This window comes from Rhizobium sp. Leaf311 (assembly GCF_001423445.1).
In the GTDB taxonomy this organism is placed as follows: domain Bacteria; phylum Pseudomonadota; class Alphaproteobacteria; order Rhizobiales; family Rhizobiaceae; genus Agrobacterium.
Window position 1 is genome coordinate 261 of record NZ_LMNZ01000001.1, and the last position, 57,671, is coordinate 57,931.

Annotated in this window: 47 protein-coding genes and 1 riboswitch; of the genes, 23 read left to right on the top strand and 24 right to left on the bottom strand. The window is 55.9% G+C overall.

Annotated elements, in window-relative coordinates; translation table 11 throughout:
* Positions 1 to 2 precede the first annotated feature (2 nt).
* The gene (locus tag ASF69_RS23715) at positions 3 to 128 is read right to left on the bottom strand and encodes a hypothetical protein (protein ID WP_280136370.1); all 126 of its coding nucleotides are present in this window, start codon (positions 126 to 128) and stop codon (positions 3 to 5) included.
* Between ASF69_RS23715 and ASF69_RS22990 the strand changes: the two genes are divergently transcribed.
* Complete coding sequence (locus tag ASF69_RS22990) at positions 127 to 270, top strand: hypothetical protein (protein ID WP_156461936.1); 144 nt, start codon at positions 127 to 129, stop codon at positions 268 to 270. The genes ASF69_RS23715 and ASF69_RS22990 overlap by 2 nt on opposite strands.
* Before the next feature lie 456 nt (positions 271 to 726).
* Here the strand turns inward: ASF69_RS22990 and ASF69_RS00005 are convergent, their stop codons facing one another.
* Positions 727 to 1,683, bottom strand: a complete 957-nt coding sequence (locus ASF69_RS00005) for an acyltransferase (protein WP_062584122.1) — start codon at positions 1,681 to 1,683, stop codon at positions 727 to 729.
* Between the two features lie 284 nt (positions 1,684 to 1,967).
* Complete coding sequence (locus tag ASF69_RS00010) at positions 1,968 to 3,269, bottom strand: O-antigen ligase family protein (RefSeq protein WP_156461937.1); 1,302 nt, start codon at positions 3,267 to 3,269, stop codon at positions 1,968 to 1,970.
* A 623-nt stretch (positions 3,270 to 3,892) separates the two neighbouring features.
* Between ASF69_RS00010 and ASF69_RS00015 the strand changes: the two genes are divergently transcribed.
* Entirely contained in the window at positions 3,893 to 5,329 is a 1,437-nt protein-coding gene (locus ASF69_RS00015) for an oligosaccharide flippase family protein (protein ID WP_162238055.1), read from the top strand.
* Between the two features lie 105 nt (positions 5,330 to 5,434).
* Positions 5,435 to 6,700: a polysaccharide pyruvyl transferase family protein gene (locus tag ASF69_RS00020; protein ID WP_156461938.1), complete on the top strand. Its 1,266-nt coding sequence runs from the start codon at positions 5,435 to 5,437 to the stop codon at positions 6,698 to 6,700.
* Between the two features lie 428 nt (positions 6,701 to 7,128).
* Here the strand turns inward: ASF69_RS00020 and ASF69_RS00025 are convergent, their stop codons facing one another.
* Positions 7,129 to 7,764, bottom strand: a complete 636-nt coding sequence (locus ASF69_RS00025) for a sugar transferase (protein WP_062584131.1) — start codon at positions 7,762 to 7,764, stop codon at positions 7,129 to 7,131.
* 1,148 nt (positions 7,765 to 8,912) lie between these two features.
* On the opposite strand from ASF69_RS00025, the gene ASF69_RS00030 reads away from it, so the two are divergent.
* The 6 genes from ASF69_RS00030 to ASF69_RS00055 all read left to right on the top strand — a co-directional run bounded on the left by ASF69_RS00030 (position 8,913) and on the right by ASF69_RS00055 (position 16,404).
* Positions 8,913 to 9,122 (top strand): KTSC domain-containing protein, encoded by a 210-nt coding sequence (locus tag ASF69_RS00030; protein ID WP_062585502.1) that lies wholly within the window; start codon positions 8,913 to 8,915, stop codon positions 9,120 to 9,122.
* 522 nt (positions 9,123 to 9,644) lie between these two features.
* A complete protein-coding gene (locus tag ASF69_RS00035) occupies positions 9,645 to 11,093 on the top strand; it encodes an O-antigen ligase family protein (protein ID WP_062584133.1) in 1,449 nt (482 codons plus the stop codon).
* A 209-nt stretch (positions 11,094 to 11,302) separates the two neighbouring features.
* Complete coding sequence (locus ASF69_RS00040; protein WP_062584135.1) at positions 11,303 to 12,523, top strand: polysaccharide biosynthesis/export family protein; 1,221 nt, start codon at positions 11,303 to 11,305, stop codon at positions 12,521 to 12,523.
* Between the two features lie 306 nt (positions 12,524 to 12,829).
* Positions 12,830 to 13,309, top strand: a complete 480-nt coding sequence (locus ASF69_RS00045; protein ID WP_062584137.1) for a hypothetical protein — start codon at positions 12,830 to 12,832, stop codon at positions 13,307 to 13,309.
* 100 nt (positions 13,310 to 13,409) lie between these two features.
* Positions 13,410 to 15,656, top strand: a complete 2,247-nt coding sequence (locus ASF69_RS00050) for a GNVR domain-containing protein (protein WP_062585503.1) — start codon at positions 13,410 to 13,412, stop codon at positions 15,654 to 15,656.
* Positions 15,657 to 15,696: 40 nt separating this feature from the next.
* Positions 15,697 to 16,404: a hypothetical protein gene (locus ASF69_RS00055; RefSeq protein ID WP_156461939.1), complete on the top strand. Its 708-nt coding sequence runs from the start codon at positions 15,697 to 15,699 to the stop codon at positions 16,402 to 16,404.
* A 354-nt stretch (positions 16,405 to 16,758) separates the two neighbouring features.
* Here the strand turns inward: ASF69_RS00055 and ASF69_RS00065 are convergent, their stop codons facing one another.
* Entirely contained in the window at positions 16,759 to 17,547 is a 789-nt protein-coding gene (locus ASF69_RS00065; protein WP_062584143.1) for a metallophosphoesterase family protein, read from the bottom strand.
* A 1,483-nt stretch (positions 17,548 to 19,030) separates the two neighbouring features.
* Here ASF69_RS00065 and ASF69_RS00075 point away from each other — a divergent pair.
* The 4 genes from ASF69_RS00075 (at position 19,031) to ASF69_RS00090 (ending at position 24,311) form a co-directional block, all read left to right on the top strand.
* The gene (locus tag ASF69_RS00075) at positions 19,031 to 19,513 is read left to right on the top strand and encodes a hypothetical protein (RefSeq protein ID WP_062584146.1); all 483 of its coding nucleotides are present in this window, start codon (positions 19,031 to 19,033) and stop codon (positions 19,511 to 19,513) included.
* Between the two features lie 270 nt (positions 19,514 to 19,783).
* Complete coding sequence (locus ASF69_RS00080; RefSeq protein WP_062584148.1) at positions 19,784 to 21,550, top strand: type I secretion system permease/ATPase; 1,767 nt, start codon at positions 19,784 to 19,786, stop codon at positions 21,548 to 21,550.
* Positions 21,547 to 22,845: an HlyD family type I secretion periplasmic adaptor subunit gene (locus tag ASF69_RS00085; protein ID WP_062584150.1), complete on the top strand. Its 1,299-nt coding sequence runs from the start codon at positions 21,547 to 21,549 to the stop codon at positions 22,843 to 22,845. The genes ASF69_RS00080 and ASF69_RS00085 overlap by 4 nt, the downstream gene beginning before the upstream one ends.
* 866 nt (positions 22,846 to 23,711) lie before the next feature.
* Complete coding sequence (locus tag ASF69_RS00090) at positions 23,712 to 24,311, top strand: transglutaminase-like cysteine peptidase (protein ID WP_244475353.1); 600 nt, start codon at positions 23,712 to 23,714, stop codon at positions 24,309 to 24,311.
* Positions 24,312 to 24,512: 201 nt separating this feature from the next.
* Here ASF69_RS00090 and ASF69_RS00095 read toward each other — a convergent pair whose 3' ends face one another.
* The 7 genes from ASF69_RS00095 to ASF69_RS00125 form a co-directional block, all read right to left on the bottom strand.
* Positions 24,513 to 24,797, bottom strand: coding sequence for a hypothetical protein (locus ASF69_RS00095; RefSeq protein ID WP_210173786.1), 285 nt, complete (start codon positions 24,795 to 24,797; stop codon positions 24,513 to 24,515).
* Between the two features lie 162 nt (positions 24,798 to 24,959).
* Complete coding sequence (locus ASF69_RS00100) at positions 24,960 to 25,187, bottom strand: hypothetical protein (RefSeq protein WP_156461940.1); 228 nt, start codon at positions 25,185 to 25,187, stop codon at positions 24,960 to 24,962.
* Between the two features lie 89 nt (positions 25,188 to 25,276).
* Entirely contained in the window at positions 25,277 to 26,251 is a 975-nt protein-coding gene (locus tag ASF69_RS00105; protein WP_062584155.1) for a glycosyltransferase family 2 protein, read from the bottom strand.
* On the bottom strand, positions 26,251 to 27,195 hold the full coding sequence (locus ASF69_RS00110) for a glycosyltransferase family 2 protein (RefSeq protein WP_062584157.1): 945 nt from the start codon (positions 27,193 to 27,195) through the stop codon (positions 26,251 to 26,253). The genes ASF69_RS00105 and ASF69_RS00110 overlap by 1 nt, the downstream gene beginning before the upstream one ends.
* Complete coding sequence (locus ASF69_RS00115) at positions 27,192 to 28,208, bottom strand: glycosyltransferase family 2 protein (RefSeq protein ID WP_062584159.1); 1,017 nt, start codon at positions 28,206 to 28,208, stop codon at positions 27,192 to 27,194. The genes ASF69_RS00110 and ASF69_RS00115 overlap by 4 nt, the downstream gene beginning before the upstream one ends.
* A 2-nt stretch (positions 28,209 to 28,210) precedes the next feature.
* Entirely contained in the window at positions 28,211 to 29,401 is a 1,191-nt protein-coding gene (locus ASF69_RS00120) for a glycosyltransferase (RefSeq protein ID WP_062584161.1), read from the bottom strand.
* A 54-nt stretch (positions 29,402 to 29,455) separates the two neighbouring features.
* Positions 29,456 to 30,247 (bottom strand): glycoside hydrolase family 16 protein, encoded by a 792-nt coding sequence (locus ASF69_RS00125; protein WP_062584163.1) that lies wholly within the window; start codon positions 30,245 to 30,247, stop codon positions 29,456 to 29,458.
* A gap of 128 nt (positions 30,248 to 30,375) precedes the next feature.
* Here ASF69_RS00125 and ASF69_RS00130 point away from each other — a divergent pair, with 128 nt between their 5' ends.
* Positions 30,376 to 30,627 carry a hypothetical protein gene (locus ASF69_RS00130; protein WP_156461941.1) on the top strand — a complete coding sequence of 84 codons (252 nt, stop codon included), beginning with the start codon at positions 30,376 to 30,378 and terminating at the stop codon, positions 30,625 to 30,627.
* Between the two features lie 80 nt (positions 30,628 to 30,707).
* Here ASF69_RS00130 and recQ read toward each other — a convergent pair whose 3' ends face one another.
* The 9 genes from recQ to ASF69_RS00175 all read right to left on the bottom strand — a co-directional run bounded on the left by recQ (position 30,708) and on the right by ASF69_RS00175 (position 43,462).
* On the bottom strand, positions 30,708 to 32,519 hold the full coding sequence (gene recQ, locus ASF69_RS00135; protein ID WP_156461942.1) for a DNA helicase RecQ: 1,812 nt from the start codon (positions 32,517 to 32,519) through the stop codon (positions 30,708 to 30,710).
* Between the two features lie 98 nt (positions 32,520 to 32,617).
* Positions 32,618 to 35,275, bottom strand: coding sequence for a nitrate reductase (locus tag ASF69_RS00140; RefSeq protein ID WP_062584168.1), 2,658 nt, complete (start codon positions 35,273 to 35,275; stop codon positions 32,618 to 32,620).
* A 2-nt stretch (positions 35,276 to 35,277) separates the two neighbouring features.
* Positions 35,278 to 35,607, bottom strand: coding sequence for a nitrite reductase small subunit NirD (gene nirD / locus ASF69_RS00145; protein WP_062584170.1), 330 nt, complete (start codon positions 35,605 to 35,607; stop codon positions 35,278 to 35,280).
* Positions 35,608 to 35,713: 106 nt separating this feature from the next.
* Positions 35,714 to 38,164: a nitrite reductase large subunit NirB gene (gene nirB / locus ASF69_RS00150; RefSeq protein WP_062584173.1), complete on the bottom strand. Its 2,451-nt coding sequence runs from the start codon at positions 38,162 to 38,164 to the stop codon at positions 35,714 to 35,716.
* A 5-nt stretch (positions 38,165 to 38,169) separates the two neighbouring features.
* Positions 38,170 to 38,967, bottom strand: coding sequence for an ABC transporter ATP-binding protein (locus tag ASF69_RS00155; RefSeq protein WP_062584175.1), 798 nt, complete (start codon positions 38,965 to 38,967; stop codon positions 38,170 to 38,172).
* 13 nt (positions 38,968 to 38,980) lie between these two features.
* Positions 38,981 to 39,847 (bottom strand): nitrate ABC transporter permease, encoded by an 867-nt coding sequence (gene ntrB / locus ASF69_RS00160; protein WP_062585505.1) that lies wholly within the window; start codon positions 39,845 to 39,847, stop codon positions 38,981 to 38,983.
* Between the two features lie 48 nt (positions 39,848 to 39,895).
* Positions 39,896 to 41,194, bottom strand: coding sequence for a CmpA/NrtA family ABC transporter substrate-binding protein (locus ASF69_RS00165; protein ID WP_062584177.1), 1,299 nt, complete (start codon positions 41,192 to 41,194; stop codon positions 39,896 to 39,898).
* Between the two features lie 366 nt (positions 41,195 to 41,560).
* Positions 41,561 to 42,847 (bottom strand): CmpA/NrtA family ABC transporter substrate-binding protein, encoded by a 1,287-nt coding sequence (locus ASF69_RS00170; RefSeq protein WP_062584178.1) that lies wholly within the window; start codon positions 42,845 to 42,847, stop codon positions 41,561 to 41,563.
* Positions 42,848 to 42,874: 27 nt separating this feature from the next.
* Positions 42,875 to 43,462 carry an ANTAR domain-containing response regulator gene (locus ASF69_RS00175; RefSeq protein WP_062585506.1) on the bottom strand — a complete coding sequence of 196 codons (588 nt, stop codon included), beginning with the start codon at positions 43,460 to 43,462 and terminating at the stop codon, positions 42,875 to 42,877.
* Between the two features lie 150 nt (positions 43,463 to 43,612).
* On the opposite strand from ASF69_RS00175, the gene ASF69_RS00180 reads away from it, so the two are divergent.
* A complete protein-coding gene (locus tag ASF69_RS00180) occupies positions 43,613 to 44,326 on the top strand; it encodes a FadR/GntR family transcriptional regulator (RefSeq protein WP_062584180.1) in 714 nt (237 codons plus the stop codon).
* On the opposite strand, the gene ASF69_RS00185 is transcribed toward ASF69_RS00180, so the two are convergent.
* Complete coding sequence (locus ASF69_RS00185; RefSeq protein ID WP_062584182.1) at positions 44,323 to 45,753, bottom strand: aspartate ammonia-lyase; 1,431 nt, start codon at positions 45,751 to 45,753, stop codon at positions 44,323 to 44,325. The genes ASF69_RS00180 and ASF69_RS00185 overlap by 4 nt on opposite strands.
* A gap of 285 nt (positions 45,754 to 46,038) precedes the next feature.
* Here ASF69_RS00185 and ASF69_RS00190 point away from each other — a divergent pair, with 285 nt between their 5' ends.
* The 8 genes from ASF69_RS00190 to ASF69_RS00225 all read left to right on the top strand — a co-directional run bounded on the left by ASF69_RS00190 (position 46,039) and on the right by ASF69_RS00225 (position 55,212).
* On the top strand, positions 46,039 to 47,514 hold the full coding sequence (locus ASF69_RS00190) for an amino acid permease (protein WP_062585507.1): 1,476 nt from the start codon (positions 46,039 to 46,041) through the stop codon (positions 47,512 to 47,514).
* Entirely contained in the window at positions 47,511 to 48,473 is a 963-nt protein-coding gene (locus ASF69_RS00195; RefSeq protein ID WP_062584185.1) for an asparaginase, read from the top strand. Before ASF69_RS00190 ends, ASF69_RS00195 begins: the two co-directional genes overlap by 4 nt.
* A gap of 64 nt (positions 48,474 to 48,537) precedes the next feature.
* Positions 48,538 to 50,877, top strand: a complete 2,340-nt coding sequence (locus tag ASF69_RS00200; RefSeq protein ID WP_062584187.1) for a glucose/quinate/shikimate family membrane-bound PQQ-dependent dehydrogenase — start codon at positions 48,538 to 48,540, stop codon at positions 50,875 to 50,877.
* Positions 50,878 to 51,012: 135 nt separating this feature from the next.
* Positions 51,013 to 51,244, top strand: a riboswitch (cobalamin riboswitch).
* 187 nt (positions 51,245 to 51,431) lie between these two features.
* Positions 51,432 to 52,463, top strand: a complete 1,032-nt coding sequence (locus ASF69_RS00205; RefSeq protein WP_062584189.1) for an ABC transporter substrate-binding protein — start codon at positions 51,432 to 51,434, stop codon at positions 52,461 to 52,463.
* A gap of 2 nt (positions 52,464 to 52,465) precedes the next feature.
* Positions 52,466 to 53,485, top strand: coding sequence for an iron ABC transporter permease (locus ASF69_RS00210; RefSeq protein WP_062584191.1), 1,020 nt, complete (start codon positions 52,466 to 52,468; stop codon positions 53,483 to 53,485).
* Positions 53,482 to 54,279 carry an ABC transporter ATP-binding protein gene (locus ASF69_RS00215; protein ID WP_062584193.1) on the top strand — a complete coding sequence of 266 codons (798 nt, stop codon included), beginning with the start codon at positions 53,482 to 53,484 and terminating at the stop codon, positions 54,277 to 54,279. Before ASF69_RS00210 ends, ASF69_RS00215 begins: the two co-directional genes overlap by 4 nt.
* Positions 54,272 to 54,718, top strand: coding sequence for a pseudoazurin (locus ASF69_RS00220; protein ID WP_062584195.1), 447 nt, complete (start codon positions 54,272 to 54,274; stop codon positions 54,716 to 54,718). Before ASF69_RS00215 ends, ASF69_RS00220 begins: the two co-directional genes overlap by 8 nt.
* Before the next feature lie 182 nt (positions 54,719 to 54,900).
* Positions 54,901 to 55,212, top strand: a complete 312-nt coding sequence (locus ASF69_RS00225) for a hypothetical protein (RefSeq protein ID WP_062584197.1) — start codon at positions 54,901 to 54,903, stop codon at positions 55,210 to 55,212.
* A gap of 27 nt (positions 55,213 to 55,239) precedes the next feature.
* Here the strand turns inward: ASF69_RS00225 and ASF69_RS00230 are convergent, their stop codons facing one another.
* Both ASF69_RS00230 and ASF69_RS00235 read right to left on the bottom strand, forming a co-directional pair.
* On the bottom strand, positions 55,240 to 56,256 hold the full coding sequence (locus tag ASF69_RS00230; RefSeq protein WP_062584200.1) for an NAD-dependent epimerase: 1,017 nt from the start codon (positions 56,254 to 56,256) through the stop codon (positions 55,240 to 55,242).
* A gap of 12 nt (positions 56,257 to 56,268) precedes the next feature.
* A complete protein-coding gene (locus tag ASF69_RS00235; RefSeq protein ID WP_062584202.1) occupies positions 56,269 to 57,576 on the bottom strand; it encodes a UDP-glucose/GDP-mannose dehydrogenase family protein in 1,308 nt (435 codons plus the stop codon).
* Positions 57,577 to 57,671: the final 95 nt, after the last annotated feature.

Sequence of the window (57,671 nt, forward strand, 5' to 3'; positions counted from 1 at the left end):
GCCTACAGCACGATCGTCAGTTCCGCGCCGTCGGGCACGAGATTGATGCGGCAGATAAGTTTAAGGAGCTTGTCTGCGGCAAGGAACTGTCGCTCCACCAAATCGAGAACCTCCCTGGATGCCATCATGTTTGCGACCTCGCCATGCATCTGCGGGTCGCCAGTCGGGGGCCGGGCGGGTGTCTTGCCCCAGCACCACCGGCTGGATGAGATCCAACAGGATCGGCATCAGGCGCTGATTGGCGTCAACGTCCACGTCGTTACGGTCTAGGGACAGCGGCTCGCGGATAACTACATCGACACTCAAAAGAACTAATGCGTCAGCCTGGCGGACCTCTCCTGAAAGTCCTCCGTCCACGCCTCGGTAGCGGCAAGCTCTGAGGCCAGTTGCTCACACCTTAGCCGCATTGCATCCGGTTGGTCGAGGATGCAAAGGCGCGTACCGGGTGGGGGAAGATGGGTGACCTGCGCGCGGCGGCGAGCCTTGCCCGTCTCAACACCCCTGACGCGGAAAATTTGCCCGAAGACCGCGGCCTCCCGTTTGATCTACGGGTGACGCTAGCCGCCCCGCATACTGGATCAAGCCGTGGCGCAAGGCGATGCGCAAACGGTTGGTAGGTGTTGAATGTTGACCCTGTATCGGCCTCCAATTCTGACCTCCGATAGGCGTTACAACACTGCAGATTCGCCGGACCGAGCGAGAGACCAGATAAGGCTGGAGGCGAGATCAGGCGGGAAGACGACTTACGAGCGGTTTCATTGATTTGAGAAGTGGCTTTTCGACCAGCCTGAAGATTGCAATAGCGCAAACTACGGCGACGATGAGCCCGATGGCTGACGGGAGAAAGGCATTGCCGAAAAACTTGTGAACGGCGGCAGTCCAGAAAACATGGGAAAGATAGAGTGAGTAGGAGGCGTCGCCGATCAACTGGATTGGCGTTAGTTGCGCGGAAGGCCAATATCCCCGCTTTTCCAGGCTCAAGCAGCCGGCGACGATAAGAAATGCCGGAATTCCCCAGACCAGAATTCGGTATTCTGGGTCGAACAGCGAGAAAACATTGCTTGCTGCAAGCCCGGATACACCCAAGATGACGGCAATGAGGCTGATTTTTCCGTGCAGAACAAATCTGGAAAGCAGAAGACCTGCGATGAACTCCAAAAGAAGATTAGACGACCAGAGGTTCAAAGCGGCGTTCTTCAGGTCGAAGGTGTAACCCAGGATGACCATCGAGGCTAATGCCAGTGATGTGAAAAGGATGGGTCGACCCAGGAATATGGCTGCGGCGAAGATGATGTAGAAAAACATTTCTAGGTTGAGGGTCCAGCCCACCACCATCAGCGGCCAGACGTGTCCTGTTTGGTCCCAGTAGGGAATGAAAAAGAGCGATTTGGTGAGTGTTTCTGCATTAAATGAAAATTGAGAATAGACGCCAGCAATCGCGCCCAGACACATGACGAAGGTGAACAGCCAGTAAAGCGGTGCGATCCGGATGATGCGTTTGCACAGAAACACGAGTGGCCGTTCATTGACGCCGATCGTGCCCATGATAAGGCCCGAAATAACGAAGAAAATATCCACTCCCGCCGCACCGACAATAAACTCATTCGGGAAGAAATGGAACGCTGTGACGAGGACCGCTGCTATACCGCGAAGGGCCTGAATCGAATAAAGATGATTTTGCACACGTGGCCCCTACAAGCGAATTTCGTATTTCACACTGAGCTAAGCAAGTTAAGCTCGCATAACACTGAATACATAAAGATAAAACTGCATTTGGTGGATTTAAGTTTGGCAATTCTGGATTGTCAGCAATAACAAATGAAAACTCGCGGGATCGCCTACGTTTTCTACACACCCGAGATGGCGATTGGCATTAAACTTTATTTTCGTAGCCTCGGCGCGGACACGCACCATGAGCTTCGTCTGGAAGGAATGCGGTATAGGCGCGCTTTCGATCGGTTCTGACACTAATTTTGAGCGCGGTAGGCCGCCGGATATTGAATGGGTGTCGGGTTTTTTGGCACTGGAGCGATTTTCGCGTCCAACTTAAACGAATATGCGGAAACGAATAACGTCAGGATCCAGCCGATCGAAAAGGGCGCCAATAGATCGACTTCCGTGTAGATGCGCGACATGGTGAGAACGATGAGTTGGAAGAGGAATGTCGTCAGAGCGTTCTGGTGCAGCATGACATTGCGAAGAGTGGTGACGACGAGTGCCGCTACATAGAAGAAAGTTACCGCCACTCCAAAGTAACCGAGTTCGACGGCCGTTGAATAGAACTGGTTGTGAAAATGAAAGCCCATACGGGTCGGAATATGGAATGCGTCCCACAGCGCTTCGGGTTCCGGGTCATTTTGAACCCAGAATGCCTGATACCCAATACCGAACAGGGGATTTCGCTCAACCAGTCTCGACGCATAGGCCCAGAGATCTGTTCTTCCGGTCAAGGTGGCGTCCTTGCCGACCGCCGAGAGCAAGGCGCCCGTCAAACCGTTTTCGTCACCGAACACCAGTCCAGCCAGGCATGCCACACTCAACGCTATCAGGAACAGTGCGAGCAAAAACTGCCCCCGGGCACTGACATGGACAAGCCTGACCACCATGAGCGCGCAGTAGGCTAGCACGATGACAAAGAAGGAAATCGCTGCCCCTGCAGAGATGGTGAGAACGAGTGTAATTAGCGCCAGGCCCACGCCGACATAGGCCAGCGCGCGGCTGAGGACAGTCTGACTGATCCCCGCCTTGGCGACGGACAAAATGAAGAGAACAAGTCCAGCGTAGGCCAGATAATTCTTACTGCCATAGAAGCCAACGTAAGCGGCCTGCTGGGTTTCGTAAATAATGGCAGTCTTGCCGGAAAGAATGCTGGCGCCTACCGAAATCAACTGAGCAAAGAAAAATGCGGTAATGAGTGTTTTCAGCCGTATTGTGCTCGTCAGAATATACACCACGCAGCAGGATACCAGCGCTTCTGCCGATAGTTTGAAGGTCAGCAGCGGATGGTTCGACCAGAATGTGGAGGCGAGAAATACCGACGGCATAATGAATAAGAGGACGAGCCCTGGCCACTCGATGCGGCCATGTATCTGGTAACTTCTCGCCTTCAAACCGATCAGGACGATGGAGGGCAGTATAAAGAAGACCGCCGCGATGGTGCCGAAACCGGGGCTGAGGGTAAGACCCAGAAATGTCACGAATGGAAACGCAAACTGGGCAGCGCTGTCTAACCGGGAAGTCGGATGTATGTCCTGTGATGGTAGTTGCACGACGGATTACCTGATATTTTCGGAACGGGACATGACAAAACCATTTGCAGACACGCCGGATGAAGCAGATCTTTCTGGCGACTTACGCTCCAAGCAATATCCACTTCTCGCAGTCTTATCCATCTCATATGCAGCAACCTGTAAGGAAAGACTGCATTTTTAAAGAAACAGAGCCCCAGCCGCCACATAGACGTCCTGCGAACGCTAGATGAAACGAGTTTTGGCTAAGGCGCAGGAGCACTCGGCTTCAGGCATCAGAGTAACGGGGATGGGGCATTTGCTGCACAGTCTTTGATCGGAATTTGAGGCAATCTCGCGTTTTTGCGCGTGAAGCTCTGCCATCCGGCATACGCCTGCGCGATAAAGCCATTTCGCAATACGCGTGACACGAGACATTGCGTTATATGAGCCTAATGGAATTTGAAAATATTGCGGAATTGGCCTAGTGCAATGTCTTGGAATGGCGGCAGGACAAACTGACTGTAATAAGATGCAGGTAGACTGACCTTTCATGGATTGCTGAGGTGGAGCGAAACCGAGCCGAGGTTAACAAGGCTTGCACTGCTTCATCCTGTACCAGGACTTCAATAGATTATTATTAAGCTCAAATGGTAGGGCGTCGCGTGTCTTTAAAAAAAATTGCCTTTGGCACAATGTCCATGTCCTCCATCTCGATCCTCCGGATTGCGGCCCAGTTTTTCATCATGCCAATATTGGCACGGTATCTCAGCCCTCATGAATACGGAACGGTCACACTTGCGGTTCCTATCATTCTTCTTCTGGTTATTTTTGCGGATGCAGGCGTCGGCCAATCGCTGATCAAGGAAGATGATGGCAATACTCAGGTCTGGTCCAGCGCATTCTGGCTTACGATGGTCATCGGTCTTGTCCTGGCCCTCATCGCCCTGTTCGGGTCTTCCACGCTTGCCATGATATTTGCCGAGCCGGACCTTGGCCCGATCACGCGTGGACTGGCACCGATTGCTTTCCTGCAGGCGATTAGCGCCGTACCGGGTGTCAAACTGCAAAAGAGCGGGAAATTTTCCACAATTGCAATCATTGAAGTCTTGGCAATGGCGGCGGGTCTGACGACCGCACTTGTCGGCGTGTTGAATGGTGCCGGTGTCTGGTCGCTGGTGCTGCAGCAACTGGTGCAATATTCCATCCGCGCCAGTTTCACATTCGCTGCGTCCCGGTTCAAACCGCGATTTGTCTTCTCATTGCATAGCCTTAGAGAGCACATTGTCTTTGGCAAAAGCATGCTGTTCAGCAATCTGGCGACCAATCTCTCCCAGTCTCTGGAAATGGTCATCATAGGCCACGCTCTCGGCGCCGCAGGTGCAGGCATTTTTGCGATGGCATTTCTGTTTGCCCGCTTACCCGGTCGCATCCTGACCGCGCCGCTCAACTACGTCATTTACACACATCTTCTGCGTTTCAGAGAAAACAGGCAGAAACTGGGAGAGGTATATTCTGCAATATCCTATCTGGTCGCAGCAGGCGTGCTGCCAATCCTGTTCATAGCCTCCGCGGCCCACCAGGAAGTGTTTGGCTTGCTGTTGGGCAGCAAATGGACGGAGTCAGGCTACCTGTTTGCGTTGATCGCGCCTGTTGCGGGTTACCAGCTGATCGGCACATTGGCCGTGACGATACGCATCGTATTGGGTGAAGTTCGCAGTCAGATGAGATTTGCGATAGAATTTGCGATCTGCTGGTGCCTGCTTCTTGCTGTGTTTGCCACAGGCGGCACGATCTATGTGGCCGGCGCATATGCTGTTGCGGTGGCTTTGACCGTACCTCGTAACATCAGTGGGATCGTCTCTCTTCTGAGCCTTTCACGAACGCGGTTTGCGGCATCGATGGCTTTGCCTTCCGTCATCTCTGTGGCTGTCGCGGGCGTGTATTGGTTGGGTTCTACCGGAATGCGCGATCAATGGTTCCAATGGATACCGTTTGCTGCGGTCCTTGCCCTTGCGGGTGTGGCGCTTTCGGTCGCCGCAGGTCATCGGACATTGCGCAGAGGTCTGTCTGTTCTAAACGCCCCGACGGAGAGCGTCTGACCGCCCGAGCCGCTATCAAATCCGGTGATAAAGAACTGTCATAATTGAATAAATTATTGCTTATAAAAGCCGGGCCGTGGTTCCTAGTATATTAAGAAGAGTGACTTGACGCTGATCCGGCTAGAACCTATACGGCATTTGATTAGATGGCGCTCATTGCTTTTGGATGTTGTATATCATAACAGGAAAGATGTACAAAAAATGAAGAAAATTGCTGTTATTTGTGCGCTTCCTCCTGAACGTAATACGGGCATGTTGACCGTCGATCTGGCGGCTCATATGACCATATCTCAAATGGTCGCTCCCAATATTGTTCAGTTTTACACATATGGAAAATTGAACGAATATTCGTACCCGCCAGAAGAAATACCATTCAAGTATCTTGATATAGTCGATCATTACGGCGAATACCTCTCCTCGGACGTGTTTTTGTTCTGGGGTGATTTCCTGCACTCCCTCTCCTATCTCGAGAAGGATCGTGGAGCATGGAACAAGGATGCGACGAGCGAGAGCCAGAGCGGATTCCAGAGCGACTATTACAAATACATTTTCCTGTCCCAGCTCGATCAGGAGAGGTTGAGCCGCGCCGTCATCTTTGGAAGCACGATCATTACAAATCGAGCGGAGGACGATGTCGACGAGACGTATCGATCGCACTCCGAACGCTTGTTCAAGAATGCTGCCGGCGTGTTTTTCAGAGATGCATTGTCCGCGGCGAAGGTTTCGCCTCTGCGGGGCCTGGACCCTTCGCTGGCCTGTGACTGTGCACTTCTGCTGAAAGACACCGACCTCGAGCAGTTTTCCGGTTTTGAAATGGCCGCACAGCGACAGGGTATTGGCGTCTACTTCGGCCGGACGAATTCAAAGTTCCTGATGCTGCTTTACGCCCGCCTTCTTGGAAAGCGTCTCGGTGAACCGACACGGTGGATACCCTGGTTCTTCACACGCAAAAAATTCCGCGCCATCGCCCGTCTGTTTGGCTATGACGTCCCGAATTATCACGTTGATCCAGGCAAGATACTTTCAGAGCTCTCAGGCTGCAAATTCGTGATTACGGACACGTATCATGTTTGCGTCAATGCCTGGCGCCTGGGAATACCGGCCATATGTATCGGTCAAGGCGCGGCCACAGCTGATAATTCGCTGTCTGATAAAAAGAAAGAAATACTCTTCGAAATGTACGGGGCGCGCAGCTTCTACATTTTTGCGGAGCAGCTTTACAGCGTCTCAGGCTTCAAGGCAGCGCTGGACCAGGCAAAGACAGTCCTGTCCAACCCCGCTGTTGCCGCACAAATACGCAAAAACATCAACGAACATGTCGAGACTGCTGTCGCGCGGTTGAAGCAGGCGCTGCAAAAAGCATGCAGCTAAATTTTTTCCATCCACCTCGGTGATGTTGATGCGTGGCATCAGGGTTAGATGCCGAGTGCGTATCTTGAGGGCGTATCAACCCACTATCGCTGGGTTGATACGCCAGTTGCTCTGACTGCCGGTTGCTGATCGAAGTGCTGCCGGAACTTCGCCGGGCAGCCTTACCCTCAAAACACTGGGCATCTGCAAAAGTGGTGGGGGGGCTAATGAGGATGAACTTTACCCCGTGAAGACTGATGCAGTGCAAGAAAGTTTCTGCGCCGCAATATCAATTCCATGCGTTCCAGGGGATGGAGCGTGCGTCTAACGCAATCAGGCGGTCGATTTTATCTTCGAAAAAGATTGTGCACCGGAGATCTACATCTCCGGTGCACATAATTCTATGTCTTCTTTTGAATGTGCGCCATCAGGATCTGGCTTCGAATGATTTAGTAGCTACCGCGCGCCGAGCACACGGCCGGGATTGTCTTCAGGATGATTGCGACGTCCTGGATCAGCGACCAGGTCTGAACATACTGGGTGTCGAATGCGATGCGGCTTTCATAGGAAACATCGTTACGGCCGCTGATCTGCCACAAGCCCGTAAGACCTGGGCGAGTGCGGAGGTAGTACACGGCGAAGCTATCATATGCCTGCAGTTCTTCGGCAACAACAGGACGGGGTCCGACGACGCTCATTTCGCCGCGAATGATGTTGATCAGCTGAGGCAGCTCATCGAGGCTGAGTTTACGCAGGACTCGTCCAACAGCGGTCACGCGTGGATCGTTCTTAAGCTTGCGGGTTGCTTCCCACTCGGCGCGGGCATCCGGATTTTCCGCCAGATAGCGGCGGAGAAGTTCGTCTCCATTGACAGCCATGGTGCGGAACTTCAGGCACTTGAACTTCTGGCCATTGTGGCCGACACGCTCATGCTTGTAAAATGCAGGTCCTTTGTCGGTGAACTTCACCAGAGCCATAATCATAAGAAATATGGGGCCAAACAACACGAGTGCACACATTGCAAACGTAACGTCCAAGCTACGCTTTGCCAGTCCGCCGGTCGGAAGAACTGTCGCATACTTCATAAAGAAAGCTCCATCGTTTTACGATGATGAGCCGCATTCCTGAGGCGGCTGATCAATCAATTACGCAAAATGAATTAATTCCAGGCTCTAAACCTGTTCGTGACTTACGAGCCAGCCTTGTGGTTCATAAGTGCTTCGTTAACAATTTATAAACCAATAACGAATTACTAAGTCAATACTTTGTGGCGAATGTAGTTAATGCATATAAGCATATTCTAAATATATAGTTTTGATGATTTCAGTATAAAATCATTCTAATTTCTGAATAAATAAGCCTATTCATACTTTGTATGGGGGAATTTCAGTGATCCTATTGGCTTAGAGAATTCGAATTAGATTGGATCGCAAAATTTACATTAGAGAATAATAAAATAATAAAACCGAAAATTTTTTATCCGAATATCTAATCCGTGCCGAGCAATCACGTCTCAAAACGCTATTTCGTCAAACGGCAGAATGATTCGCCTCAATGCTGGAATAGCGCCTCAAAGGGCCTGATGAGGCGAATGTTCATCTTGGCCGTAGACGAGTAATCAATCGCTATACTCGAGCTTTGAGGAAATGGCGCATCAGGAAATTGTCGCTAATGATGTCCTTGGCCGTCTTGTCGATGTCGGTCGTCCCGAACCGCATCACCCGAATGTACTAGCCCTGAAAACGCGCCGCGAGTTTCTTGACAGCGGCCATAATGCACTGAGATCGATTGGTGGCGCATAGGCAGTTGAGCAGGGCAGTAGCCGCGCCCGCCGCGCTTCGGTGACGGCGGCGGGATCGAAATGCCGATTTTTGAATGATCCCGAAAGAGGACCAGCCCTCTTTGCGCTGCAGCATTTTTACAAGAAGAATGTAAAGCGTGTGTGTATATCGTGTTCTATACTTAGCAGGTAAGGTTACCGGCGGGTTTGGTCGCGAGTGTATTTGATTTATACTTATCTTGAGTTGTGCTGGATAAAATCGATGATCACTCGTTGCGCAAGAATTCTGCGACTGCAGTGTGCAGGGCTCCAGAGCCTGCTCGATGTGCCGTTCTCTTTCATCTGACAGGAAAAGTTCAAAAGACCGCAAATATCTTAAGGTTTGGCTCACCACACATTTTCAGAGGTCATTTGACGTTTTCGAGTAAGACATTCCGAAAACAGGAGTGGATGATGAAGAGTGTACCAGTCAATTCTCGCATTATACAAAACGTCTACTTCAGCCAGGAAGACGGACAGTTGCATATCTGCTTTAAGAATGGTGAGGAGCGGCTGTTCATCGGCGTGCCGGAACACGAAGTTACGGCAATGTGCGTCGCCAAATCCCCCGGCCAGCATTATATCGACCGCATCCGCAATCAGTATAAACGTATCGCTGCCTAGTATCAGCAAAGACCGCGTTCAAACCTGCCGGTTATTGAAAGGCCGCTGGCCTGGCGGCAGGCAATGGTTTCACCGCATCAATTACAAGACTGCATCCGATTGTTAGTGTCGAAGGCCGCCGCGTATCATCGCAGGCCATGGGCGCTTTCCAGTCTCGCTGGATCCGCGACCAACAACTTGCCTGCCGGATTTTGGAATAACTAAATTAACAATATCTAGAATTCGCATAAAATTATATCGTCTGGACAATCAATATAATTTCCGCATATATCGCATCGTCGCCATTATATTGGGTCTGAACCTAGCTGATATCACGTATTAAAAGCTATTCATCTCAATAGAAATTGTGCCTTCCCCACATTCTCCATTTATGGGGGATAGCGGAATTTGAAGGCGATCTATTTTATCAGAATCCTGTGCGGGTTTCTGCAATTTATCGAAAGTAAAATGGTAGTCCGTGCTTATGATATTGCCGTTCTTTAATTAAAGGCAACATTGAAGAGAAGCATTGCAGGTTGAAGAATGCGATCCCACTACGTTGCTTTATCTGTTTATTGGGTCTCGCTTTCAGTAGCCCTTTTAAATTATGGCTCTGTTGAACTGCTGACGGTTACGCTTTTAGCCTTGCCTACCTTCTTCCTGTTCATGGTTCTTCTCGCAACGGGAGGCATTCCCACCCATACCGGTTCGACGCTATGGGCGGCGGCTTCGCTGATGGTTCTGCTCCTCGCCTGGATTGGCGCTCAAACTGTCATTCCTCTCGATGCACCGTTTTCAGAGGCCGCCGGGAAAGAAATTCAAGCTTTTCTCCCAGGTGGTGCTTCCACCATCTCGGTGTCGCCAGCGGATGATCGGGCGGCAGCCATGCGAATTGCAGTGCCGTTTGGTATCTTCATGGTCGGTCTCTTGTTGTTCTCCACAGACGAGCGCGCGAGTGGAGCGTTGAGGCTCTTGTCGGGGCTTTCCGGTTTGATATCGATCTTCTCGATCGTCCAGTTCACCATCGCGCCAGATCAGTTGCTCTTCGACGCGAAGAGGGCCTATCTCAGCAGCCTTACTGGCATATTCGTAAACAGAAATACTGCGGCCACGTTCTTCGGCCTCGCGCTTTTATTGAACGCCTCCATCGTCGAGGCATCTTTTGGCAAGATAGGTTTTCGGCGGGTGTCCTCGGCAATTTTGGCGGGCGCCAGACTTTCGCCAGCCATGCAAACGCAATTGTGGTTTGCGGCAATTCATGTGGTGCTGCTCTTCGCGACACTAACAGCATTGATGCTGACCAAATCTCGCGGAGGGGTCGTTGCGGCCCTCATTGCTGTCTGCTGCCTTTTAATTCTGAAGGCATTCAGCAGGTTTCAAAAACAGGAAAAGAGCGGGCTTGCCCCAGCCAAGGGACGCCGCTGGATCAGGATACTGATCGGCGCATCTATCCTTCTGGCGATTGTCATCATCTTCTTTTCGCTTGGGCAGCGCGTTCTGTTGCGCTCACAAATTCAGAGTGCCTTCGAAGACGGTCGCTTTTGTGTCCTGCCGGGCATAGTGGCTGCCGTCTGGGACAACCTTCCGCTTGGGGCAGGTCTGTCAAGCTTCCCGACCGTGTTCCCGGCCTATCGAGATGCGACTTGCGGCATTGCCGGGGTCTGGGACAGAGCTCACAATGTCTATCTCGAAGGACTTTTGACGCTTGGCATTGTTTTCCCTCTGTCGGCGCTGCTCTTCAGTCTCTGGTTGAGTGCGGTCTTTATCATTGGGATCAGGCGCCGCCGAAGCGCCCGTTATGCGGGAGAGCTCGGCATTGCCTCTCTTGTTTTGATTGCTGCGCACTCCGCGATTGACTTTTCCCTGCAAATATCAGGACTCGCAATCTATTTTGCGGCAATGCTTACGCCAATTGTAACCTTGTCTCTTCGTCCGCCTGGCAAGAAACGAACACCTAAGGGACAGTCCACCCGTCATTCGATGACTGCGTAACGATGAGTCATGGTTAAATATTTTCGAATTTGAGCATATTTATGTTTATTTATTTGAATTAACTAATATTGAACTGATTAATTGGGCGTTACCACCATGTGTTTAAATAGCAACAACTTAATTCAAAGCTGAGCAAAGCATAATTTCAGTCAATCCGGCTCTGGATTTAATTCTGCAATTGGTGTTATTGCGAGACGATATAATGTTTCATGGGGATGAAATTGAGGCGGAGTAAGACTCACATTTTGCTGCTTGCTGCGGCCACTTCGCTTACCAGTTGCACTTCGCTTCCAAGTGCGGGTCCGGCGGCCCGCAATGTGGAAGCCGGCGCGGCTGTAAAAGTTACCTCTGCGGACAAACCCACTGCCGTGGGCATCGATTATGCGCTGGTGGACATCAATAAGAGTGTCCTGAGCTACGTCGCAGACGATACGCAGACCTCATTGGCTCAGGGTTTTGGCGGTGGACGCGGCGGCGCGCCATCGCTGCCATTGGGCGCTGGCGATGTGGTCCAGGTTGCCATTTTCGAGTCGCAGTCGGGCGGTTTGTTCATTCCGTCTGATGCTGGCAGCCGCCCCGGGAACTTCGTTTCCCTGCCGCAACAGACGATTGATCACAGCGGTAATGTGAGTGTGCCTTATGCAGGCCGTATCCGCGCAGTTGGACGGTCGGTCGAGGCGGTTCAGCAGGAAATTGAAGACCGGCTTGCAAGCCGTGCTATTGAGCCTCAGGTCGTCATCACCAAAATCAGCAGCCGCTCGGCCCAGGCTGCGGTGCTGGGAGATGTGCGTCAGCCCGCGAAGATCGAGCTGACCGAAGCCGGTGAAAGAATACTTGACGTCATCTCCGAAGCGGGCGGCTTGAGTGCGCCCGGCATCGAGACGCGGGTCACTCTTCAGCGCGGAGGACGTTCTGCAACCGTGCAATACGATCATCTGGTCGCGACGCCTTCTGAGAATATCTATGTCGCACCGGGTGATACGATCCTTGTTGATCGCGAGCGTCGTACCTACTCCGCATTCGGGGCGTCGGGTCTGAATGGCCGGTTCGACTTCGAAGAGTCCAAGCTGAGTTTCGGCGAGGCATTGGCAAAGGCTGGTGGTGTGTTGGACTCCCGCGCGGATCCGGCTCAAGTCTTCCTGTATAGGGTTGTCCCCAAGGACACGCTGGCCAAGATGGGCGTGAATGTCTCGCGCTTCAAGTCTGAAACAGTTCCCGTTGTCTTCAGGGCCAATATGCGTGATCCGTCCACGCTCTTTGCGATCCAGAAGTTCCCGATGCAGGACAAGGACATCATCTACATCACGAATGCAGATTCCGTCGAGCTTCTCAAGTTCTTGAACATTGTGAACTCGGTATCGTCTACCGCCGCCGGCGTTCCTTCGGATGCCGTATCGATCCGGGACTCTGTGGAATCACTGACAAATTAATAGCCAAGCGTCCGCAGCATTAAGTAAGTTTCTTGAATCTTATTGCTGCGGAAATTTTTTTGTGCAATCAAACAGTCTTAATAAAGTATAAACGGACTTGGGAGTGACTTCATGCCAAAGGGCTTAAATTACAGCTTACTGTGTGGCGCGCTGTTGTCGTTGGCTTTGGCGAATAATGCCAGTGCACAAAGCTCTTCGCCGGCCAGTTGCCTTGTCGCCCCGGCAAGTCTTTCGGACAGTATTGTTCAGGCGTTTCTTTCTTCGCCAGAGAGTCTGTTGAGCGAGTTCCAGACAGGTGGAATACCTATGTCCAACCGCGTCCGTGCTCTCACCGGCACGAACGAAGCCGCTTTGTCTCCCTTGATCAAGTTGGCAGGTCAGGCCAATCCCTCGCAGGTTGCAGCACTGGGTGCTGGCCTTGCGCGTGCAGCGGCAGCTTGCGTTTCGCTGAAGCCTGACTTCGCTGCGCGCATTCAGCAAGAAGTTGCCGAAACCGACAATGCTGCCCTTCAAACCGCTTTTGCGGGCGCGATGCCGGAAACTGAAACGGCTGCGTTGGGTGCTGCGGGCGCTGGTGCCGGCGGCGCGGGCGCTGCGGGTGCGTCAGCCATCGGCAGCAATGGGAATGCAGGTGGCGGCGTAAACGCAACGGGAACCGCCGCTGATGGATCGTCTGGCACGGCTTCTGGAGATTCTGCATTCAGCGCTGGTGCAAGCAGCCCTTATTTCGCGACGTCGAGCGCAGGCTCATCCACATTTATCTCGATCAGCATAACGACTCAGTAGAAACCCTTGTGGCTGGGGGTCAAGACACAACTGAAATGAGGCTCGCTTGCCGCTCTACGATAAAGAAATCCACGCTTTTTCGCGTGAAGCGAATGCTGATATGCATCAGCAGGGAAGTTTTCTGGACGTTGAAAGCGTCATTGCAATTGCCAGGCGTCAGTGGAAGATCGTCGCGATAAGCGTAGCGGTTGCTGCGGTTCTGGGTATTGTCAATATTCTGACAGCCGTTCCGCTCTTCACGGCCAATGTCAGCGTTCTCATCGATAGAGGCAATGGTCAGCTTGCCGACCAGTTGTCGAGTATCGGGTCCGCTGGCGGCAGTCTGATGGAAGATGAATCGTCCATCCTCAGCCAGGTCGAGATCTTCAAGTCAGACACGATCGCAAGTGCGGTCGTAGACAAGCTTGATTTGACCAATGATGCCGTGTTCATGGCGGATGATCGTTCCGCCATGGTGCAGTTGATAGGAACATTGCGTTCTCTGCTCAATGTATCGCAATGGTTCGTGTCCGCTTCGGCCGTCGCGGATGACGCGGCTGCAAAGCACTTTGCCGCAGAGCGAAAGCTGGCAGAAAATCTCGACGTGAGCCGGGTCGGAAGAACCTATGTTCTCAACGTCCAGTACACGTCTCCATCGCCAGAACTTTCGAGTAGAATTGCCAACACCGTCGGCGATATTTATCTCGTAGACAAGTTGAACTCGAAATACGAGGCGACGCGGCGCGCCAGTGACTGGCTGCAAAATCGTATCGCAGAGTTGCGGCAGAAGGCGCTTGATTCCGACCTTGCCGTTCAGCGGTTCCGCACAACAAACAATCTTGTATCCGCAGGATCTGTTCTCGTATCGGATCAACAGCTCTCCGAACTTAACAGCGCGCTGATCGTGGCGCAGTCGGAGACGTCAAAGGCCGAAGCACGCTTCCAGCGTATTCAGCAGATTATCGCGTCCGGCCAGACAGATGCCATCGTCACCGATGTGCTCGGAAGTACGATTTCGAACGAGTTGCGGCAAAAATATTTGGATGCATCCAAGCGGGAAGCGCAGATTTCCGCGCGGCTCGGACCGGATCACGTGCAAGCGGTTCGCATGCGCAGTGAAATGTCTGAATATCAGCGATTGATGTTCGAGGAGCTGAATCGTATCGCCGAGAGCTACAAAAGCGATCTCGACGTCGCGAAAGCGCGTGAGAAAAGCCTGTCCGACAACGTATCCCAGGCAACCGGTATCAGTGCATCGGCAAACGAGACCAAGGTGCAGTTGCGAGAGCTCGAGCGCGAAGCCGAGACTTATAAAAATCTCTACCAGACCTTCCTTCAGCGCTATCAGGAAGCTGTCCAACAGCAGTCATTCCCCGTGACAGAGGCGCGCGTGATCACGCGTGCGTCACCGCCGAAGTCGCCAAGCCATCCCAAGAAGACACTGATACTTGCGCTGTTCATTGTCATGGGCGGTGCGGTGGGCACCGGTTTAGGGGCATTCAGGGAAATCAGGGACCGCTTCTTCAGAACTGGCGATCAGATACGGGACACGCTCAAGCTTGAATTCCTCGGGATGACACCGATGATTTCCGGCCAGCGATTGCCAGCGTTTTCCGGCAGCAAGTTGCCAGCTGGTGAATTGTTCAAGACAAATTCTGTCTCGAATTACGTTGTCGACAATCCACTGTCTTCTTTCGCGGAAACCTTGCGCAGCGCAAAGCTCTCTGCGGATTTCGGTATGGTCGGGAAAGAGTGCAAGATCATAGGCGTTGTCTCCTCCCTTCCGGGCGAGGGAAAGTCGATGACATCGATAAACTTTGCCCAGTTGCTCGCCGATCAGGGAAACCGGACCATTCTGATCGACTGCGATTTGCGTAATCCTGGCGCCACGCGTGCCATTGGATCTCATGCAGAGGCGGGTTTGCTTGAGGCTGTTCTGGAAAACATCGACCCTCGGAAGCTTTTACTTCAAGATCCCAAAACGGGATTGGCGTTCTTGCCAACAGTCATCAAGCATCGCGTGCCGCACTCCTCAGAGTTGCTGGCCTCTCCGGCCATGCGCAACATCCTGACACATCTCAGCCACAACACAGATTATATCATCCTAGATTTGCCGCCGCTCGGGCCTGTCGTCGATGCGCGCGCGATGGCTTCTCGCGTTGATGGCTTCCTGTTTGTCGTAGAATGGGGAAAAACCGCAAGGCATCTGGTGCGCCAGCTTCTGAGGGATGAAGTCGAAATACGAAACAAATGCCTCGGCGTCATACTGAACAAGGTGGACCAGCGTAAGTTGAAGCTCTACAGATCCTTCGGATCCAGCGAGTATTACCAGTCTCATTATACGAAATACTATCAGGACGCTGCGTAGATTGGCAGGATTTCGGCGGAATCCATATTCGGTCACCGTTTTGGGCATCATGGCGTTATGCTTGTGCCTCTACGCCGTCGATCAGGTCGTGCATTACGCACGTTTCGCCGACCTTCAGTATTGGGCGCGGCAAATCGAGAAAGGCCGGCCGCTGGAACTGAGCGCGCTTGATCGTTTGGTCAGCGAAACCTATGATCGCGGTATCGAGCAAGAGTGCCAATCTGCATTCGTGAAGCCGTTCCTGACGGTGTTGCTGGCTGGGCTGGATGCGCGGAATCCAAACTCGGAATATGAAAAATGGTTCGAGGCTCTGGGCCAGACGGAGCAGTTCCTGCGCCACACATTGAGTTGCCTGCCGACAGACGGTAACTTGTGGGTACGCTACGCCATGGTTCGCCAAGCATCAGCTGAACAAAGCGATGAAATCCATCGGTTGGTCGGTCTTTCCCAAAGATATTCTCCAGCCGAGGAGAATGCGATAACGGCGCGCTATTTTCTCTATAACCGTCTGACGAATATGACGTTGGAAAAGATCTCGATGGAAGTCCGCAAGGATGTCGAGATTTTATGCTCGCCATCAGCGGCATTTCTGCGCGTCAAAATTCCGGCCCCAAAGCCGCAATTGGCGGAGATGATAGCTGCCATTTCACCTTACTGTTCGATTTCAGGTCAATCGACTGGCGATGCGGCGCGCGTGGACGACAAAAAAATCAGCCTTTCCCCCTTCAAATCGTCGATTTCGAAATAAGGCCTGGCCGATTGAGACTGGCAGGATGTCCGGCGCATTCACTTTATGAAATGTTCGATCCATGGGAGCTTGCATAAGGTCTCGCAGCCCTAAACTCGGCACGGCGCTGTCATCTCGAAGTGGCCGGGTGCACGGTCATGGAGACAGTCGGGTTACGCCCTGGCGTGTCGCGGCTTTACGAGTAGTCGATTTTAAAAGCCGTCTGTCCCGCGGGTCATTCGCCGGCTCTGCCAGCCACCGGAATTGGCTGCTGCAGGTACAAGCAAAAAAACGTCATTGGATCGGATTTTCAAGCGCCAGGCGGAAGACGCGCAAGGCGCCTTGGCCACCAACTGAACATTGGCGAAGGACGTATCAAAGAAATCGACTTTGGCTTCCTTCGACACGAAGGATTGTCAGCTTTCCCGTGTAAAAGGCGCCGGTATCAATGCCGATACGCTGGGGGCCCGGATCGGGTTGCTCCCGGACCGTGTGCCCGTGGATCACAATTAGGTCCTTCAATTCCGGACCCTTTGACAGGAATGGCTCCCGGATCCAGATCATATCGTCATCCGATTGCTGCTCAAGCGCTATGCCGGGACGGATGCCCGCATGGACCCATAGCTTGTCTGCAATCTTCAAGCAGATCGGCAGGCTATCCAGGAAGCGCTTGTGAGCCTCTGGAACCGCCTCGGTCAATAATTCCTTCAGCCGCCCCTTAAGACGTGTTTGCCGAAAGGCCGCGCTGTGCACATCAAGCCCGTAGGAGGCGAGCGTCTGTTCACCGCCGAGTTCCAGCCATTTCTTGTGCTTTTCAGGATTTTCGAGATATCGGAGAAAGACATCTTCGTGATTGCCAACAAGCGGCAAGCGTTTGAGTTGGTGCTCGCTCTTGGTCATGAGATGATTAATGATCTGTGCCGACATTGGTCCACGATCGATGAAATCACCCAGGAGCACAACGAGACCGTCCTTGCCCGTTGAGGCAATGTCTTGTGCAATGTTCGTTTCGGCCTGCTTCAAGAGATCCAGCCGTCCATGCACATCGCCAATCGCATAGATCGGATAGCTTCTTGCAACGTCGCCCAGATCGATCCGGCGTCGTTTCACAGTGCTTTTGGGTTCAGATCGGTATTTTGAAAGCCAATTCATAACTTTACGCATGACTATGACCAATACATAGCGATGGGTAAAAATACCATTGGCTAAGGGAGACGATTTTGCCAGCTATCGAGTTTTGAAACGGCAAGTGCGTATCAATCCAGCTTGGTTGCAGCGGGCAGGAATTTCAGACGCATCGTCATCAAATGCCGCCCATTGGATCGTGGAGCCGGTCATTGCCATTGCACACCCACGCTTGCGACGTCGGTATTTTTTCAACGAGAGACCCTTGGAACAGTCAGTGATGCCGTATCAGACATGTCGCGCGCATACTTCATGTTCGCCGAGCATATAACGCCTTAGCCGGTCTCAGGTTACCCGCGGCTTCATCTGTCGAGCAGACTGGTCATCCACACATCCCACGATGCTGGTGTTCGGCCGTGCGTTCGGTTGGCGACAGCCAGATCGGGCATTGCCAAGGCAATTCCGAGGTTACGCGACAAGGGCCTGCATAGATCGCATGTAGAGGGAAGGGCGCTCTACTATATCAATCACGTGGACAAGCTCCGGAAGCTTGTTGTTTGGATCGAGTACGATTTCAGGGAGGCGGAGCCTCGTGAAGATATTCAAGACCTCGGGGCCTGGAGGCGGCGTGTGCCCAGCAACAAAACGTGGAGCGATCAGTCTCGCAGGCATTTTGAGATTTTCGTCAGCAAGACTAATCCATGCGGGTACCAACCAGCATCTGTTCTGCCAGTTGATATAGTCGACATGTACAATATCGCGTCCAATAGGCAACGATATCCATCCGGCCAGCTCAATCTCTTTCACCGACGCCCCCATAGCTCTGCATGAGAAACAATTCTACCCTGATCTATCCTGATAATATTTTATCTCGTAATAAATCAAGAAAAAAATCTGAAAGATCCGAAGTCGTATATCGAACTTATATTCGACTTCATTCAAAAAATAATTTTCTGAAACGCATAGATTGAAATTTTTATTGAGGCTTATCTTCAAAGCTTGATGCCACCTGAGGCAAGGACCGTTTCATTCATTCAAGAACTGCATCGGTCATTTTTGTGCTCGAACTAATTTAGCAAAATTTTTGAATATTTCGAGAAATATACTGGAAAATATACAACCGGCGCGAATGTGAAAATTTCATTCCTATTGTCAGGGTTGCTTTCTTTTGAAGATCTAATTCCACCAGTAAAATACGGATCGCCGGATTTACAGCAACCAAAGGTTATATAAAGCCAAGAATAGTTGTCCAAAATTTAACTGTCTGACAGTGTATATTAGCATTTTTTTATTTTAACCATGTTTCTCGTCAATCCCCTCGAAATCGAAAACCATTTAAAGTCACCTCTCGCGAGAACAAATTCGTCAGTGATACATGTCGGATAATCAATAGTTTAAATTAATCGTTAATTCTGCTTTTTAGCGAAACAGCATAACTGTGCGTTGCAGGTAATTGACAATATTTTAACCGAACATTAACGGTGATTTGCCGATTTCACAAAAAACTACAATGGAGAGACTGATGACTACGATTTACACTAAAGGCGGTTACCTTGGCTCGGGCGCGTCGAGCGACAAGCTTGTAGCATTGGATGGCCCAGCACATCTGGACGGCGGTGCCGGCTCCGACAACATCAACGGTGGCAAGGGCGACGACATCCTTCAGGGTGGCAAGGGCAATGACTACATGTACGGCGGCGCTGGCAAGGACACGTTCCTCTGGCTTGCAACCGACGTTGATGGCAGCACCGACAAGATCTTCGACTTCGGCGGCGCTGGCGAAGCGAGCGGCGACCGTTTGACATTCCGTGGCATGGGCGAGGGTTCGAGCCTCAACCTCCTGTCGCACACGGCTGGCACTGACGGTCACGTCATCTACAAGTACGAGCTGATCGACACCGCAACCGGCAACCACAACATCATCTCGATCGAGTCGGTTAATGGTAAGCCTCTGACTGCTGGCGACTACGCATTCTACGGCTCGGTTCCTGTCGAAAGCGTCTAAGGAGCGGATGTAGCGAACTCTCGGTGAGCGAGGCGTTCGCTATAACGTGCTCATCTACGCGCGCAGCGTTGCGGTTAGCGCTGCGCGCGCCTCCGTCGATAGTGAACTACATCAATCCATAATGTAGAGCATCGAGATATCTTAGTATAAATTGCGAAGATATTCACGGTTAACCTATTTTATTGACGATGATCGGGTTATCTCCAGTAATAATCTTTTCTCAATCGTCGATGATAGGTACAAGCCGCCTGAATAGAAGGAAGCGTTAGTATGGCGTTCAAGTTTCAGGCTGAAGGCGATTTGGCACGCGAAGCATTTCGTAGAAGCAGAGCGGGTTTGATAGCGATCGGTTTGGCGAGCGCCCTTATCAACGTGCTCTATTTAACGAGCTCGTTTTTCATGCTGCAGGTGTATGACCGCGTCATACCCAGCCACAGCATACCATCGTTGATTGCGCTCGGAATTCTCGCGGGTGCGCTTTACATTTTCCAGGGCGGGTTCGAGCTGATCCGCAACCGCATGTTGACGCGGGTGGCCGGCGTGTTCGATGAGGTCCTGGGCCAGCGTGTCTTCAAGGTCATGATGAAAACGCCCATCAAGGCAAGTGGGGCCAATGATGGTCTTGCGGTCATGAGGGATTTCGACCAGGTCCGGACCTTCTTGTCGGGGACTGGCCCTTCCGCCTTTTTCGACCTGCCCTGGATGCCGGTCTATATCGCAATCTGTTTTCTCTTCCATCCGGTCGTCGGCATCATTGCCATTGTCGGCGCTCTGGTTCTGATTTTCATTACCGTTCTTACCAACTTCACCACGCAGGCCTCTGATCGCAAGCTCCACGATCTGTGGAACCAGCGGAATGTGCTGATGGGTGCTGCGTTGCGAAATGCCGAGGTGGTCGAGGCCATGGGCATGAGCAATGATCTGGGCCGGGATTGGGAAGACTATAACAAGCGGTATCGGGCCTTGCAGACGAAGACTGCGGATGTGGGCAACGCTTACGCCATTGCGTCAAAGGTTTTTCGCATCGCCCTGCAATCAGGCGTCCTGGCAGCAGGGGCCGTGCTTGTCATCGAGAACCAGGCATCGGGCGGTATCATCATCGCCTCTTCCATTCTGACGTCCCGGGCGCTTTCGCCGGTTGAACAGGTCATCGGCAGCTGGCGAGGTTTTGTCGTTGCTCAACAGTCGTGGAAGCGCATCAAGGATGTGTTCAAGGCGATCCCCGAGGTGGCCGAGCCTCTTGCTCTGCCTGCTCCAAGAAATGTCCTGTCCGTTCAAAAACTGGCCACAGGCCCTGCAAATGCCCAGCAACTGATTGTTTCCGATGTCAGTTTTACCCTGCGTGCGGGAAGCGCGGTCGGTGTCATCGGTCCGAGCGGTTCGGGAAAGTCATCGCTCTCGCGGGCTTTGACCGGGATCTGGCCGATTTATCGCGGCTCCGTAAGGCTGGATGGCGCGGCGCTGGACCAGTGGGACGAGGGCGTACGCGGAGACCATATCGGTTACCTTCCGCAAAATATCGAACTTTTCTCCGGTACCGTTGCGCAGAATATCGCCCGCTATCGCCGAGACTGGACGCCGGAGGCCGTCGTTGCCGCCGCGCGCGCCGCCCGTGTTCATGATCTCATTCTTAATCTGCCGCAGGGTTACGACACGGATATCGGTGTGAATGGCTGCCTGCTTTCGGCGGGGCAACGTCAACGCGTTGCCTTGGCACGGGCGCTGTATGGCAACCCCTTCCTTGTCATTCTGGATGAACCCAATTCCAACCTCGATACCGAAGGTGAAGAGGCGCTCAGCGTTGCAATCGGTGACGTTCGTGCGCGTGGCGGGATCGTTATCGTGATCGCTCACCGTCCAAGTGCGCTGGTTGCTGTCGATCACGTCCTCATGATGAAAGAAGGCAGAGCTGTCGCCTTTGGGCTCAAGGAGGAAGTTCTACCCAAATTCCTGCGCAAGGACAGCATTGTTGCGGCAGAGTCGAGGCCCGTCACCCTAAAGGTTGTCGGTGAATCCTCAGGGATGAACAGAGAATGATGATGCCCTCTCAAAAATCGCTCCAGCGCCATGTCCTGGCCGTTGCCACGCTCGGCATCATTTTGGTTGGCGGACTGGGAGGATGGGCGGCGACGGCAACTTTGTCCAATGCCGTCATTGCCGAGGGAACCGTCGTCATCGACGATAATGCCAAGAAAATACAACATCTTACGGGCGGTATCGTCTCTGAGATCGCCGTCAAGGAAGGCGAGCATGTCAAGACGGGGGACCTCCTCCTGCGCCTGGATGGTACGGCGGTTGAATCCAGCCTTGGCATAGTGGACAGCACTTTGGCGCAGCTTTATGCGCGCAGAGCAAGGTTGAAAGCTGAACTTGCTGGCAAGACGAGTTTCACATCCGCCGATGTGACTGCTGAAGCAGTCAATTTCGACAGAAATCCCAGCTTGATCGAGGGCGAACTCCAGCTGTTTGCAAACCGATATTCCGCACTTGTCGGCATGAAGAAGCAGCTGTCGGAGCGCAAGAAGCAGCTTGCCGAGGAAATCTTCGGAATAGGCGAGCAAATCAAGTCCATCGATAACGGCTTAACGATTATCGAAGAGGAATATAAAGCCACAAACTCTCTCTACAGCCAGCAACTCGTGACCATGCAGAGAGTAAATTCTCTCAAGCGTCAACGTGTAGAACTGGAGGGGAGCCGAGGAGAGCGCCTGGCTGCTCGCGCGCAGGCGGAAGGGAAGATCAGCGAGATCGATCTTCAGATCCTTCAGCTCGATGAAGACCGTCGAACAGAAAGCGCCAAAGAGCTGACACAGGTGGAGTCCGACATCGCGCAATCGGAAGAGCGTCAGGTGGCGTTGAAAGATCAGCTCGACCGTTTGGAACTGCGTGCGCCGATGGATGGTCGCATTTATCAGGTGACGGTTCATACTGTTGGCGGTATCGTCAACCCAGGCGATGCCTTGATGCTGCTGGCACCGGATGCTCGCGCATTGACGATTGAGGCGAAGATCGCCACCCGCAATATAGATCAGATTTACCCCGGACAGGCCGTCAATCTCCGGTTCACGGCATTCGATCAGAGAACGACGCCGGAGGTTGCGGGAACAGTAGCCACAATCTCACCGGACGCCGTAACGGAACAGCGCAGCGGCGTTACCTATTACCCCATCCGGATCTTGCCGGAGGAAAAGGATGTCAAAAAGCTGCAGGGGATGACCCTGTATCCGGGCATGCCAGCTGAAGTCTTTATCAAGATTGCTGAGCGTTCGGTCATATCCTACCTGTCAAAGCCACTGATGGATCAGATCAACCACACATTCCGAGAAGAGTAACGTGGTTGCTCATTGGCATGGCATGCAGACAAGCGAAATCAGTACAGCTTTGCAATTTAGAGCAGTTGAGTGAGCTAGTATTGGCGCTGCAAATTTGCTAGGTCAGTACTCAGCAGATATTTTCTGGACATTAGAGAGATTGTTCATGGCCGCTCGTCGCAAAACTATGGGAATTGCTTTTTTTCTTTCCGTACTGGGATCGACGACGCAATTTGCTTCCGCTGCCGACTATGGTGCTCCTACTCCTCCACCAGCACCGAGATATAGCAGCTCTTACGCAAGTTTTAGTGCGGAGGAATGCTCCAACTTGCTCATAACGGATGATTCCGGGCAGCGGGTTGTCCGGTCATGTCACGCGCCTTTGAATCTTGACCCTCGCGGTGGATTCAGACCCGGTTCTTCTGGCGGATCGAGCAGTGCGTTCTCCAGCGCTGCTGTCGTCACAGAGTAATCATCCCTCGCTTTTGTGAACTCAATTCTCGCTGCCTTTTCGCCTCGTGCCTCAGGCGGTGGGGCACAGCAATGTTAGTGCTATTTTTCTTGAGCGCATGTCTCACTGATAACCAAAACGCTTTTTGGTGCCCTAGGGGTTAAGCATAGACTGCCCCTGTCGGCTTCTGTCGCCGTTTTGCGGCTGCCCCGCGCCGGTTGTTTGGACCGTGCGTATTTTCCGGATCAAAATCCGCCTTTTTCCCCTCGAAGGGGCTGCGACAGCGCAGTGAATTGGGGCAGGGAACTGCCCTTTAGAGGTCTTGCGTCCCAAAAACGGAAGTCCGTAAAATGCGAACAATTCGGCTAAATTGCCCTTAAAAGCTGAGTGCTAAACACGAACCATCAAAAAACGAAATATGCGAGGGCAGCATATCATGATGGTAGACCGAGTTGTAAAAGTCGCATGCGTCGCCTTGACCTTGAGCCTGGGTGCTCAGGCAGCCTACGCCGCTTCCCCGGCAGGCATGGGCCGATCGCTCCAGTTGCCCCCGGCAAGCTCTTTCATCAAGGCGTCACGTGCCACGCTTGCTCCATTCGCATTCATCCGCTTTTGCCGCAGCAACCAGAGTGATTGCGAAGCAGACAGGGGCGCTTCGATCGTTGAAATGACTGCCGAGAACCGCCGGAAACTACAGGCTGTCAATGCATCCGTTAACCGCTCGATAAAGCCGGTCAACGACTCTCCGGCCCAAGGCGATGTCTGGTCGGCAGATGTCACCTCAGGCGACTGCGAGGATTTTGCGCTGATCAAGCGACGCCAGCTTGTTGCGCAGGGCTGGCCGGCACGCAGCCTGCGGATCGCCGTGGCGAGAACCCGCTCAGGCGAGGGTCATGCTGTGCTGGTCGTCAAGACATCGGAAGGCGATCTGGTTCTCGATAACAGATTTTCTACGATCCGCGCTTGGGACAAGACAGATCTCAGCTGGGAAAAAATTCAGTCGGGAGACAATCCCCGTCTCTGGTTTGGAATTTGAAATAGGCGAACCGGGCTTCAATTTTGAAGCTCGGTTCTTCCGTATTCAGCGGAGAGCCATGATTTGAAATAGAATTACAAGAGATAAAATTCTTGGCTGCGCCAGCCGGGGCATCCCAGCCTCAGGGGGTCTTCAAGCTACCAAGTCCGGACTGTCACCTGTTCAATCGTACAAGTCGATTTAGAAGGTGGCGATGTCGGCTCAGAAATCATACCCCAGATAGACTTTGCCATCGTTCTTGCAAATATCGACCTCTTTACTTTGTAGCGACCGGCGACGGTAATTCTTTTTGCGCTTATCTGCCGGGTTATTGAGGTCATATTGGAACGTGAATTGGCAATCCTGATAGCTGTTGTCGACGTTGACGACGGTTTCGGAACTGCGTTGCAAAGGTGTGTTCAAGATATTGAACGACCGGGCGACAAGATCCGTTGGCCAGGCGTATAGGCGGTAGATCGCCCCATTAGCCTTGTTGACGACGGTCACCTGGTCTGCCGCAGACTGGCACGCAAAGAATAACAGAAGTCCCAGACCCAAAGCGTAGCGCATAAAGCCTCTTTGAAATGGACGTAACATCAATCACCGCTTTAAGGGTTCACATGGGTCTTGGCCGCTGGCCGCAGGTTTTGGCCGGAATGCAATGCCGCATCAGTTGCCGATGAAATCCCGATTGCCTTTTCGATCGATCATTTCCAGGCGCGTCCCGTCGAAATACACATCTGCGCAATCGACTGCGTTCCCTTTTCGCGCGCAAATCTTGCCGTCCGTGATCTTGTAGCCTGTCGAATCGCCTTCCCGGTACTGGTAGCCGTCCGTTCGCTCTTTCAAACTGTCGGCTTGGCTAAGATGTTGCCGGATTTCGTTTTCTGTTGCCATCCGAAGCTTGTTGTCAGAGGCAGCGGCGACCAAGCCGGGAAAAACGACCGATGCAATTACAAATATACAAGCGGCTTTTGCATGTTTGGTCATTGTTGGCCTTTGCTCTGGTAGGAGAATGAATCTCGCAGACGTCTGAGGCGTGCGCGGATGGGCATACTGAGATGGCGAAGGGCACGAGGGTCAGTCATGGCGACCTTGACGACACCGCCTATCGACCGGTTCTTGATGCTCGACACCAGCATCAGAAAATGTCTGGCCTCGACTAGACTGCGGCTGCGTCGAGACTGCGCATCTCTGGCTGCGGCCGGGAGTGCATAGCTGGCCAGAAACTCGGCATCTGCCGCAATCATCGCATCCACATGGTGGAGCTCAAGCACGCGGGAGATCGAGCCCTCGCGAATATTGTAGACATAGCCTGACGAAGGTTCGATGACGCAAAGCCCACCAACCGCGAGCGCAGAGGCGAGAAGCAGATAGTCTTCTCCAATCCGGAGGGTCGGATGGAAGCGAAGCTTGTGGGTGTTGAGAAAATCCCGCCGGAACATCGGCTTCATGTAGCCGAAGTTGAAGGTCGAGCGGAACAGGACATTCGACGCGATGAAGTCATCCAGCGTCAAGACCCCGCGTCTTTCCAGAAACGCTTCCTCAAACATCGTTTCCCCGGGACGGCCATCGGTATAGACAACATCGAGATTATCGACTGCGATATCCGCATGAGCCTTCTCGGCGCGGCTGATGATCTGTGCTGTGCGTGCGGGTTTGATGACGTCGTCTGAATCGAGCACCGCAATCCACCGGCCAGTTGCAGCATCAAGCCCGACATTGCGGGCGCCACCGGGCCCCAGGTTTTTATCCAGCGCAATCAGGCGAACCCGCGGGTCACGCTGGCCGATGCTGGCCACGACGTCGCGGGTTGTGTCGGAAGACTTGTCATCGATAACGATAACTTCCAGCGCCACCGCCTCTTGCGACAAAGCGCTTTCGATGGCCGAAGCGATCGTCTCGGCAGAGTTGTAGGCTGCTATGACGAATGTGACATCCGGCTGGCTTCCTTTTTCCATCACAGAGCCTCCGCCGCGCCGTACTGCCGGATTTCACGAATTCCAATGGCGCCGCTGACCGAGCCCATATGCAACGAAGCGCGCAACAATTGGCGATTTCGGCGCACGGCATCAAAGCACGTCAGCAGGGCAAAACCGGTGCAGGCCATTACCTTGGCAGCGGCGGTTGCGACCTGCGCAATGCGCTTCACCCCGGGCTTTTTTTCTGCCAGCAGCCGACCGTGGGTCTGGCCGGACCGGAAGCGGCGCTTGGCAAGCCACATGAAACTGGCGCGCGTTGCCGGAACCGGCTCTGAAAGTACCGCTTTTTCCGCAAAGGCGATCCTGCCTCCGGCAGCGTGCATGTGTGAGAAGAAGTGGGTGTCTTCGCCACCGCTCTGGCCCAAAGCAAGCGCGAAGCGTCGGCCTTCCACAGATGGCGCATTCATGCGCAGAAGGGTGTTGCAGGTATATCCCGTGATGATCTCGCCACCCACCCATACGGGGAGGGTGGAGTGGAAATCACCCTTGCGCATCCATTCCGGGGCGTCGGCTCCGTAGATGGCCGTCACCGGCCCCAATACGGCTTCCGCACCACTTTCACGGGCCGTCTCTAGCAGTTGCGACAGCCAGTCGCGCGGGGCCGTCTCATCGTCATCGATAAAGGCCAGATAGTCCGCCTGGCAATTGGACAGACAAGCATTGCGCGCGATCGAAATATTCGACTTCGGGCAATGTACATAGAGGATTTCAAAAGGTGAGGTGGCGCGCAAGCCGTCTATGGATGTTTGCGCACTCGGCTCTGCATCATTGTCCGCAACGATGATGCGCACGATGACACCTTCAGGAATTTCCATATCGAAGAGGGATTTCAGCGTCGAGACTACCATCGGGCGGCGGTAGGTGCAGACACCGATATCGACCTTGATCGTTTCCGACAGGGGCGTGGGCGAGGTGCTGGTCATGTCGTTGCCTTTGTCGCCATAGGTGTCGATGTGCGAAGCGAGCCGAAGAGCTCGAGCCAGAACCCTGCCGACCACGCGAAATGCATGACCATTGCGGCAAGAGATGCAAGTGGGCCATCAGGATTTTTCTGCGCAAGAGCCATCCACACACCATAACCGAGGCATGTGGCAATCCACAGGCACAGCGGGACGACTGCGACCCAATGGAAGACGCCGAGCAATGCCAGGAGGGCAACGGGCATGACGGAAAGCGGGATCATCTGCCGGACCTTCGGCAAAGACCGGTGCTTGAGCAGGTTTTTCGCGCGCCCGCGGCCGTAGGCCAGATATTGCTTGAACAGGGCACGAGCATTGGAGCGCGGATAATAGGTCATGCGCGTGCGGTCCGTCATCCATATGCGAAAGCCGGCTTTGCGTAAGCGATAGTCCAGTTCCGCATCTTCATTGTGGCTGAAGGTTTCATCATAACCGCCAACACTCGTAAATGCGGAAATGCGCATCAAGGCATGGTGGCCGTGGTCGGTCCAGTGGCCTTTGCCACCTTCACGATGTTTCGAGCCGCCATTGCCGAGTTTGGAATTCTGCGCCACCGCTGCCGCTTTCTGGAACGCGCCGTGACCCACCGTTTCCATTGCCACGACCACCGAGTCCGCACTGGTCTTCATCGTTTCTTCCAGAAGCCGCTGGCAATAATCGTCAGGGTAATCGCCATGCGCATCTATGCGGATGAGATAATCATAGCCTGCGCCGAACATCTCGATGGCAAGGTTTATGCCCGCGCTCTGGATGCGTTTGGGATTGGCGAGCAGCACGATGCGGGGGTCGCGCATGGAAAAACGGGTCACGATGTCGGGCGTACCATCCGTACTGCCGCCATCGGCAACGATGATGCGGTCATCCGGATGGTTCAGCGTGCGGGAAAATTTGGTCAGCAGGCCTTCAATCGTCCTTGCTTCGTTGAGGCACGGAATGACGATCAGTGTTTTTACATCTGCAAGAGTGTGTGACGTCATGCTTATACCCTCGTCAAGCTTGAAGGAGCTGCCTCTGCAGCCTGGCCATTCTGGGGCTGCGCGAGGGATGCTAGTCTGCGAACCAGGTCACGGCAATCCTGGCTGTCGGTAACCCATTGCCTGCGGTCGATCAATGCAAGCTTTGCGAAGGCGTCCAGATAGGCCTGTTCGTTCAAACTCGTGAAAAATGTCTTGAGCGTTGCGGTATCTGCAGATTGCAAGACATGGCCAATATGTCTCGTTTCAAGGAAACGAGCGGTCTCGGTTTTGGCAACAGCGATGGGAAGCGCGCCGTAGAGGCATCCTTCATAGAGCCGGTTTGGCAACAGCCAGCTGGAGTTCTGCCCTTCCTCGAAAAAGTCGATAGCCCAGGTAAACTGAACCTCGTTGTAGATCGATGCCAGATCTTCCGGGTTGGCATATGCGCCATGAAAGCTCAGATGGGGCGCATTGGCTACGAAGGCGTCGAAATCATCGAATTCCGAATAGGCAGGGCGCCCGCGCAGGATCACCTCAACCTTGCCGTCCATTCGCCTGGCGAAATCGCCAAGAATTTCCAGTGATTTGCGGCAGCGCAGCGCGCCGAACCAGCCGATTTTCCAGGGCTCACCTGCTTTTGGCGGGCGCGGTGCCGGCAACGCTGCCGCGTCGTCATCCAGCACGAGCACCTTGTTTTCCTGCAGCAACACGGGCAATTGCAGACCGGACCGTGGTCCAAAATAATGGCTCACGAAGGCTGGAGAACTGGTCATCAGCAGCTTTGCGTTTGTTGCGAAGTAGCGCTGGGCGGCGTTGACAAGCTTACCTGCAATGCCTTCGTTGAGGAGCAGACGGTGTATATCCAGGCACTCGTAAACCACGGGAACATCCCGCCCGTAAATGGCCGAGGCCCGCCGTGCCAGTGCCAGCATTTCAAGGTTGCGGGCGATGATGACATCCGGCTTTTGAACCTGACGCAATCTGGTAGCAAGCGACAGGCTGGATTTCACGATTGAGATGAGGCGTTGGGCAAACTGTCCATCGGCCGTCGTTCCGAGCACGATGGGCGCAACGCCATCGACATTGGCCAGCTTGTTTTCCCCTCGTGTAAAGCCCGCAAGCGTGACCTTTGCTCCACCCGTCTGCAATGTGAGGACCCGCCGCCGGATGGCCGGATCGGCAAGGTCGTGCGCGAGATAAAGAACGTGGGTCATGAAGCGGTCCTGAGCAAAAAAGGGGCTAGCAAAGCCTTGTTAAGTGGCGTTTCCCTAGTTCTGCTGACAGGCGATGGATTCGGGAAACTGGCAGGCGTCGCCCGGTGCAGTAAACGCCACGCGATCGACACGCATTGCGGTGGGTCCCCTATAGGCAAATTGTCCCATCCAGCCTTTCAGCGTGTCTGTTCCCCAAAGGCTGAAGAAGATTTTCTGTGGCTCCTGGGGAATTTTCGCCGGGTCCGTGACCTCATGCACCATCTTGCCATTGACGAAATAACGCAGGCGTTTTGGCTCCCAGATAAAGGCATAGTCGTTGAATGCCTTGTCCGCATCGCCAGCCACATCCGCCAGCTTTTCATTGCCACCTTTTGCGGAAATATACTGGTTCAACTGGACTTGGGACATGTCTTTTCCCAGAATTTCCATGTCTATTTCATCATGCGGTTTCTTGTGGACGGGACCGATATAGGTGAAGAAAGCCGAGTTGAGACCGGAGCCTGTTGCCGCCTTTATGCGGGCTTCATAGGTGCCGTAGCGATAGCGGCCTTTCGTCTGGATCTCGCCGCAGGAATAGTTGCGGTCTCCAGCCCTGCCATCCCGAAATCCAAGCTCAAGCTGGCCATTGTCAAACCGCACCAGCTTCTTCGACCATGTGCAGTTCTGATGCGCGCCATTGTTCCAGCCATTGGAAACATACCAGAACGAGGGATCCATGACGTCGAAATTCTCGACGAAGGATTTGCCAGTGCTTTCCTCAGCCAGTGCGGTTGAGACACCGAGGCCCAAAACAAGAAGTGCGGATGACATCATGCGCGACCAAACGGGGGTGAGGAATACAGTCATTGTTTCACCTTTGCTGTTGCCGCTGTGGTTTGCGGTGCGGTCTGGATCGGAATGGCCAGCGCAGATCTGGATATTGGAAACGCTTTTATGCCTTCCAGCGCGGCTTCCCCTCAGCACGGCACCAGAAAGTGCAAGGCAGAAACCGCATCGGCCATTTTGTTGTGATGCAAACGGCGTCTGCCGGTCTCTCTGTTGAGTATCATCAACCATACGGCTCAGAATACGGTACAATCGCTGTTCTTGTGGTCCAGAAACTCGGTCTTGAAGATTTAGCCCAGCTTTATTTGCAATTATACAATCCGATTGCAATCTCATTCATGAAAAATTCACGCAATCTGATCGCTGCGATTAACACTTATAGTAAAAATGCCGAACTCTAGCCAATCACAGGGCTTTTTTATATTTCCCTAAAATACAAGCCAAGTCTCCTCGGCGTAAAGTACGCTTTCCTGTCGTATATCTAAAGCCCGGCAAAACTCTCCGCAATAACCTCCAGAAAGGCAGGCCCGTAGCGGTCGAGCTTGGCATCGCCAATGCCGGGCACCCGTGCCATCTCCGACCGTGAGGTTGGCTTGGCGATGGCCAGTTCGATGAGCGTCTTGTCATGAAAGATGACATAGGGCGGCAGATTCTGGGTTTTGGCAATCTGCATTCGCCGTTCCCTCAGAGCCTGGAACAAAGCGGCGTCTGCGTCTGGCAGGTTGGCGGCGGGCTGATTGCGAGTGTTGCGGTCGCGGCTGGACTTTTGGGGCGCTTGAGGTTTCCGCAGCATAAGAACGGACTTGTCACGCAGAAACTGGCGCCCGGCGTCAGACAGGGCCAGCCCGCCATGGCCTTCGAGATCGACTTCTATCAGCCGCGATGCAATGAGTTGGCGCAGGATGGCGCGCCATGTGCGGTTGTCATGCTCCTTGCCGATGCCATAGGTGCTGATCTGGTCATGCCCGAAACGGGTAATGCGCTCGTCTTCCGCACCCAGCAGGACACTGATGATATAGGCCTGCCCGAAGCGTTCGCCCGTTCGGTAGATGCAGGACATTATTTTCTGGGCCGCAACCGTACCGTCGAACAGTTCCGGCGGCTCTGCACAGGTGTCGCAATTGCCGCAAGGCTCGCAGCTGTCACCGAAATAGGACAGCAGCGCCTGCCTGCGGCATCCGGCTGTCTCGGCAAGCCCCAGCAATGCATCGAGCTTTTGCCGCTCCATATGCTTGCGCTGGTCTGGCGCTTCGGAGTTTTCGATGAAGCGATTGCGCAGGGCAATGTCTTCGGAGCCATAGAGCATGAGAACATCAGACGGCAGGCCGTCGCGGCCCGCACGGCCCGTTTCCTGATAATAGGCTTCGATGCTGCTCGGCAGATCGATATGGATGACGAAACGCACATCGGGCTTGTCGATACCCATGCCGAAAGCGATTGTTGCGACCATGATGATGGCTTCGCCATGTTGAAACCGCGTCTGGTTCGCCTCCCTTTGCTCGCGTTCCATCCCGGCGTGATAGGAAAGGGCATCATAGCCTTCGGAGCGCAGCCATTCGGCAGTCTCTTCGGTCTTTCGCTTGGACAGGCAATAAATGATGCCGCTCTCATCCTTGTGGTCGCGCAGGAACCGCTTGACCTGCGCACGCGGATTGTCCTTTTCCATGATGGCATAGCGAATATTGGGGCGGTCGAAACCGGCGATGAAGGCATCGCGGGTCTCGATCTTCATATGCTCAAGGATTTCCGCCCGCGTCGGCTCATCCGCCGTTGCCGTCAGCGCCATGCGCGGGGTGCCGGGAAAACGGTCGATCAGCATGTCAAGCTGGCGGTAGGGCGGCCGGAAATCATGCCCCCATTGCGACAGGCAATGGGCTTCATCGATGGCGATGAGGGAAAGCGACACATCCTGAAGCGCGTCGAGAACATCCGGCTTCAGCAGTGTCTCCGGTGCGGCGTAGAGAATGCTGACCTTGCCGGATCGAATATCGGCCCACAAGGCGCGCCGCTCATCCGGCTGCAGATTGGAATTCAGAGCTTCGGCCCTCACGCCTGCCTGACGAAGGGCGGCGACCTGATCGACCATCAGCGCAATCAGAGGCGAGACGACGAGACCCATGCCGGGGCGGGAAAGCGCGGGGATCTGGTAGCAGAGCGATTTTCCGCCACCCGTCGGCATCAACACGAAGGCATTGTTACCGGCGATGACATGCTCGACGATATCGGCCTGCTGTCCGCGGAACGTGTCATAGCCGTAGATGGTTTTCAGAATGTGGAATGGATCGGTATTCAATTGCATCTTCTTTGAGATTCGGTTGCCCGGCACCTCAGTCCATATTCACGACAATCGCAACCCTTTCATTCCATTCGTTTCATTGCACGGCGGCGGAATTATTCGGCTGCGACCTTCAGGCAACCATCGATGATGCCGCGAATTTCTGCGCGGCAGGAGCCGCAATTGGTGCCCGCACTTAAATTCGTGCCGATGGCTTCGACGCTGTGGCAACCATCGCGGATGGCTGCGGTGATCTGGTTGATGCCGACATTAAAGCAGGAGCAGACGGTTGCGCCGGGGTCTGGCGTGCCTGCGCCGGGGCGACCGGCGACCAGCGCAAAGCGTGTGCGAACGTCTTCGTGGCGGGCTGAAAGCTGGGAAATCGCCCAGTTGCGGGCAACGGCGACGGGCTTGCGGGCGATGTAGAGTGCTGCCAGCAATCTGTCGCCATCGAAGAAGGCGAGGCGGGTCTGTGCGGCGCTGTTATCGGCGTAACCGATCGGCTCAATGCTGGCATCAATGCCGAACACGGCGCGGGCCCAGCCGATCCAGTCCTGCGGTACCTCGTCAAAGGCCATTTCCAGACGATACCCTCCGTCAGCCTTCGCCAGCGCCCAATAGGGGCAATCGAGGTTTTGCGGTCTGGTCTGCGTCACGGCAAAGCCATAGGCTTTCGCCTGAAAAGGCCGCGCGGTGACGGCGATGTTTTTCGATGCTGGCTGGCCGGAAAACGGGTCTGTCAGAGGTGGCACCAGCCGGTCGACGCGGGCATTGGCGGCAAACTGGTCGTTCCAGTGCATGGGTACGAAGATATTGCCCCGCGCCTGCCGCTCGGTGACAAGCGCCCGCACGATGATCTTGCCAAGCGGGCTTTCAATTTCCAAGAGACCAGCGCTTTCGATGCGCAGATCGGCGGCATCACGTGGATGCAGCTCGGCAAATGGCTCAGCGAGATGGGACGAGAGCCGCGCGCTTTTTCCCGTCCGTGTCATGGTGTGCCACTGGTCGCGGATGCGGCCAGTGTTGAGGGTCAGCGGGTAGTCGGCATTTATGCGGGATGTCTGCGGCAGGGCGGTGCTGACGAAGCGCGCCTTTCCATCGGCATGATAGAATTTGCCATCTGCGAAGAAGCGTGTCGTTTCGCGATGCCCGGAGGCGGGCTGTGGCCAGTTAAAGGGCGGCAGGGTATCGTAGTCTTCCGTCGTCACCGCGGAATATGCGCCGATATCGAAATCCCGCGAGCCGTTATTCTCAAAGCCAGAAAGTCTGGCGTGTTCGGCAAAAATATCGGCTGGACCGGCATAATCAAAAGCCTGTGCAAACCCCATGCGCTCACCGACCTGCGCCATTTGCCACCAATCGGCCTTCGCTTCTCCCGGTGCGGGCAGGTAACCGCGCTGGCGGGAAATGCGCCGCTCCGAATTGGTGACGGTTCCGTCCTTTTCGCCCCATCCGAGCGAGGGCAGAAGCACATGGGCGTATTTTGCCGTGTCTGTCGTGGCGTACATGTCCGATACGACCACGAAGGGGCAGGTCTTCAGCGCGGCCTCGACGGCGCTGGCATCCGGCATGGAAACGACAGGGTTGGTTGCCATGATCCACAGCGCCTTGATGCGGCCCTCGGCCACGGCCTGAAACAGATCGACGGCTTTGAGGCCCGGCTTCTGGGCGATAGTGGGTGCGTTCCAGAAACGCTGAACGCGGTCGCGGTCAGCGGCATTCTCAATGTCCATGTGCGCTGCCAGCATATTGGCAAGACCGCCAACCTCGCGGCCACCCATGGCGTTGGGCTGTCCGGTGAGTGAAAACGGTCCGATGCCCGGCCTGCCGATGCGGCCCGTCGCCAGGTGGCAATTGATGATGGCGTTGACCTTGTCCGTGCCGCTCATCGATTGGTTGACACCCTGGCTGTAGCAGGTGACGGACTTTTGCGTGCGCTCGAAAAGTTCGTAGAACTGGATCAGTTCGGCAATGGTCAGCCCCGTTGCTTCTGCAATTTCGGGAAGGCTGTACTCGCAGGCCGATTGCATGGCGGCATCAAAGCCGTTGGTGAAGCTCTCGACGTAGGCTCGGTCGATGGCGGGGCCGTTGGCCAGATGTGCCAGAAGACCGGTAAACAGCGCGACATCTCCATCAGGCCGGATGGCCAGATGCATGTCGGCGATATCGCAGGTCATGGTGCGGCGCGGGTCGATGACGACGATGCGCATATCCGGGCGCTCAGCTTTGGCGGCGGCGAGACGCTGATAGATAACGGGATGGCACCATGCCAGATTGGAACCGGCGAGGATGACCAGATCAGCCTCGAATATATCTTCGTAGAGACCCGGTACGGTATCCGAACCGAAAGCGCGGCGATGGCCTGCGACGGAAGACGACATGCAGAGCCGCGAATTCGTATCGATATTGGCAGACCCGATGAAGCCCTTCATCAGCTTGTTGGCGACGTAATAATCTTCGGTTAGCAATTGGCCTGAGACATAGAATGCGACAGCATCAGCTCCATGTTCGGCAATGGCATCGGAAAATTTCGAGGCCACGAGGTCAAGTGCACTGTCCCATGTCACCCGTTCGCCACTGACCTGCGGATAGAGCAGTCGCCCGCCGAGATCGATGGTTTCAGCTAGCGCCGAGCCCTTGGAACAGAGCCGTCCCAGATTGGCAGGATGATCAGGATCGCCTTTGACGGTAACAGCGCCATCGTCTTCGATCTTCGCGATCACGCCGCAGCCGACGCCGCAATAGGGGCAGGTGGTCTTGACCTCTTGTGCCATGCTCACTCCGCCGCGATCATCAGGCTTTCGATGGCAATAGATAGCTTGCCGTCCACATTGCGAACCGGGATGGTGCGCACCGCACCCTCATCGGCACCCAGGGCCTTGCCGGTTTCCAGCGAAATCACCCAATTGTGCAGCGGGCAGGTGACCGACGTGCCATGAACAATGCCCTGGCTCAAGGGCCCGCCCTTGTGCGGGCAGTGATCTTCGATGGCGTAGACGTCGTTTTCCGCCGTGCGGAACACAGCGATCTTGCCGGAGGGCGTCTTCACGCAGCGTGCGCCGCGCAGGGGAATGTCGGATATGTCGCCAATATCGACCCAGTTCATGTGCTTTCCATCCTGCTCTTGTCGATGAAATCTTGGAGGTGGGGCGAAACTCCTCCTTTCGCCCCACCCGACTGCCCAAATGGCCGTCCTGCCTTGCGGCGGTCGGTCACTCAGCGGCTTGATTGAAGCCGATGGTCGCCATCGGTTTGAACTCGTGCTTGTGTTCGCCGGACACGCGCTCCGACCAGGGATCGACCTGCGCGAATTTCTGGCTGAAGACAAAACGCTCGAAATAGGCCTTGCGCTTTTCGGCATCATCAATGATCTGGCGGCGAACCTCGTCGTAGCCGATGCGCTTGGCCCATTTGTAGATGCGTTCCAGATAGCGGGCCTGTTCGCGGTACATCTGCGTCAGCGCCACGATATGTTCGAGCGCCTCATCCTCGGTTTTGACGAGGCCCAGAACCTCGGTGCCCTTGATGTCGAGACCGGCGGCACCGGCAAAGTGGATTTCGTAACCACTATCGACGCAGATGACGCCGATATCCTTGCAGGTTGCTTCCGCGCAGTTTCGCGGACAGCCGGAGACGGCAAGCTTCAGCTTGGCCGGTGTCCAGGAACCCCACATGAATTTCTCAAGGCGAACGCCGAAGCCGGTCGAATCCTGCGTGCCGAAGCGGCACCAGTCGGAACCCACGCAGGTTTTGACGGTGCGCAAGCCCTTGGCATAGGCCTGACCGGAGATGAAACCGGCCTTGCCGAGATCGGCCCAGACGGCCGGCAGGTCTTCCTTTTCGATGCCGAGAAGGTCGATACGCTGGCCGCCGGTCATCTTGACCATCGGTATTTCGAACTTGTCGACCACATCGGCAATGGCGCGCAATTCATTGGCATTGGTCACGCCGCCCCACATGCGCGGCACGACGGAATAGGTGCCATCCTTCTGGATATTGGCGTGAACACGCTCGTTGATATAGCGGGACTGGTAATCATCGGCATATTCATCCGGCCAGTCGCAGACGAGGTAATAGTTGAGCGCCGGGCGGCATTTGGCGCAGCCGCAGGAGGTCTTCCATTCCAGTTCCTGCATCACCGCCGGAATGGTCTTCAGCCCCTTGGCCTTGATCAGACGCCGCACATCGTCATGGCCGAGATCCGTGCAGTTGCACATGGGCTGAACGGCGGCGGGATTGTAGCTGTCGCCCAGCGTCAGCGTCATCAATTGCTCGACAAGGCCGGTGCAGGAGCCGCATGACGCGGACGCCTTGGTGTGAGCACGCACGTCATCCAGCGATGTCAGGCCCTTGCCTGTGATGGTCGAGGTGATCTTGCCCTTGCAAACGCCGTTACAGCCACAGATTTCCGCATCATCCGGCAAGGCTGCAACGGCCGCCATAGGGTCCAGTGGGGACCCTCCCTGATAGGACTGGCCGAAAATGAGAGTATCGCGCATGGCCGAGATATCGACGCCCTTTTTCTTCAGGTCGTTGAACCAGGCGCCATCGGAGGTTTCGCCGTAAAGCACGGTACCGATAATGCGGTTGTCCTTGAGGATGACACGCTTGTAGATCCCTGCGGTGGCATCACGCAGCACGATTTCCTCACGATCATCACCATCGGCGAAATCACCGATGGAGAAGAGGTTGATGCCGGTGACTTTCAGCTTGGTCGGCGTGTCCGCATGGACGAAGGCCGGTGTGGTATCGCCTGCCAGATGTGCCGCTGCCACCCGCGCCATTTCATAGAGCGGCGCGACAAGGCCATAGACCATGCCATCCACCTCGGCGCATTCACCGACAGAGAGAATATCTCCGTCCGATGTCTGCATACCCGCATCCACAACGATACCGCGATTGACCGCCAGACCTGCCTCTTTCGCCAGACCCGCATTGGGCCTGATGCCAACCGCCATCACCACCAGCGTTGCGGGAATGATGGTGCCGTTGTCGAGCTCGATACCTTCAACCCGGTCGGTCCCGACGATCTGCTTGGTATTGGCCTTGGTGATGACCTTGATGCCACGATCTTCCATCGCCTTCTGCAAGATATAGCCCGCTGCCGGGTCGAGCTGGCGCTCCATCAGCGTCGGCATCACATGCAGCACGGTCACGTCCATGCCGCGCATGGCAAGACCGGCGGCGGCTTCCAGCCCAAGCAGACCGCCGCCGATGACCACGGCCTTGGCGCGGGACTGGGCGGCCAGCAGCATGGCATCGACATCATCAAGATCGCGATAGGTGATGACGCCGGGCAGATCCTTGCCGGGCACTGGGATGATGAAAGGTACCGAGCCGGTAGCGATGACCAGCTTGTCGTAGATTTCGGTCACGCCCTGATCCGAGGTCACGGTCTTGGCGGCGCGGTCGATATTGACGATGCGGTGGCCTTTGTAGAGCGTAATGCCGTGCTGGATGTACCAGCCGTCGCCATGGATGATGATATCCTCATAGGTCTTCTCGCCTGAGAGAACCGGCGACAGCATGATGCGGTCGTAATTGACGCGTGGCTCGGCATTGAAGATCGTCACCTGATAGCGGCCAGGTGCTTTCTCGAAGAGTTCTTCCAGCATGCGCCCGGGGGCCATGCCGTTTCCAATGATGACAAGTTTTTCTGTCATAGCGATTACTCCGCAGCTTCGACGAAGCGGTGACGTTCGTAGAGGAACTTCAGCACGGCCTCGCGGCATTTGAGGTAGGTTCGGTCGGAGGCAAGCTCGATGCGATGGCGCGGTCTTGGCAGCGGCACGTCGAGGATTTCACCGATATGGGCGGCAGGTCCGTTGGTCATCATGACGATGCGATCCGACAGAAGAACGGCCTCGTCGACATCATGGGTAATCATGACCATGGTGTTGCCAAGACGGGCATGGATTTCCATCACCGCATCCTGCAAATGGGCGCGGGTCAGGGCATCTAGAGCGCCGAAAGGTTCGTCCAGCAGCAGGATTTTCGGCTCCATGGCCAGCGCCCGGGCAATGCCGACGCGCTGCTTCATGCCGCCGGAAATTTCCGATGGCTTCTTGTCCTTGGCATGGGCCATCTGCACGAGATCGAGATTGCGCATCACCCAGTCGTGACGCTCCGCCTTGGTCTTGGTGTAGCGAAAGACCTTCTCGACGCCGAGATTGACGTTTTCATAGACGCTCAGCCACGGCAGCAGGCTGTGGTTCTGAAACACCACGGCCCGTTCCGGGCCGGGTTCGTTCACCTCTCGGTTTTCCAGAAGCACGACGCCGGAGGAAACTTTTGTCAGACCGGCAATAAGGTTGAGCATGGTGGACTTGCCACAGCCGGAGTGACCGATGACGGAGACGAATTCTCCCTTGTCGATGGTCAGGTTGATGCCCTTCAACACCTCGGCGCGGACACCACCCTTGTCGAAATATTTATCGATGTGATCAAGCTTGAGATAGGCGTTCATGTTGTTCTCCTCCTCAGTTGGCCGCAGCGCCGCGGGTGACGACATTGCCGAGGGCAGCGACGAGCTTATCGAGGACAAAGCCGACGACTCCGATGTAAGCGAGTGCCACGATGATGTCGGGCAGGCGCGACGAATTCCAGGCGTCCCAGATGAAGAAGCCGATGCCGACGCCGCCGGTCAGCATTTCCGCCGCAACAATGGCGAGCCACGAGAGGCCGACGCCGATGCGAAGGCCGGTGAAGATGTACGGGGCGGCAGAAGGCAGCATGATCTTGTAGAAAAATTCCAGCTGGTTCAGCCGCAGCACCTGCGCCACGTTGCGATAATCCTGCGGAATATTGCGCACGCCAACGGCGGTGTTGATGATGACGGGCCAGATGGAGGTGATGAAGATCACGAAAATGGCCGATGGATTGCTGTCCTGAAACGCAGCCAGAGACAGCGGCAGCCAGGCCAGCGGCGGAACGGTGCGCAGCACCTGAAAGATGGGGTCGAGCCCGCGCATGGCCCAGATGGACTGGCCGACGACAGCACCCAATATAACACCGGCAATGGCGGCAAGGCCGAAACCATAGGCGACGCGTTCCAGCGAAATCAGAACCCGCCAGCCAAGGCCGATATCCTGCGAGCCATAGACGAAGAAGGGATAGACAATCAGGTCATAGCTTTCCTGAAACACTTGGCTTGGCGGGGGCAGGGTTGCGCCGGGGGCGGAACAGAGCGCCTGCCAGATGCCGAGCAGCAGCACCAGCACGACGAGCGGCGGCAGAACATTGCGGGCGATGGCCGCGGCAATCTTTCGCGCGTTGAAGCCTTTTGACGGGCGGCGGGCAATCGCAATCACGGTGCCGCTTTTCGGGATTGGGGTGGCCGTTGCCATGCTGTCTGTCTTGCGGGCAGTTGCGGTCATGGTTTTATCCTGTCGTGATTACGAGGCGGCCTTGATCGAAAGGCTGTCGAGATAGGCGGATGGGTTTTCCGGATCGAAGACCTTGCCGTCGAAGAAGGTCTCTTTGCCGCGTGACTTGGATGCCGGGATATCGGCTGCTGCCACACCCAGATCCTTGGCGGCCTCGCGCCACAAGTCTTCGCGGTTGACTTGGGACACCAGCGCCTTGATGTCGGTATCGGGCGCGAACTTGCCCCAGCGGATATTCTCGGCCAGGAACCAGCTGTCATGGCTCTGGAACGGGTAGGACGCACCGTCCTTCCAGAATTTCATCTGCAGATCGGTGGCCTTGGCCACGCGACCATTGCCGTAGTTGATGTCACCCTTCAGGCGGCCGAGAACATCCTTTGGCGGCACGTTGAACCATTGGCGCTTGCCCAGAATGGCCGACATCTCTTGCTTGTTGTCCATGCTGTCGCACCATTGCTGGGCTTCCATCACGGCCATGAGGATCGCCTTTGCGGCATTCGGGTTCTTCTCCACCCAGTCGGCGCGCATACCAAGCGCCTTTTCAGGATGGCCCTTCCAGAGTTCGCCTGTCGTGCAGGCTGTAAAGCCGATGCCCTGATTGACCAGCTGCTCGTTCCAGGGTTCGCCCACGCAGAACACATCCATGTTGCCAACCTTCATATTGGCAACCATCTGCGGTGGCGGAACGACGATGGTGGAGACGTCCTTGTCCGGGTCGATGCCGCCTGCGGCCAGCCAATAGCGGATCCACAGATCATGCGTGCCGCCGGGGAAGGTCATGGCGGCCTTGATCTCCTTGCCCTCGGCCTTCTTCTTCTCGAAGGCGGCCTTCAACTTGGATGCATCCAGCTCTACGCCGGTATCGGCATATTCCTTGGCAACCGAGATGCCCTGACTGTCGAGATTGAGGCGGGCGAGAATGGCCATCGGCACGGGCACATTGTTCTGCGTCACCTTGCCGGTGTGCATGAGGTAGGGCATGGGGGTGAGAATATGCGCGCCATCGATGCCGTTCGATGCGCCACCCAGAACGAGGTTGTCGCGGGTGGCACCCCAGGACGCCTGCTTGGCCACTTCGACATCGGGCATTCCATATTTGGCGAAGAGGCCTTTTTCGGCGGCAACGACGAGAGGGGCGGCGTCCGTTAGGGCGATATAGCCAAGCTTTGCGCCGGTCACTTCAGGCGCTGCCGCTGCGGCGAATGCGCCGGATGGGAAGGCCGAGCGGATGGCGGTGATCAGGGCGGCGGTTGCTGTCGTCTTCAATATGCCACGGCGGCTTATATTGCCTGTGAATGTCGGTTTCATTCGCATGTTCCCCATTTTGGCCGCCGTTCCGGCGTGCGTTGGCAAAGTCAGAAATAAAAAAAACGCCGCTCGGAGATTGCATTTGCCTGGAGGGTTAGCCCCCGGGCAGCAAAAACCTTGCGACGTCTGTGTCGTTGGTAAGCAGCGATTACGCGCTTTAGTCCGATCGCCGTTGACCGGATGAAGATTAGTAAGCAATCGCCATGCCAGTTTTGAAAAATGCGGATAAGTCGTTGATAGATCTAATGCGATCGTTGAAGAGCGCCCGCTACCGTCGCTCGATGCCTGATATGGTCCGGCTTATATTTTGCGCAGTTTCGGCGGCTGCGCCCCTATGATGCGCAGCATTTGTGCAGCGCGTTACTGTCAGTTTTCTTCGGATGTAGACAGCTGCGCATTGACGGCACCGACAGCGAATGCCTTGACATAGGCCTCGATTGCGGCGGGATCGAAGGTGTGGCCATCCATGAAGCGGTCACCTTCGCTTGCGCCTTCGATGCGCCCTTCCGTTTGCGGCGGGACGCTGTTGGGCCCCAGTGCGTTTCGGTAGATGTCGCACTGATAGGCCGATGCCGCAGCCTGCGCGCCCTCCTTTGAAAAACGTGCCTGGCCCCAGCGGATCATCTGGCTATAAATCCACAGCGCCTGGCTTTTGCGCGGGAAATTGGCAAAATTGTCGTGGAAAGTAAAATAGCGCTCGATCACGCGCTGGTTGCCCTGCGCGTCGACATTGAAGCGACCGGCAAGGACCTGCCTTATAATGTCGACCGGGGCCGCGATATATTTCGCATCCCCCAATGTTTCGGCCAGAGCAGCGTGATTGTCGGCGCGGTCGCACCACCGGGCTGCCGCATCGAGCGCCACCAGCAGGCGTGAAACGGCCTCGGGCTGCGAGCTTGCCCAGTCCGGCCTCATGCCGATGACCTTTTCAGGCGCCGATGGCCATATGTCCTGCTTGGCGGCGACAATCCGGCCAATCCCGCGCTCGCTCGCCATCATGTTCCACGGTGCGCCGACGCAAAAACCATCGATGGCGCCAGCCGCGAGTGCATCCGATGTCAGGGGCGGTGGCACAACGACAAGCTTGACGTCCCGGTCGGGGTGAATGCCACCCGCTGCCAGCCAGTAACGGAATTCGTAATTGTGCGACGAGAAGGGATAGGTCACGCCGAAGGTCGGCGCTGGCTCTCCACGCGCACGCATGTCGTCGAGCAGAGTTTTCAGCGCCTTGGCATTGTCGAGGGCGCTTGCCGTTTCGGATATGCCAGCAATGTCGCGCATACGTGCGAAAAGTCGGGTGGAAAGGGTAATGGCATTGCCGCCGCGACCCAGCGAAAAGGGGGTGATGGTGGGTGAGGGGTTGGATCCGAGGTCCAGCATGGAGGCCACGGGCATGGGAGAGAGCATATGCGCGATATCGAACTGGCGGAATGCCAGCCGGTCACGCACATTGGCCCATGAAACATCCTTGACCAGATCAAGATGCAGACCTTCGCGGGCAGCAAAGCCAAATTCGGCGGCCGCAATCAGCACTGAAGCATCGACCAGCGGAATGAAGCCGGCCCGCAGGGTGCGCTGGCGGTCATTGCCGATCAGGGCAGGCCCGGTCTCGCCCTTGCCGCTTTTCGTTGCCTCGCTGGCCGTGATCGTCATCTCACATGCTCCATTGGATCTTCGCGCTCACATCAGCAAGCTGGCGGCCGTCACGACACTTTGCGCGATGTCGGAAAGCTTCTTCTTCTCGTTCATGGCCGTCTGGCGCATCAGGGCAAAAGCCTCCTCCTCCGAAAGGCCACGCATTTTCATCAGAATGCCTTTGGCCCGCTCGACGACCTTGCGTTCTTCAAGCGCCGATCTGGCTTCGGCAAGCTCCCGCTGCAGGCGGCTGAAGGCGTTGAAGCGGCTGACCGCCATGTCGAGAATGGGTTTGACGCGCTCTTTCTTCAGGCCATCGACGATATAGGCGGAAACCCCGGCCTCAACCGCCGCTTCGATGGAGGCGGTATCGGAGCGATCAACGAACATGGCGATGGGTCTGCCGACGGTGCGGGTCAATTGGAATAAATGTTCCATCATGTCCCGATTTGGATTTTCTATGTCAATCACGATCACATCAGGACAGAGCGTATCGATGATTCTCGCAACGCCATGGACCTCGTGAATAACCGTAACCCGGTCATGCCCCGCCTCGCGCAATCCTTCCTCGATAATCGAGGCGCGGATGGCGTTTTCATCAATTACGAGAATTGTCAGGTCGCGGAGCGTCATGGCTGCATAGATGCCGCAACCCTTGCGGATTTGCAATCTTTTTAATCTTGCACAAAAATCGGGCATCAGCGCTAAAATCTTTTGTACCAATACATTTCTGGCACCTGAGCGCGGCTTGACAAGCAACCATGTTTAGAAAATGTTGACCGTATGAGTGCAGGGGCGGAATGGTTATCTGAGCCAAACCCGATAAGCCGCAAAAGTGCTGCTGAATCGGTGTTTGAAGATTTGCGGTCGGCAATCGTCTCTGGACGGTTGGCCGTGGGTACACGCCTGCCTGCAGAAACGGATCTGGCTGGACGTTACGGCGTCAGCAGGCCCATCGTGCGGGAAGCCTTGCGGTCTTTGCAGACGCTGGGCATGACGCAGACGCGCACGGGCAGCGGCACGTTCGTTCTGACCGACAGGCCAAGCCGGGAATTGAGCTATGGCGGATATTCCGCCCGCGATCTGATCGAGGCGCGTCCCTTCATTGAAGTGCCCGCAGCCGGATGGGCGGCGGTAAGACGATCAAGCGATCAGCTCGAAAAGATACTTGGTCTCTGCGATGCCATGGACGAGCAGGAAGACCCCCATAAATGGGTCAAGCTCGACTCGGAGTTTCACAGCACCATCGCCGAAGCATCCGGAAATGCGCTCTTTGCCAAGGTTGTCCTCGACGCACGCGGTTCGCTCAGCCAGCAATCGGAATTGCTGAATATCATGGCCCATCGCCGTATCGCCTCGAATGTCGAGCATCGCCTCATTGCCGAAGCGATTGCCGCAGGGTCGAGCGAGACCGCCAGAAGCGCCATGGAGGCGCATCTGGGGCAGGTAAAGCAGGTCGTCACCGCTATCATCGGTGAGGAAACAGAGCTCGGCTAATGGGTGCCTTCCGCTTCAGCGAGGCGTTGCAGCGCCGGGGCATTCGCCAGCAGTTCTGGCTTTAGTGCCGCGCTCAACTGCTCGGCGCTCAAGTAACCCTTTTCCAGAACCACCTGCGCGACCGTGCGACCGGACAGGAGGGCTTCCCTCGCCACTTCCGTTGCCGCGTAATAGCCGATCAAGGGGTTGAGTGCGGTTGCCAGACCCAGGGATTCGTCAAGCCTGCGCGCCATGATCTCGACATTTGCCGTAATGCCGTCCACGCAACGTTCTGCCAGCGTCACGCAGGCTGCGCTCAGTTGCGCAATGCTGTCGCAAAGCGAGCGCACAATGACCGGTTCGAAGGCGTTCAGCTGAAGCTGTCCGCCCTCAGCCGCCATGGTAATCGTGATGTCATTGCCGATGACAGAAAACGCGACCTGGTTGACCACCTCCGGAATGACCGGGTTGACCTTGCCCGGCATGATGCTGGAACCGGCCTGAACGGGTGGAAGGTTGATTTCGCCAATGCCTGCGCGTGGTCCTGAAGACAGCAGCCGCAGATCGTTGCAGGTCTTCGACAATTTGACCGCAACACGCTTCAACACGCCGGAGAGATGTACGAACGCGCCGGGGTCCTGCGTGGCTTCGATGAGGTCTGCTGCGGTGACAAGCGGGCGGCCGGTCAATGCGACGAGATGTTTGCACGCCACCTCCGCATAGCCTGCCGGTGCATTCAGCCGGGTGCCGATGGCGGTTGCGCCGAGGTTGATCTCATGCAGCAAGGCGGCGGACTCGATCAGGCGCAGGCGATCCTCTCCCAGCATCACGGCAAAGGTGCGGAATTCCTGGCCAAGGGTCATTGGAACGGCGTCCTGCAACTGGGTACGGCCAACCTTGAGAATGCCGTCGAACTCGCGCGCCTTGCGTTCGAAGGCTTCCTGCAGGATCAGCATGGAGGCCGCCAGCCCGTCGATCGCCTCGATCATCGCGACATTGATCGCCGTCGGATAGGCATCATTGGTGGACTGGCTGAGATTGACGTGATCATTCGGGTGCAGATGCACGTAATCGCCCTTGTCGTGGCCGAGGATTTCCAGCGCCCTGTTGGCAATGACCTCATTGGCGTTCATGTTCGTCGAGGTGCCGGCACCGCCCTGAATGACGTCGATGATGAACTGGTCGTGCAGAGCGCCCTCGCGAATTTCGCGGCAGGCCTGCGCTATCGCACCCAGCTTTTCGCTGTCCAGCAGCCCCAGTTCGTTGTTTGCCCTCGCAGCGGCTTCCTTCACATAGGCCAGCCCACGAATGAGGTAGCCATAATGGCCGATGGGAATGCCGGTTATCTGAAAATTCTCGGCGGCGCGCGCCGTGTGGACACCCCAATAGGCATCAGCCGGTATCTCTTTTTCCCCCAGAAGATCGTATTCCCTGCGCGTCGTGACCACTGTGTCCTCCTCAACGACAAAACATATAAATCTGTAAAGCTGCTTGACAGATTTTGATTTTGTACGCCTACTATCACAGGTCGTCAACGGGTGGGAGCTAAGGGTTGACCGAAGATGACGACGTCAGTATCTGGACATCAGCTGTCTTACAGCATTACAGAAAAGCTTATTGCAGCGATGTCTGATATTTAAATTTGAAACCGATGATCGTCGGGTTGGTCGGATCGGAACAGCTGTCCGAGACAAATGGCACCCGTCGATGACAAAAGCTCTGAGGGAGGGGCGATGTCAGTGAACAAGTTGGACAAGGCCAGCCACGAACGTGACGTGGAAATCCAGGAAGATCAAGGATACCACAAGGCACTGAAGCCGCGTCAGATCCAGATGATCGCCATTGGCGGGGCAATTGGAACGGGTCTGTTTCTGGGGGCGGGCGGTCGTCTTGCCGTCGCAGGCCCTTCGCTCATTTTCGTTTATGCCCTGTGCGGATTGTTTGCGTTTCTCGTTCTGCGCGCGCTTGGTGAATTGATCATGCACCGCCCGACCTCGGGCTCTTTCGTTTCCTACGCCCGTGAGTTCTACGGCGAGAAAATGGCCTTTGCCGTCGGCTGGATGTATTGGCTGAACTGGGCCATGACATCGGTCGCCGATGTGACGGCGGTCGCCATCTACATGAATTTCTTCAAGCAATATGTGCCGTGGATGCAGGGTATCGACCAGTGGGTCTTTGCCCTTGGCGCGCTGATCATCGTGCTGGGCATGAACATGCTGTCGGTCAAAGTATTCGGCGAGCTGGAATTCTGGTTCAGCCTGATCAAGGTGGTGGCGCTTGCGATATTCCTGGTCGTTGGCGTTTATTTCGTCATCTTCGGCACGCCCATCGAAGGGCATGTCACCGGTTTCAGCCTTATTACCGATAATGGCGGGTTCTTCCCCAATGGCATACTTCCCGCTTTCATCATCGTGCAGGGCGTCCTGTTTGCCTATGCCTCCATCGAGCTGATCGGCACGACGGCGGGTGAAACCGAAGATCCGCGCAAGGTCATTCCCGGCGCAATCCGCACCGTGGTTTTCCGCCTGCTGGTCTTCTATGTCGGCTCCGTCCTGCTCCTGACCCTTCTCCTGCCTTATACGGCATATAAGGCTGGCGAGAGCCCCTTCGTCACCTTCTTCGGCTCTATCGGCATCGAAGGCGCAGATATCATCATGAACCTGGTCGTTCTGACGGCCGTTTTGTCTTCGCTCAATGCCGGGCTTTATTCCACCGGACGCATCCTGCATTCGATGGCGGTTTCCGGCTCGGCGCCTGCGGCTCTCGCCAAGATGAACAAGGCGGGCGTGCCCTATGGCGGCATTGCAGTGACGGCTGTCGTGACCGTCATCGGCGTCATTCTCAACGCCATCGTGCCTTCCGCCGCCTTCGAAATTGCCCTCAATGTAGCGGCACTCGGCATCATTTGCGCGTGGGGTGCCATCGTGTTATGCCAACTCAAGCTGTGGCACCTGGCCCGGCGGGGGGAAATGAAACGTCCGGATTTCAGAATGATTGGCGCGCCCTATACCGGGCTTCTTACGCTTGTCTTTCTCTTCGCTGTGTTGGTACTGATGGCGCTTGATTATCCGGCAGGCACATGGACCGTGGGTTCGCTCATCGTCATCGTGCCCGCTCTTGTTGCAGGGTGGTATCTGTTGCGCAATCGCATACATGAGCTGGCGAAGGCAGACACGTTAGGAAGCGCAGCCGCGCGGGGACAGAAGTGAGCATTGTTGAATCGAAATTGCTGGTGGCTGTCATAGCCACCGGCGGCACCATTGCCAGCAAACGCGATGAGAGCGGTGCCGCAAAGCCTAGTCTTTCAGGCGAAAATCTTATTTCCGGCCTTTCCGATGCCGATGTTGCGGTCAAGCCGGTCGAGCTGATGGCGAAGGATTCGTCCAGCCTGACCATCAAGGACATGCAGGACATCAGCGATGCCGTGGGGCGGGAACTTGCCGACCCGGCAGTGTCAGGCGTCGTCATTCTCCATGGTACGGATGCAATGGAAGAGAGCGCTCTGCTCGTGCATCTGCAGCATGGCCTGAGCAAGCCGGTCGTCTTTACCGGCGCGCAATTTACCGCCGATCATCCGCAGGCCGATGGGCCAGGCAATCTGTCGGCGGCCATCGCAGCGGCGGCTGATCCATCCAATACGCAGAAGGGTGTCCTTCTATGTTTTGGAGGCAGGCTGCTGCCCGTGTGGGGGCTCTACAAACGTTCTGCCGACGAGCGGGATGCCTTCGATCTTTCCGGGCAACCCGGCTGCCTGAAAAGCCCCGGCTTTTCGGCCAGCGTCAGTGATATCAGGGTCGATATCGTTGCCATCTATCCCGGCTGCGACGCGATCCATATCGATGCGAGCCTGGCTGCGGGCGCCAAAGGCATCGTCCTTTCGGCGCTGGGTTCCGGCAATGCCAACGCACTGGTGGTGGATGCGGTCAGTCGCTGCGCCAGCCAGGGGGTTCCGGTCGTCGTTTCCAGCCGGGTTCCGGTTGGCGGGCTGGTGGCCGGTTATGGCGGCGGCGGCGGCGGTCACGATCTGGGAGAGGCGGGCGCCATCCACTGTCGCACCCTGCGGGCAGGGCAGGCCAGAATCCTTCTTGCCGCAATGATCGCGTCTTCGAAAAGCCGGGACGAGATGGTAGATGCGTTCAACGATTTCCAAAAAGTGGCGAAACCATGATTTTTTCAGGAACCTTTGTGGCCTGATGTCGTTTCACCGGCTGGGAGACCACCGGGGGCCTTTTATGGCAGTAACATCGACTGCAGTCGTCCTGACTCTTATTGGACTTGCAATTTTCGGCTTTGGTTCTCAGCTAATCATGCTGGGCGGAAGTTTTTATTACGCGTTGGCGGGCGTCGCATTTGTCGTGACGGCCGTCTTATTGTTTCAAAGAAACAAGGTGGCATTGCATTTCTATGCCGCTTTCGTTGTCGCAACTCTTCTCTGGGCCTTGTGGGAAGTCGGTTTTGACTGGTGGCAGCTGGGACCGCGTGGCGGTTTCATCATTGTCGTCGGCATGTGGCTGTTAATGCCCTGGATCAGAAAGCCGCTCGGCTTTACCAGCCCGACTGGCACGTCCTATGGCGCCAATGCGGTGCCTCTTCTGACCGCTGTTCTTGTGTCGGTCGGCGCTGCCGCCTTTGCGATGACGCAGGACCCGCATGACATGGAAGGCAACCTTCCGCAGGAGATCGTGACGGCTGCGCCTTCCTATGGCAATGCGGTGCCTGATAATGAATGGCATCAGTATGGACGCACCAATTACGGCCAGCGTTATTCGCCGCTTACGCAGATCACGGCAAACAATGTCGGTGAGCTCAAGGAAGCATGGCGCTATCAGACGGGCGATGTGAAACTGCCCGATGATGTGGGCGAGACTACCTATCAGGTGACTCCCTTAAAAGTCGGCAACTCGCTCTACCTGTGCACACCACACAACTGGGCCATCGCGATTGACGCGGCAACCGGCAAGGAAAAGTGGAAATACGATCCCAATGCCGGTCTGAACCCGGATCGCCAGCATCAGACATGCCGCGGTGTGACCTACTACGCCGAGCCTACGGCACAGGCTGGTTCGCCCTGCGCCACCCGCGTTTACCTGCCGACATCGGACGCGCGTCTCATTGCTCTGGATGCCGAAAACGGCCAGGTCTGCACAGGCTTTGCTGACCAGGGAACGCTGCATCTGGAAAGCGGCATGGAGCATAATCCGGCCGGATATTACTACTCCACATCCCCACCCGCCATTGCGGGCAACAAGATCATCATTGGTGGTGCCGTCAACGACAACTATTCGACACAGGAGCAATCCGGTGTCATCAGGGCGTTTGACGTCAATAGCGGCGCATTGATCTGGAACTGGGATTCGGGCAATCCTACCCAGACCCAACCGCTTCAGCCGGGCCAGACCTATACGACGAACTCGCCCAACAGCTGGTCGGTCTTCAGTGTCGATGAAGCGCTGGGGCTCGTCTACATCCCGCTCGGCAATCAGGTTCCCGACCAGCTTGGCATGGGCCGCAGCGCCAATGTCGAGAAATATTCGTCGTCCATCGTCGCGCTCGATGTAAACACCGGGCAGGATCGCTGGGTGCGCCAGACGGTGCACCACGACCTCTGGGACATGGACGTCCCGGCACAGCCAGTGTTGCTTGATATCACGAAGAAGGACGGCCAGACGGTTCCTGCCTTGGTTGGACCCACCAAGCAGGGCGACATCTACGTGCTCGACCGGCGCACTGGCGAGCCGATTCTTGCCGTGACCGAGGAGAAAGCGCCTGGCGGTGCCATCCCCGAGGATTTCAGCGCGCCGACCCAGCCGACATCGGCTCTGTCGTTCAAGCCGGATCCGCTGCAGGAAAGCAACATGTGGGGCGTCTCCATGTTCGATCAGCTGGCCTGCCGCATCAAGTTCCACCAGCTGAACTATGAGGGCCGCTATACGCCTCCATCGCTGAATGGAACGCTGGTTTACCCGGGTAATTTCGGGACGTTCAACTGGGGCAGCGTGGCGGTCGATCCGGAACGTCAGGTCATGTTCGGAATGCCGACCTACCTTGCCTTCACATCGCAGCTCGTGCCTCGCAGCGAGATTCCCCCGCGCGGCCAGGATGAAAAGGGGAGCGAACAGGGCCTGAACCGCAATGATGGCGCTCCTTACGGCGTGCTGATGGGCCCGTTCCTCGGACCGCTCGGAATTCCTTGCCAGGCTCCACCATGGGGCTATGTGGCAGGCGCGGACCTCCGCACGGGCGACGTTGCCTACAAGCACAAGAACGGCACCGTCTATGACATGACGCCGCTGCCTCTGCCCTTCAAGGTCGGCGTGCCCGGCATCGGTGGACCGATGATTACCAAGGGTGGCGTGGCTTTCCTCGGTGCCGCCGTCGACAACTATCTGCGCGCCTATGATCTGACATCGGGCAAGCAACTGTGGGAGGGGCGGCTTCCTGCAGGCGGACAGGCAACGCCCATGACCTATGCCACGGATGACGGCAAGCAATATGTCGTCATGGTTGCCGGTGGGCATGGATCTGTCGGAACCAAGCCGGGTGACTATGTCATCGCCTACACGTTGCCCTGAAACGGCAAAAAAACCTCCATGATCGAAAGCCGGGAAGAGATTCCCGGCTTTTTTCATTGTCGAAGAAGAATTAGGCTTCTCAATTGAAATGTAATAACATAACAAAAAGCTCCGCTTGACGGCGGGTTTGGAATACGGCTATCTGGTCGCGACGGTTTCGAGCGAGCAATCGCAAGGAATAATAGGGAATACGGTGAGGGCTTTCGGGCCTGATGCCGTAGCTGCCCCCGCAACTGTGAGCGGATTGTCTAACCCTTTTGGCGCTGGTTTTTCTGGCGCCATGCCACTGCGAAGCAACATCGCGGGAAGGTCGGGTCAAGACGTCAATCCGTGAGCCAGGAGACCTGCCGTCATGTGTTCAATCCAATTCACGGGCGGGGATGCCCGGAACAGGAGATCATCGTGATTGTATCTTGCGCCTGCCGGCGCTCTATTCCTTTTGCCATGTCCCGGTTTCGGTTCGTCCTGACGCGCGTCGTTACGGATTGACGTTCAAACGTGTTGAATCATGTCTGCCTGGATGCGCAGACGCTGACGATCGGGGACTATCGAAAATGACATTCAATTTCAAAAGAGCCGTAAGCTCTGCGATTTTTGCTGCCGCCGCTTTTGGCATCTCTGCAAGCGGCGCCCTCGCTGCTGCGACCACCTATCCCTTGACGCTGAAGAATTGCGGCAGGGACGTTACCTTTACCCACGCGCCGCAACGCACGGTTTCCGTCGGCCAGAGCACCACGGAAATTCTCTATATGCTCGGCCTTGCCGACAAGGTCGTCGGAACAGCGGTCTGGATCGGCCCTGTCATCAAGGGCTATGAAGAGGCCAATGCGAAGATCGACCGTCTGGCGGACAATGATCCGAGTTTCGAAAGCGTTCTCGCCAAGAAGCCGGATCTGGTGACGGCGCAGTTCCAGTGGCATGTCGGCCCGGAAGGCGTGGTGGCAAAGCCGGAGCAGTTCGAGGAACTCAAGATCCCCGTCTATACATCGCCTGCCGATTGCGTCGGCAAGGACAATACCGGCGGCGGTGATGGCGTGCGTCATTCCGTCTTCACCATGGATCTGATCTATCAGGAAATCACCGATCTCGCGCAGATTTTCGATGTTCAGGACCGGGGCGAAAAGCTGGTGGCCGATCTGAAGGCCCGCGAAGAAACCGCACGCAAAAAGATTGCCTCCGTCGATGGCAAGCTCTCTGCCGTCTTCTGGTTCTCCAGCGCCGAGCTGGATATCGATTCCTATGTCGCAGGCAAAAATGGCGCGCCGGGCTACATCATGTCGGCGCTCGGCATCAAAAACGTCATCGACAGCGAAGAAGAGTGGCCAACCGTGGGCTGGGAAACCATCGCCAAGTCTCAGCCGTCGCTGGTGGTTGTCGGCAAGATGGACCGCAGACGCTTTCCGGCTGACGATGTTGTCGTCAAGGAGAAGTTCCTGAAGCAAGATCCGGTTACGAGCCTGATGCCTGCGGTCAGCCAAGGCCATGTCGTTGTCATGGATGCGCAGGCGATGAACCCGACAATCCGCACCATCGATGGCATAGAAGTTCTGGCCAATGCGGTCGTTCAACTTGGCCTTGCCAGGTAACCATGCGCGCTTGCTTCACCATCACCCGTGCCGTCCTGCTGGCGGCCGGGTTCCTGGGCCTTGCGCTCTGGCTTGGCGCAGCCATTGGCGAGACATCCATTTCCATGGATGTCGTCGCCAGAACGGTCGCCAATCGCGTCTTTCATGCGGATTATCCGCTGGATGCCATCGATGAGGGCATCATCTGGAACTATCGCCTCAGTCGGGCGGTGGTCGCGGCCTGTTGTGGCGCGGCACTAGCGGTATCAGGTGTCGTCCTGCAGGCGCTTTTGCGCAATCCGCTGGCCGATCCCTATATTCTCGGCATTTCGGCAGGTGCATCGATGGGTGCGGTCAGCGTTGCCATCATGGGTTTCGGGGCCGGGCTTTTGACCATGCCGCTCGGCGCGTTTCTGGGCGCACTTCTGGCCTTTACCCTCGTCAGCCTTCTGGCACTGCGTGCCGGGCGCGGCAATAGCGCGATCATTCTGGCCGGTGTGGCAGGGTCGCAGCTTTTCAACGCGCTCACATCCTTCATCGTGACCAAGGCCGCCAATGCCGAGCAGGCGCGTGGCATCATGTTCTGGCTGCTCGGCAATCTCTCAGGCGTTCGCTGGCCGGATGTCTGGCTGGCGCTGCCGGCGACCGTGCTCGGCCTTGCCATTTGCCTCTGGCATTCACGTGCGCTGGATGCCTTTACCTTCGGTTCGCAATCGGCGGCCTCTCTCGGCATTCCCGTTCGCCGCGTCTATATTGTTCTGGCGGGCATATCGGCGCTGATGACGGCGATCATGGTCAGCATCGTCGGCTCCATCGGCTTTATCGGGCTGGTCATCCCACATGCGGCCCGCATGATTGTCGGCGTCCGGCACGGTCGGCTGTTGCCCTTTGCCGCGCTTATCGGCGCAATCTTCATGATCGGTGCCGATATTGTGTCGCGAACCATGATACCGGGGCAGGTGCTGCCCATCGGTGTCATCACCGCCCTGTTCGGAGCGCCCGCATTCGCACTCATCCTGTGCCAGCGCCGGAGCACGCCATGATCCTTTCAGCACGAAATCTCCATTGGTCGGCGGGTGGCGTGGACATTGTCAGAAATGTCAGTCTCGATATCAGGCCCGGTGAGTTTCTCGGCATTGTCGGACCGAACGGCTCAGGTAAAACCAGCCTGATGTCCCTTCTTTGCGGAATCAGAAAACCTGGACAGGGTGAGGTCGCATTGGACGGCAAGGCAATCCAGAGCCTCAGCCGCAGAGATGTGGCCCGCTCCATCGCCTTTGTCGAGCAACAGGCCGAAACGCAGGAGCGGATTGATGCCCGTCAGGCCGTGGAGCTTGGCCGCACACCGCATATCGGCGCACTAACCCCTTGGTCGGCGCAGGATGATGCCATTGTGGATCAGGCATTGCGCGACGTGGATGCCGGGCATCTGGCCAAACGCATGTGGCACACCCTGTCAGGCGGGGAGCGGCAACGGCTTCACATCGCCCGGGCGCTTGCGCAAAAGCCCAATATCCTGCTTCTGGACGAGCCGACCAACCATCTCGACATCGGTCACCAGATTGCCCTTTTACATCTGGTGCGCAAACAGCGGCTGACCGTTGCCGCCGCCCTGCATGACCTCAACCATGCGGCCATGTTCTGTGATCGTGTTGCCGTGATGAAAGGCGGAGAACTTGTCGCGCTCGGCCCGCCATCCAGCATCTTTACGGCGGCTCTGATAGGCGACGTCTTCGGCGTGGAGGTGCTTGTCGAGCGGGGGGAGGGGGACATCTGCCACATCCGCTACCAGCCTCCTCGCGATAAAGATTTTATTCCAAGGATATCAGATGAATAGTCTCAAGACATTTTCCGCTGCCGCGCTTTTCTCCTGCCTTGCCATGTCTGCGGCGCTTGCCGAAACATTCGAAGTGAAGATGCTCAATCAGGGCGAAAAAGGTTCAATGGTCTTTGAACCGGATTTCGTGGCATTGAAGCCGGGTGACACGGTGCGGTTCATTCCCACCCACAAGAGCCACAATGTCGCGACCATCGAGGGCATGGTGCCGGAGGGCGCGACCGGCTTCAAGAGCAAGATCAACGAGGCATTCGAGATAGCCCTCGATCACCCCGGCTTTTATGGCATCAAATGCTCGCCGCATTACGGCATGGGCATGGTGATGCTGATCAAGGTCGGAGATGCTCAGCTTCCCGATAGCTACAAGGCGGTGGAGCATCCTGCCCGGGCAAAGCCGCGCTTCGATGCGCTGCTTGCCGCGGCAGAGGCAAAACCCTGAACGGCAGGTCGGCGCCTCGCGCGATGAGTTGAATATTTGGGGCCGTTTATCCCTTGAATTGGAGAGACGGCCTCCCACATCTCACTCAACCCGCTGGTCCGGGCCCCTCTGGTGAAAGTCTCGGCGCTTTCACGATGTCGGACCTTTTCCGATGTCTTCGCCGAGTGTGCAGAGGTTAGCGCATGTTTTCCGATATTGCCGCGTGGTTCGTCACGCTTTTTATTCTCAACCCCATTCAGGCCGAGGTGCAGGACCGGATTCAGGGTGCCAATGCATCCGCCCAATCCATCCAGCAATCGCAGCAGTGCATTTCCGCGCAGGGCCCAAAGCTCTTGCAACGCGCCGGTGAAGATCCCGCATGGGCGATCGCAACGGCGGCAGGCTACACATTTGGCTGGACGTCTCCGACGCAACTGCTTGACGCAAGCGACCCGAATTGCGCCGAACTCACCCGCCTGTTGCAGGCCGGTGAGAACGAAGAGGCAAACAGCTAATTTGCTTTGGACCGGCAGGCCTGATGATCAGGCCTTGCCGGACTGCCAGTTGCGGTACCATTCCACGAAGGAGGCAACGCCTTTTTCTATGGTGATGTCGGGCGCATAGCCGGTCAGCGCCCGCAGCAGATCGGGCGAGGCAAAGGTCCGCGGCACATCGCCCTGCTGCATGGGCAGCATGTTGCGAATGGCCTTCTGGCCAAGGACGTCCTCGACCGTTTCGACAAAGCGCATCAGTTCCACCGGCTGGCCGCCGCCAATATTGACGACGCGGAAGGGCGCATGTTTCGACAGCGTGTCGGTCACGCCCTCTTGCGTGACGCGGTTGTCTTCCGATGGCGCAATGTGGCTTAGCCGGATGATGCCTTCGACGAGATCGTCGATATAGGTGAAGTCACGACTCATCTTACCTTCGCCATAGATATCGATGGGCTGACCCTTCAGGATCGCATCCACGAATTTGAACAGCGCCATATCCGGGCGGCCCCATGGGCCGTAGACGGTGAAGAAGCGGAAAGCCGTGGTCGGCACCTTGTGCAGATGAGCGTAGCTATGCGCCATCAGCTCCATCGACTTCTTGGTGGCGGCATAGATCGTCATCGGCTCATCGGCCCGGTCGCTCTCGGCGAAAGGCACTTTTTCATTGGAGCCGTAGATCGATGAGGTCGAGGCCAGCAGCAGGTGCCTGGGCTGGAGCGTCTTGGCCAGTTCCAGAATATTCCACGAACCGACGAGGTTCGAGTTCACGTAGTCCTTCGGGCATTCGATGCTGTAGCGGACACCCGCCTGCGCGGCGAGGTGGATGATGACCTCAGGCTCGGCGAGATCTGCGGCGCGGTTCAGCGCATCGGCATCTTCCAGCATTCCGATCTGCGCCTTGAAGCCGTTGGAGCGCGCCAGAATGGCGTGGCGTTTTTCCTTCAGGGCGACATCGTAATATTGCGTCATGCCATCGAAGCCGACGACGAAATGGCCGTCGTCCAGCAAACGCTTGGCCAGATGAAAGCCGATGAAGCCAGCCGTTCCGGTAATCAGATATCGCATGTTATCGCCTTGTTATGATGAACGGCCAATGCCGGCATAGGTGAAGCCGTGGGCGGTGACCTCTTCCGGGCGGTAGATATTGCGCAGATCCACGAAAACGGGCGCTGCCATGATCGATTTGAGGCGGTCGAGATCGAGCGCACGGAACTGGTTCCACTCGGTAACGATAACCACGGCATCGGCACCCTGCGCCGCCTCGTAAGGGCCCGCAGCATAGTCCATGCCATCCATCAGGGGACGTGCGTTTGCCATGCCTTCAGGATCGTAACCGGTTACTTTCGCTCCGGCATCCTGCAATGTCTGAACGACGGCAATGGCCGGGCTGTCGCGCATGTCATCCGTGTTCGGCTTGAACGTCAGGCCCAGCACGGCAATCTTCTTGCCTCTGATATCGCCACCCACGGCGGCAATCACCTTGCGGCCCATGGCGCGCTTGCGGTTGTCATTGATCGCTATCGTCGTCTCGATGAGGCGCACGGGGCTGTCGTAATCCTGCGCCGTCTTGGCCAGCGCCAGCGTGTCCTTGGGGAAGCAGGAGCCGCCATAGCCGGGGCCTGCGTGCAGGAACTTTGCGCCGATACGGCCATCAAGCCCGATGCCTCGCGAGACGTCCTGAATGTCGCCGCCGACCTTTTCGCACAGATCGGCCATTTCGTTGATGAAGGTTATCTTCATGGCGAGAAACGCATTGGCGGCGTATTTGATCAGTTCGGATGTGCGGCGCGTCGTAAACAAGAGCGGCGACTGGTTGAGGTAAAGCGGGCGATAGACTTCGGTCATGACCGGGCGGGCACGCTCGTCCGAAAGACCGACGACGATGCGATCCGGGCGCTTGAAGTCATCGATTGCAGCGCCTTCACGCAGGAATTCCGGGTTGGACACGACGGCGATATCAGCTTGCGGATTTTCCTCGCGGATGATGCGCTCCACCTCGTCACCGGTGCCGACAGGCACGGTGGACTTGGTCACGATGACGGTAAATCCGGTAACGGCTGCGGCAATTTCGCGGGCTGCGGCATAGACATAGCCCAGATCGGCATGGCCATCGCCACGGCGCGATGGCGTGCCGACAGCAATGAAGACCACATCGGCATCGGCAACGGCGCTTTTCAGATCAGTCGTAAAGCTCAGGCGGCCAGCCTTGGCATTATTGGCAACGATGACATCCAGGCCCGGTTCGAAAATCGGGATCTGCCCATTCTTCAATGCCTCGATCTTTTCCGGCATCTTGTCGACGCAGATGACGTCGTGGCCGAAATCGGCAAAGCAGGCACCGGAAACAAGCCCGACATAACCGGAGCCAATCATTACTATACGCATCGAAAAACCTTTCGGGATCAGGGCTGGAAATCGTCCAGCCGTGCTTGTGCGTCAAACAGAATTTTGAGTAGCTGTTTAACCGTCTTCACCGCCGT

Excerpts from the sequence above, each read along its gene's own strand:
- nirD (WP_062584170.1), bottom strand. The coding sequence starts at position 35,607 with ATGAACTGGGTCGATATTGGCGACATATCCGACATTCCCCTGCGCGGC.
- ASF69_RS00025 (WP_062584131.1), bottom strand. The coding sequence starts at position 7,764 with ATGAAGTATGCGACAGTTCTTCCGACCGGCGGACTGGCAAAGCGTAGC.
- ASF69_RS00085 (WP_062584150.1), top strand. The coding sequence starts at position 21,547 with ATGATGATGCCCTCTCAAAAATCGCTCCAGCGCCATGTCCTGGCCGTT.
- ASF69_RS00035 (WP_062584133.1), top strand. The coding sequence starts at position 9,645 with ATGCGATCCCACTACGTTGCTTTATCTGTTTATTGGGTCTCGCTTTCA.
- ASF69_RS22990 (WP_156461936.1), top strand. The coding sequence starts at position 127 with ATGTTTGCGACCTCGCCATGCATCTGCGGGTCGCCAGTCGGGGGCCGG.
- ASF69_RS00120 (WP_062584161.1), bottom strand. The coding sequence starts at position 29,401 with ATGACCCACGTTCTTTATCTCGCGCACGACCTTGCCGATCCGGCCATC.
- ASF69_RS00125 (WP_062584163.1), bottom strand. The coding sequence starts at position 30,247 with ATGACTGTATTCCTCACCCCCGTTTGGTCGCGCATGATGTCATCCGCA.
- ASF69_RS00040 (WP_062584135.1), top strand. The coding sequence starts at position 11,303 with ATGGGGATGAAATTGAGGCGGAGTAAGACTCACATTTTGCTGCTTGCT.
- ASF69_RS00210 (WP_062584191.1), top strand. The coding sequence starts at position 52,466 with ATGCGCGCTTGCTTCACCATCACCCGTGCCGTCCTGCTGGCGGCCGGG.
- ASF69_RS00190 (WP_062585507.1), top strand. The coding sequence starts at position 46,039 with ATGTCAGTGAACAAGTTGGACAAGGCCAGCCACGAACGTGACGTGGAA.
- ASF69_RS00165 (WP_062584177.1), bottom strand. The coding sequence starts at position 41,194 with ATGAAACCGACATTCACAGGCAATATAAGCCGCCGTGGCATATTGAAG.
- ASF69_RS00030 (WP_062585502.1), top strand. The coding sequence starts at position 8,913 with ATGAAGAGTGTACCAGTCAATTCTCGCATTATACAAAACGTCTACTTC.
- ASF69_RS00175 (WP_062585506.1), bottom strand. The coding sequence starts at position 43,462 with ATGACGCTCCGCGACCTGACAATTCTCGTAATTGATGAAAACGCCATC.
- ASF69_RS00105 (WP_062584155.1), bottom strand. The coding sequence starts at position 26,251 with ATGGAAAAAGGAAGCCAGCCGGATGTCACATTCGTCATAGCAGCCTAC.
- ASF69_RS00100 (WP_156461940.1), bottom strand. The coding sequence starts at position 25,187 with ATGGCAACAGAAAACGAAATCCGGCAACATCTTAGCCAAGCCGACAGT.
- ASF69_RS00200 (WP_062584187.1), top strand. The coding sequence starts at position 48,538 with ATGGCAGTAACATCGACTGCAGTCGTCCTGACTCTTATTGGACTTGCA.
- ASF69_RS00225 (WP_062584197.1), top strand. The coding sequence starts at position 54,901 with ATGTTTTCCGATATTGCCGCGTGGTTCGTCACGCTTTTTATTCTCAAC.
- ASF69_RS00065 (WP_062584143.1), bottom strand. The coding sequence starts at position 17,547 with ATGCGTAAAGTTATGAATTGGCTTTCAAAATACCGATCTGAACCCAAA.
- ASF69_RS00170 (WP_062584178.1), bottom strand. The coding sequence starts at position 42,847 with ATGACGATCACGGCCAGCGAGGCAACGAAAAGCGGCAAGGGCGAGACC.
- ASF69_RS00080 (WP_062584148.1), top strand. The coding sequence starts at position 19,784 with ATGGCGTTCAAGTTTCAGGCTGAAGGCGATTTGGCACGCGAAGCATTT.
- ASF69_RS00090 (WP_244475353.1), top strand. The coding sequence starts at position 23,712 with ATGATGGTAGACCGAGTTGTAAAAGTCGCATGCGTCGCCTTGACCTTG.
- ASF69_RS00075 (WP_062584146.1), top strand. The coding sequence starts at position 19,031 with ATGACTACGATTTACACTAAAGGCGGTTACCTTGGCTCGGGCGCGTCG.
- ASF69_RS00215 (WP_062584193.1), top strand. The coding sequence starts at position 53,482 with ATGATCCTTTCAGCACGAAATCTCCATTGGTCGGCGGGTGGCGTGGAC.
- ASF69_RS00205 (WP_062584189.1), top strand. The coding sequence starts at position 51,432 with ATGACATTCAATTTCAAAAGAGCCGTAAGCTCTGCGATTTTTGCTGCC.
- ASF69_RS00140 (WP_062584168.1), bottom strand. The coding sequence starts at position 35,275 with ATGGCACAAGAGGTCAAGACCACCTGCCCCTATTGCGGCGTCGGCTGC.
- ASF69_RS00050 (WP_062585503.1), top strand. The coding sequence starts at position 13,410 with ATGCATCAGCAGGGAAGTTTTCTGGACGTTGAAAGCGTCATTGCAATT.
- ASF69_RS00230 (WP_062584200.1), bottom strand. The coding sequence starts at position 56,256 with ATGCGATATCTGATTACCGGAACGGCTGGCTTCATCGGCTTTCATCTG.
- ntrB (WP_062585505.1), bottom strand. The coding sequence starts at position 39,847 with ATGGCAACGGCCACCCCAATCCCGAAAAGCGGCACCGTGATTGCGATT.
- ASF69_RS00045 (WP_062584137.1), top strand. The coding sequence starts at position 12,830 with ATGTCCAACCGCGTCCGTGCTCTCACCGGCACGAACGAAGCCGCTTTG.
- ASF69_RS23715 (WP_280136370.1), bottom strand. The coding sequence starts at position 128 with ATGATGGCATCCAGGGAGGTTCTCGATTTGGTGGAGCGACAGTTCCTT.
- ASF69_RS00220 (WP_062584195.1), top strand. The coding sequence starts at position 54,272 with ATGAATAGTCTCAAGACATTTTCCGCTGCCGCGCTTTTCTCCTGCCTT.
- nirB (WP_062584173.1), bottom strand. The coding sequence starts at position 38,164 with ATGACAGAAAAACTTGTCATCATTGGAAACGGCATGGCCCCCGGGCGC.
- ASF69_RS00110 (WP_062584157.1), bottom strand. The coding sequence starts at position 27,195 with ATGACCAGCACCTCGCCCACGCCCCTGTCGGAAACGATCAAGGTCGAT.
- ASF69_RS00180 (WP_062584180.1), top strand. The coding sequence starts at position 43,613 with ATGAGTGCAGGGGCGGAATGGTTATCTGAGCCAAACCCGATAAGCCGC.
- ASF69_RS00115 (WP_062584159.1), bottom strand. The coding sequence starts at position 28,208 with ATGACGTCACACACTCTTGCAGATGTAAAAACACTGATCGTCATTCCG.
- ASF69_RS00235 (WP_062584202.1), bottom strand. The coding sequence starts at position 57,576 with ATGCGTATAGTAATGATTGGCTCCGGTTATGTCGGGCTTGTTTCCGGT.
- ASF69_RS00155 (WP_062584175.1), bottom strand. The coding sequence starts at position 38,967 with ATGAACGCCTATCTCAAGCTTGATCACATCGATAAATATTTCGACAAG.